51 protein-coding genes and 2 pseudogenes (1 of these 53 cut by a window edge) are annotated in these 57304 nt (G+C 62.6%); 24 read left to right on the forward strand and 29 right to left on the reverse strand.

Going from position 1 to position 57304, the window contains the following annotated elements; translation table 11 throughout:
- Nucleotides 1-169: 169 nt before the first annotated feature.
- Nucleotides 170-487: a hypothetical protein gene (locus CP49_RS26155; RefSeq protein ID WP_057853052.1), complete on the forward strand. Its 318-nt coding sequence runs from the start codon at nucleotides 170-172 to the stop codon at nucleotides 485-487.
- Between the two features lie 251 nt (nucleotides 488-738).
- On the opposite strand, the gene CP49_RS26160 is transcribed toward CP49_RS26155, so the two are convergent.
- The 4 genes from CP49_RS26160 to CP49_RS26175 form a co-directional block, all read right to left on the reverse strand.
- The gene (locus CP49_RS26160) at nucleotides 739-1749 is read right to left on the reverse strand and encodes an SMP-30/gluconolactonase/LRE family protein (protein WP_156438672.1); all 1011 of its coding nucleotides are present in this window, start codon (nucleotides 1747-1749) and stop codon (nucleotides 739-741) included.
- Between the two features lie 138 nt (nucleotides 1750-1887).
- Entirely contained in the window at nucleotides 1888-2298 is a 411-nt protein-coding gene (locus tag CP49_RS26165) for a DUF2000 family protein (protein ID WP_057853054.1), read from the reverse strand.
- 85 nt (nucleotides 2299-2383) lie between these two features.
- Entirely contained in the window at nucleotides 2384-3046 is a 663-nt protein-coding gene (locus CP49_RS26170) for a hypothetical protein (protein WP_057853055.1), read from the reverse strand.
- Between the two features lie 89 nt (nucleotides 3047-3135).
- Nucleotides 3136-3525 (reverse strand): DUF4189 domain-containing protein, encoded by a 390-nt coding sequence (locus CP49_RS26175; RefSeq protein WP_057853113.1) that lies wholly within the window; start codon nucleotides 3523-3525, stop codon nucleotides 3136-3138.
- Nucleotides 3526-3816: 291 nt separating this feature from the next.
- On the opposite strand from CP49_RS26175, the pseudogene CP49_RS26180 reads away from it, so the two are divergent.
- Nucleotides 3817-4853: pseudogene (locus CP49_RS26180) on the forward strand (IS110 family RNA-guided transposase).
- Between the two features lie 318 nt (nucleotides 4854-5171).
- Here the strand turns inward: CP49_RS26180 and CP49_RS26185 are convergent.
- From CP49_RS26185 to CP49_RS26220, 8 genes are all read right to left on the reverse strand, one after another.
- A complete protein-coding gene (locus CP49_RS26185; protein ID WP_057853056.1) occupies nucleotides 5172-6776 on the reverse strand; it encodes an NTP transferase domain-containing protein in 1605 nt (534 codons plus the stop codon).
- Complete coding sequence (locus CP49_RS26190; RefSeq protein WP_057853057.1) at nucleotides 6773-7477, reverse strand: XdhC family protein; 705 nt, start codon at nucleotides 7475-7477, stop codon at nucleotides 6773-6775. The genes CP49_RS26185 and CP49_RS26190 overlap by 4 nt, the downstream gene beginning before the upstream one ends.
- Entirely contained in the window at nucleotides 7474-7803 is a 330-nt protein-coding gene (locus tag CP49_RS26195; RefSeq protein ID WP_025589337.1) for an XdhC family protein, read from the reverse strand. Before CP49_RS26195 ends, CP49_RS26190 begins: the two co-directional genes overlap by 4 nt.
- Before the next feature lie 11 nt (nucleotides 7804-7814).
- Nucleotides 7815-9020: a vWA domain-containing protein gene (locus CP49_RS26200; RefSeq protein WP_197423236.1), complete on the reverse strand. Its 1206-nt coding sequence runs from the start codon at nucleotides 9018-9020 to the stop codon at nucleotides 7815-7817.
- 137 nt (nucleotides 9021-9157) lie between these two features.
- Nucleotides 9158-10066, reverse strand: a complete 909-nt coding sequence (locus tag CP49_RS26205) for an AAA family ATPase (protein WP_057853059.1) — start codon at nucleotides 10064-10066, stop codon at nucleotides 9158-9160.
- 37 nt (nucleotides 10067-10103) lie between these two features.
- Complete coding sequence (locus CP49_RS26210; RefSeq protein ID WP_057853060.1) at nucleotides 10104-10907, reverse strand: FAD binding domain-containing protein; 804 nt, start codon at nucleotides 10905-10907, stop codon at nucleotides 10104-10106.
- A gap of 42 nt (nucleotides 10908-10949) precedes the next feature.
- The gene (locus tag CP49_RS26215) at nucleotides 10950-11429 is read right to left on the reverse strand and encodes a (2Fe-2S)-binding protein (RefSeq protein ID WP_057853114.1); all 480 of its coding nucleotides are present in this window, start codon (nucleotides 11427-11429) and stop codon (nucleotides 10950-10952) included.
- Nucleotides 11430-11628: 199 nt separating this feature from the next.
- Complete coding sequence (locus CP49_RS26220; RefSeq protein WP_057853061.1) at nucleotides 11629-12075, reverse strand: SRPBCC family protein; 447 nt, start codon at nucleotides 12073-12075, stop codon at nucleotides 11629-11631.
- A 159-nt stretch (nucleotides 12076-12234) separates the two neighbouring features.
- Here CP49_RS26220 and CP49_RS26225 point away from each other — a divergent pair, with 159 nt between their 5' ends.
- The 3 genes from CP49_RS26225 (at nucleotide 12235) to CP49_RS26235 (ending at nucleotide 15097) form a co-directional block, all read left to right on the forward strand.
- Complete coding sequence (locus CP49_RS26225; protein ID WP_057853062.1) at nucleotides 12235-13590, forward strand: 3-carboxy-cis,cis-muconate cycloisomerase; 1356 nt, start codon at nucleotides 12235-12237, stop codon at nucleotides 13588-13590.
- A 134-nt stretch (nucleotides 13591-13724) separates the two neighbouring features.
- Nucleotides 13725-14507 (forward strand): 3-oxoadipate enol-lactonase, encoded by a 783-nt coding sequence (gene pcaD / locus CP49_RS26230; RefSeq protein WP_057853063.1) that lies wholly within the window; start codon nucleotides 13725-13727, stop codon nucleotides 14505-14507.
- A gap of 197 nt (nucleotides 14508-14704) precedes the next feature.
- Nucleotides 14705-15097: a carboxymuconolactone decarboxylase family protein gene (locus CP49_RS26235; RefSeq protein WP_057853064.1), complete on the forward strand. Its 393-nt coding sequence runs from the start codon at nucleotides 14705-14707 to the stop codon at nucleotides 15095-15097.
- Nucleotides 15098-15342: 245 nt separating this feature from the next.
- Here CP49_RS26235 and CP49_RS46335 read toward each other — a convergent pair whose 3' ends face one another.
- The gene (locus CP49_RS46335) at nucleotides 15343-15507 is read right to left on the reverse strand and encodes a hypothetical protein (protein ID WP_197423237.1); all 165 of its coding nucleotides are present in this window, start codon (nucleotides 15505-15507) and stop codon (nucleotides 15343-15345) included.
- Between the two features lie 363 nt (nucleotides 15508-15870).
- On the opposite strand from CP49_RS46335, the gene CP49_RS26240 reads away from it, so the two are divergent.
- The 9 genes from CP49_RS26240 (at nucleotide 15871) to CP49_RS26280 (ending at nucleotide 33133) form a co-directional block, all read left to right on the forward strand.
- Nucleotides 15871-16788, forward strand: a complete 918-nt coding sequence (locus tag CP49_RS26240) for an ABC transporter permease subunit (protein WP_057853065.1) — start codon at nucleotides 15871-15873, stop codon at nucleotides 16786-16788.
- Nucleotides 16789-16799: 11 nt separating this feature from the next.
- Entirely contained in the window at nucleotides 16800-18119 is a 1320-nt protein-coding gene (livM, locus tag CP49_RS26245) for a high-affinity branched-chain amino acid ABC transporter permease LivM (protein ID WP_156438673.1), read from the forward strand.
- Complete coding sequence (locus CP49_RS26250) at nucleotides 18116-18949, forward strand: ABC transporter ATP-binding protein (protein WP_057853066.1); 834 nt, start codon at nucleotides 18116-18118, stop codon at nucleotides 18947-18949. The genes livM and CP49_RS26250 overlap by 4 nt, the downstream gene beginning before the upstream one ends.
- A complete protein-coding gene (locus tag CP49_RS26255; protein ID WP_057853067.1) occupies nucleotides 18946-19692 on the forward strand; it encodes an ABC transporter ATP-binding protein in 747 nt (248 codons plus the stop codon). Before CP49_RS26250 ends, CP49_RS26255 begins: the two co-directional genes overlap by 4 nt.
- 167 nt (nucleotides 19693-19859) lie before the next feature.
- The gene (locus tag CP49_RS26260; RefSeq protein ID WP_057853068.1) at nucleotides 19860-20978 is read left to right on the forward strand and encodes a branched-chain amino acid ABC transporter substrate-binding protein; all 1119 of its coding nucleotides are present in this window, start codon (nucleotides 19860-19862) and stop codon (nucleotides 20976-20978) included.
- Nucleotides 20979-21225: 247 nt separating this feature from the next.
- Nucleotides 21226-27510: a HAMP domain-containing protein gene (locus CP49_RS26265; protein WP_057853069.1), complete on the forward strand. Its 6285-nt coding sequence runs from the start codon at nucleotides 21226-21228 to the stop codon at nucleotides 27508-27510.
- Between the two features lie 15 nt (nucleotides 27511-27525).
- Nucleotides 27526-29019 carry an HWE histidine kinase domain-containing protein gene (locus CP49_RS26270; protein ID WP_082646258.1) on the forward strand — a complete coding sequence of 498 codons (1494 nt, stop codon included), beginning with the start codon at nucleotides 27526-27528 and terminating at the stop codon, nucleotides 29017-29019.
- Between the two features lie 267 nt (nucleotides 29020-29286).
- Nucleotides 29287-32067: a PAS domain S-box protein gene (locus tag CP49_RS26275; RefSeq protein WP_057853070.1), complete on the forward strand. Its 2781-nt coding sequence runs from the start codon at nucleotides 29287-29289 to the stop codon at nucleotides 32065-32067.
- Between the two features lie 70 nt (nucleotides 32068-32137).
- Nucleotides 32138-33133 carry a P1 family peptidase gene (locus CP49_RS26280; protein ID WP_057853071.1) on the forward strand — a complete coding sequence of 332 codons (996 nt, stop codon included), beginning with the start codon at nucleotides 32138-32140 and terminating at the stop codon, nucleotides 33131-33133.
- A gap of 35 nt (nucleotides 33134-33168) precedes the next feature.
- On the opposite strand, the gene CP49_RS26285 is transcribed toward CP49_RS26280, so the two are convergent.
- Nucleotides 33169-33720 carry an EF-hand domain-containing protein gene (locus CP49_RS26285; RefSeq protein ID WP_338060384.1) on the reverse strand — a complete coding sequence of 184 codons (552 nt, stop codon included), beginning with the start codon at nucleotides 33718-33720 and terminating at the stop codon, nucleotides 33169-33171.
- Between CP49_RS26285 and CP49_RS48995 the strand changes: the two genes are divergently transcribed.
- Nucleotides 33719-34186: a hypothetical protein gene (locus tag CP49_RS48995; protein WP_338060385.1), complete on the forward strand. Its 468-nt coding sequence runs from the start codon at nucleotides 33719-33721 to the stop codon at nucleotides 34184-34186. The two genes, CP49_RS26285 and CP49_RS48995, sit on opposite strands and share 2 nt — an antisense overlap.
- Before the next feature lie 15 nt (nucleotides 34187-34201).
- Here the strand turns inward: CP49_RS48995 and CP49_RS26290 are convergent, their stop codons facing one another.
- The 4 genes from CP49_RS26290 to CP49_RS49395 form a co-directional block, all read right to left on the reverse strand.
- Nucleotides 34202-37552, reverse strand: a complete 3351-nt coding sequence (locus CP49_RS26290) for an adenylate/guanylate cyclase domain-containing protein (protein WP_057853073.1) — start codon at nucleotides 37550-37552, stop codon at nucleotides 34202-34204.
- Nucleotides 37553-37964: 412 nt separating this feature from the next.
- The gene (locus CP49_RS26300; protein WP_156438674.1) at nucleotides 37965-38867 is read right to left on the reverse strand and encodes a hypothetical protein; all 903 of its coding nucleotides are present in this window, start codon (nucleotides 38865-38867) and stop codon (nucleotides 37965-37967) included.
- Nucleotides 38868-38993: 126 nt separating this feature from the next.
- On the reverse strand, nucleotides 38994-39518 hold the full coding sequence (locus CP49_RS26305) for a hypothetical protein (protein WP_156438675.1): 525 nt from the start codon (nucleotides 39516-39518) through the stop codon (nucleotides 38994-38996).
- Nucleotides 39519-39673: 155 nt separating this feature from the next.
- Entirely contained in the window at nucleotides 39674-40069 is a 396-nt protein-coding gene (locus CP49_RS49395; protein WP_082646253.1) for a VapE domain-containing protein, read from the reverse strand.
- Nucleotides 40070-40228: 159 nt separating this feature from the next.
- Here CP49_RS49395 and rpe point away from each other — a divergent pair, with 159 nt between their 5' ends.
- Together rpe and CP49_RS26315 are read left to right on the forward strand one after the other, a co-directional pair.
- Entirely contained in the window at nucleotides 40229-40930 is a 702-nt protein-coding gene (gene rpe, locus CP49_RS26310) for a ribulose-phosphate 3-epimerase (RefSeq protein ID WP_057853077.1), read from the forward strand.
- 162 nt (nucleotides 40931-41092) lie between these two features.
- Nucleotides 41093-41482: a hypothetical protein gene (locus CP49_RS26315; protein ID WP_057853116.1), complete on the forward strand. Its 390-nt coding sequence runs from the start codon at nucleotides 41093-41095 to the stop codon at nucleotides 41480-41482.
- Between the two features lie 44 nt (nucleotides 41483-41526).
- Here CP49_RS26315 and CP49_RS45195 read toward each other — a convergent pair.
- The 3 genes and pseudogenes from CP49_RS45195 to CP49_RS26325 all read right to left on the reverse strand — a co-directional run.
- Nucleotides 41527-41673, reverse strand: a pseudogene (locus CP49_RS45195) (serine/threonine protein kinase); the annotation flags it as partial.
- A 5-nt stretch (nucleotides 41674-41678) separates the two neighbouring features.
- Nucleotides 41679-42419 (reverse strand): metallophosphoesterase family protein, encoded by a 741-nt coding sequence (locus tag CP49_RS26320; RefSeq protein WP_057853078.1) that lies wholly within the window; start codon nucleotides 42417-42419, stop codon nucleotides 41679-41681.
- Between the two features lie 275 nt (nucleotides 42420-42694).
- Nucleotides 42695-43327, reverse strand: a complete 633-nt coding sequence (locus tag CP49_RS26325; RefSeq protein ID WP_057853079.1) for a hypothetical protein — start codon at nucleotides 43325-43327, stop codon at nucleotides 42695-42697.
- A 303-nt stretch (nucleotides 43328-43630) separates the two neighbouring features.
- Between CP49_RS26325 and CP49_RS26330 the strand changes: the two genes are divergently transcribed.
- The gene (locus CP49_RS26330) at nucleotides 43631-43948 is read left to right on the forward strand and encodes a hypothetical protein (RefSeq protein WP_057853080.1); all 318 of its coding nucleotides are present in this window, start codon (nucleotides 43631-43633) and stop codon (nucleotides 43946-43948) included.
- A 191-nt stretch (nucleotides 43949-44139) separates the two neighbouring features.
- Here CP49_RS26330 and pdxR read toward each other — a convergent pair whose 3' ends face one another.
- Complete coding sequence (pdxR, locus tag CP49_RS26335; RefSeq protein WP_057853117.1) at nucleotides 44140-45609, reverse strand: MocR-like pyridoxine biosynthesis transcription factor PdxR; 1470 nt, start codon at nucleotides 45607-45609, stop codon at nucleotides 44140-44142.
- Between the two features lie 110 nt (nucleotides 45610-45719).
- On the opposite strand from pdxR, the gene CP49_RS26340 reads away from it, so the two are divergent.
- Together CP49_RS26340 and CP49_RS26345 are read left to right on the forward strand one after the other, a co-directional pair.
- Nucleotides 45720-46352, forward strand: coding sequence for an FMN-binding negative transcriptional regulator (locus CP49_RS26340; RefSeq protein WP_057853081.1), 633 nt, complete (start codon nucleotides 45720-45722; stop codon nucleotides 46350-46352).
- Between the two features lie 63 nt (nucleotides 46353-46415).
- Nucleotides 46416-46670: a hypothetical protein gene (locus CP49_RS26345; protein WP_057853082.1), complete on the forward strand. Its 255-nt coding sequence runs from the start codon at nucleotides 46416-46418 to the stop codon at nucleotides 46668-46670.
- A 6-nt stretch (nucleotides 46671-46676) separates the two neighbouring features.
- Here the strand turns inward: CP49_RS26345 and CP49_RS26350 are convergent, their stop codons facing one another.
- Both CP49_RS26350 and CP49_RS46340 read right to left on the reverse strand, forming a co-directional pair.
- Nucleotides 46677-47501, reverse strand: a complete 825-nt coding sequence (locus CP49_RS26350; RefSeq protein WP_197423238.1) for an NAD(P)/FAD-dependent oxidoreductase — start codon at nucleotides 47499-47501, stop codon at nucleotides 46677-46679.
- A gap of 2 nt (nucleotides 47502-47503) precedes the next feature.
- Entirely contained in the window at nucleotides 47504-47875 is a 372-nt protein-coding gene (locus CP49_RS46340; protein WP_197423239.1) for an NAD(P)/FAD-dependent oxidoreductase, read from the reverse strand.
- 226 nt (nucleotides 47876-48101) lie between these two features.
- Here CP49_RS46340 and CP49_RS49400 point away from each other — a divergent pair, with 226 nt between their 5' ends.
- Entirely contained in the window at nucleotides 48102-48491 is a 390-nt protein-coding gene (locus CP49_RS49400) for a GFA family protein (RefSeq protein ID WP_063791779.1), read from the forward strand.
- A gap of 45 nt (nucleotides 48492-48536) precedes the next feature.
- Here the strand turns inward: CP49_RS49400 and CP49_RS26360 are convergent, their stop codons facing one another.
- The 5 genes from CP49_RS26360 to CP49_RS26380 all read right to left on the reverse strand — a co-directional run bounded on the left by CP49_RS26360 (nucleotide 48537) and on the right by CP49_RS26380 (nucleotide 53611).
- Nucleotides 48537-50207, reverse strand: a complete 1671-nt coding sequence (locus CP49_RS26360) for a helix-turn-helix transcriptional regulator (protein ID WP_057853084.1) — start codon at nucleotides 50205-50207, stop codon at nucleotides 48537-48539.
- Nucleotides 50208-50636: 429 nt separating this feature from the next.
- Entirely contained in the window at nucleotides 50637-51233 is a 597-nt protein-coding gene (locus tag CP49_RS26365; protein ID WP_057853085.1) for a TetR/AcrR family transcriptional regulator, read from the reverse strand.
- 338 nt (nucleotides 51234-51571) lie between these two features.
- The gene (locus CP49_RS26370; protein ID WP_057853086.1) at nucleotides 51572-52180 is read right to left on the reverse strand and encodes a hypothetical protein; all 609 of its coding nucleotides are present in this window, start codon (nucleotides 52178-52180) and stop codon (nucleotides 51572-51574) included.
- Nucleotides 52173-52847, reverse strand: a complete 675-nt coding sequence (locus CP49_RS26375; RefSeq protein ID WP_057853087.1) for a hypothetical protein — start codon at nucleotides 52845-52847, stop codon at nucleotides 52173-52175. The genes CP49_RS26370 and CP49_RS26375 overlap by 8 nt, the downstream gene beginning before the upstream one ends.
- Entirely contained in the window at nucleotides 52844-53611 is a 768-nt protein-coding gene (locus tag CP49_RS26380) for a MotA/TolQ/ExbB proton channel family protein (protein ID WP_057853088.1), read from the reverse strand. Before CP49_RS26380 ends, CP49_RS26375 begins: the two co-directional genes overlap by 4 nt.
- A 210-nt stretch (nucleotides 53612-53821) precedes the next feature.
- Here CP49_RS26380 and CP49_RS26385 point away from each other — a divergent pair, with 210 nt between their 5' ends.
- The 3 genes from CP49_RS26385 to purB form a co-directional block, all read left to right on the forward strand.
- The gene (locus CP49_RS26385) at nucleotides 53822-55192 is read left to right on the forward strand and encodes a sensor histidine kinase (protein WP_057853089.1); all 1371 of its coding nucleotides are present in this window, start codon (nucleotides 53822-53824) and stop codon (nucleotides 55190-55192) included.
- Nucleotides 55193-55287: 95 nt separating this feature from the next.
- The gene (locus CP49_RS26390) at nucleotides 55288-55941 is read left to right on the forward strand and encodes a response regulator (protein ID WP_057853090.1); all 654 of its coding nucleotides are present in this window, start codon (nucleotides 55288-55290) and stop codon (nucleotides 55939-55941) included.
- Nucleotides 55942-56098: 157 nt separating this feature from the next.
- Nucleotides 56099-57304 carry the 5' portion of an adenylosuccinate lyase gene (purB, locus tag CP49_RS26395; RefSeq protein WP_057853091.1) on the forward strand. 102 nt of this gene lie beyond the right edge of the window, so only the first 1206 of its 1308 coding nucleotides appear in the window; the start codon lies at nucleotides 56099-56101; its stop codon lies off the right edge, out of view.

Consider the following 57304-nt stretch of genomic DNA (forward strand, 5'->3'; position numbering starts at 1 on the left):
AGAGGCCGCGACCGCGCCGACCGACTGCCCGACGCGGGCCTGCGGCGGCGCAGCGAACCGCCACCGGTGCGGCATCCGCCCGCGCCGTCCAGCCTGTTCGGTCGCCGCGTTTTGGATTAGAATTATCGGATAACTGGCATGTGAAAGGGAACCAACAGGGGACCTGCCCATGACTCATATCGAAGAAACCCCACGCAAGCTCACTTTGAAAGCAGGCTCGACAACGCTGACGCTCGACAAGGAGTTCGGCAAGGCAACGCTGCAGCAAAAAATGCTGCTGTGGAAAAAGAAACCTGTCGAGTTCGCGCTCGACGACATCGACGACATCGCGGTGAAGTCGGACATCGACGGCCTGTCAGGCGCGCCAATCCACCATAGCGTGTTGCACCGGCGTACTGGCGAGATCACGGTTCTCACAACCGAGGAAGCCAAGGACGCCGACGAAACGGTCAAAAAGCTGCGTGGATTTGTTGGACTGCAGGGTTGAGGAGCAAAGCGGTTACTGCTCGGCTTCCGCGCTTGTGCGGACGCTGCTAGCTGTGAAACTTCAGCCCGCCGACCATCTTGTCGATCACCTTGCGCTCGGCACGCATCGCGATCCCGACGAGATTAAGCTCGGCGCGGATCACGCCTTAACCACCTCGCGGTTGGCGGCGTCGTGCGTGGTCTTGACTATCGTGGGCCGGGGGCGCTGTTTCAGAAGCCGCGCCCCGGCCGAGGTCAGACGCATCCCTATTCTCAGCGTGTATCGACCCTGTAAGCCACAATAGTGCCCTCCATCATCATCGGGATCATGACGATGCCATCCGGTCCCATCCCGAGGTCGGCGCTCCCCTTCGCGAGTGGAAGTAGGCGCGTCGCTGTGCCATCGCTCGCGATGCGGAACAGCCCGCCGGTCATCCAATCGGTGGCAAGATAGCCGCCCTTGCCATCGGGTTCGACGCCGTCGAGATTACCGACTGGTGTCGAGCTACCTAGATCGGACACTTTCTTCGTCGCGAGATCGACCGCCTTCATGCGGCCGGGCACCTTCGTTGAGAAGTCCGGGGCCATCTTGCCCCACGACGCAACCACAAGCCGGCCGTCTTCGACGAGGAGCCCGTTCGGATTTTCGAGCGCGTCATCCTGCAACAGGAGAGACAGCTTGCCGCCGTCGAGCACCCAAATGCTGTTTGACACCATATCGGAAGCGTAAATCCGTCCACTCTTGTCAGCCGCGAGGTCGTTCAAGAACTTGGATCCGGGTGCCTCGAACCGGTTCAGGACTTCGCCCTTGGCGAGGTCGATTTCCGCAATCCGGTCCACATCTGCGACGTATAGTTTGCCATTGGCAAGCGCGAGCCCGGTCGGACTGTCGAGTCCCTTGGCCCACTCGATTGTTACGACCTTTCCATCCGGCCCGAGCTTCGAAACGAAGCCGTTGCCATCCTTTTTCATCGGATCGCCGTTGACGTTCGAAACATAGACGGCCCCCGCAGCTCGGTCGAATACCGCCGATTCGGGGTTCTTGAAGCCACTCGCCTCCCACAGCTTCTGAGGTTCCGCGGCGCCGGCGCTGAAGGTAAGAACAGCTAACATTAATGCGGAGAGCTGAGGTGTCCTCATGGTAGCCTCCTCGTGCTGCCCCGACGAACGAACAAGCCAGTCACGGCCGGTGTTCCTCGGTTCTTCTTTTAAATTGCGCAGCGCCGGATTAGGCGGGCAGACCAGCATCTCGCGATGAGTTCGACTGTTTGGCGCGGCGAGCACTGCACCAACGATGTCCGGTCCGAGGATTGACTTACCAAGTCAACTCAGCAGTTAGCGCGGCGGCTGCTTTGAGGTCACCCTTCAACGATGCAGCCATGGCACAATGCCGGGCCAACAGCTCAGGCTTGCTCGAAACGCCTAGCTGTGAAACTTCAGCCCGTCGACGATCTTGTCTATCACCTTGCGCTCGGCGCGCATTGCGAGGCCTACGAGATTGAGCTCGGCGCGGATCACGCCCTTGACCACCTCGCGGTTGGCGGCGTCGTGCGTGGTCCTGAACATGTCCTCGGTATAGACCGCGGGCGTGACGTTCCTCGCGAGCGCCCGTTCGAGCGCGCGCGAAAGCGCCGGCCGGTCGGCGCCGTAGATCAGAATCGGCTGGCCGATCAGCGACAGATATTTCGTGCCCGATGCGTCGCCATAGGGCTCGCCGATACATTCGGGAAAGGCGGCAGCGATGCCGCCGGCCAGGAATGACGCGACGTTGAGCTTCTGCCACGCTTCGAGGTCGGTCCGGATCACGACCGCGATCTTGGTGTCGAATTGCATGATTACTCCGCTAGTGATCTGGGCATTAAGTGATTAGCGGCGACGCTTCAACGTCAAGCAAAGACATCACCCTGCCGACCTCCGCCTAAGTTCTCTTTAAGTAGGGACCGTTGAGAGTGAACTTTCCCGGAGAAAGAGCAACGCTGCTGCCGGACAAGCCAGCTGTAAATTTGGCGACCCACGGCAGTCTTGCTTCGATGGCTGCTGTAATGGCGTCAGTCGTCATCTCGATAGTGACGCCTCGCCAGCGGACACCGGGACCAAATGTCTGCTCTATCTGATCGACAGAAATTAGTTTCACAGTCGCAGGATCGGTTGAACTGGCGAACGTCACCAGGGTGGGCAGATTGTCAGGCTCCAGCTCCCATTTTCCGCGAAGCTCGGAAAGCGATGCCAGTTGGTGATCATCAAATAGATTCATCTTGAAATGCTTCGGCACAAGAAATGCAGGATAGGCATGCCCTTCCGCGAATGGACCGGACGCCAGAAGCGCTACAATATTTCGGCCGTTCCCGAGATCGACAAATGCAGCTTCTCCCCGCTCAGCGTATTCGAGCGGATTAACGCCGGGCAGGAAAACCGGCTGTTTGCTGACACTCACCTCGATCACGCTCGAACCGGAACGGAGCTGGCCGTCGACTTCGACATTCACGGTCATGCGATAGCGATAGCTGTAGGTCGGATATTTGAGCTTATACAGTACGACGACTAAGGCGATGATTCCCAATGCGATTGCGAGTCGTTTCATTGCGCCCTCGTACCGAATTGCATGATGGCTCCGACTCGATGTCAATCCCAGACGATGCTTCGTATTGCCCCGGAATGACGATAGCAAAATCACCCCTTGGCGTCGCAGGCCCAGGCGCGGATGACGCATTCCTTGCCGCCGAATTCGTAGCACTTCTTGGTCGCGGCGTTGAGCGAGCCCGAAATGCTGGGCTTTACGGCATAGCCGTGGGGACCACAGGGGTTGGTCATGTCGACGGCGAACGCGGCGCAGGCGCGCTTCATGGTGACCGCGGTGCAGTTGCCCTTGCATTGCTTCAACGCTGCAGCGCGCGCCGGAGCCTCGGCAGGATAATCATAGGCCTGGCCATAGGCGCCGCACTTGCCGACGGCGAATGCGCCCGCCGCCCAAGCCCTGGTGATGTAGCTCGAGACGCCCAGTATCAGCGTCAGCGCAATGATAAAGAGCGCGCGGCGCTGTGCCGCGACGGTCGAAACGATCAAAGTCCCCTCCCCCGAGGTAACGCGAGGATTTTAGCGGGGGCGAGTTTCCAGTTGGTGAATGGAGTTCGTGTATTGGACCCTCATGGTGAGGAGGCGCGAATGCGCCGTCACCGGACGATGCTTCGCATCGCCGGGAGAACCATGTGGCCCCGCTCGTGCCATTCATCCTTCGAGACGCGCGAAGACGCGCTCCTCAGGATGAGGTCTGGCTGATGGTGTGGACGGCCCCCTACGGCATCAGTTGTGCCAGAATGAGGTTGTTGCAAATCTCAGACAAGGGAGCCGTCCGTGAAGCAGATTAGCCGCATTGGCATGGATACGTCGAAGTATATTTTTGTACTGCATGGAGTTGATGCGGCGGAGCAGGTGGTGTTGCGCAAGAAACTTTCGCGCAAGCAGGTGCTGGAGTTCTTTGCCAAATTGCCGCCGACGCTGATCGGGATGGAGGCCTGCGGGGCTTCGCAATATTGGGCGCGGGAGCTTCGCAAGCTTGGTCATGAGGTGAAGCTGATGGCTCCGCAATTGGTGAAGCCCTACGTGATGCGGAACAAGAATGACTGGCGGGATGCGGAAGGCCTGTGTGAAGCGATGAGCCGGCCGAGCATGCGGTTTGTGCCGGTAAAGAGCGCCGAGCAGCAGGCTGCATTGATGCTGACAGGAATCCGCGATGGATTGATCGCCCGGCGCACTTGACCAATACGATCCGCGGCCATGCGGCGGAGTATGGCCTGATTGCGCCCAAGGGGTTGGACAAGATCGAGCCGTTGTTGGCGCAGATTGCCCAGGACGAGACGCTTCCCGCGATGGCGCGCGAGCTGTTTACGGTGCTGGGCCGCGAATGCACCCGGCTCGAGGGCGAGCTGGAGGCGATCGAGGCCAAGCTGATGGCCTGGCACCGTGGCGATGATATGGGCCGCCGGCTGGCGCAGATCCCTTCGGTCGGCCCGATCGTGGCGACGGCGCTGGTGATGAAGACACCAGATCCGCGCGCGTTCCGCTCCGGCAGGCACTTTGCGGCCTGGCTCGGCCTCACGCCCAAGGACCATTCCACCGCCGGCAAGACCAGGCTCGGCAAGATCACCCGGGCCGGCGATGAGGACCTTCGTCGCCTGCTGGTGATCGGGGCGACCGCGGTGATCCAGCAGGCCAGGCGTGGCCGCGGCCATCACTCGCGCTGGCTGCTGGCATTGATCCAGCGCAAGCCGCCGAAGCTCGCGGCCGTGGCGCTCGCCAACAAGGTGGCCCGCATCGCCTGGAAGCTGATGGTCACGGGGGAGGCGTACGACGCGACGCGGATCAATGCCGCGGCGGCAGTCGCCGCTTAACAGGTTGGCCGGCCGGCGGCTCGTCCGCCGACCGACCCGGAAGCTGCAAGAGCAGATGGAGCGATCGATCGAGCAACGATGCGAGACAATCCGTGGGACCCATTGGCCGCCAACAGGTCGCCAGGCTGTTTGGAACTCGCATCGCGCACACCATCTTGGCCAGCGATCAACACAATCGCACTTACAGGCCGGACATATGGATGCAAGCGATCCGATCTCACTCAAAAAAGCTCTTGTGCCACGGGGGCCGTCCACATATGGGTCCCGGCTCCTGATGCGCAATTGCGCATAAGGGCCGGGACGACAGCGGTGGTTACTTTACGACCGCCGCGCCGCTTCGAGCGCTTGCGGGGTGTCGATGTCGAGGAAGGCGCTCTGGCCGTCGACCGGGACTTCAGCCACTGCCTCGGTGTGTTTGGCGATCAGGTGGCGGGCGCCGACGTCGCCATCCAGCGTCATCAGTTCCTTGAAGAAGCGCCGCGACCACAGCACGGGATTGCCGCGGCGGCCGTCGCTGACGGGGACTGCGATCAGATGGCCGCGGTCCGGCGCAAAGGTTTCGATCAACTGATCGATCAGTTTGGCAGAGATCAGCGGCATGTCGCCGAGGCAGACGATGGCGCCGTCGGCGTTTTCTGGCACCGCCGATATGCCGGCCTTGACCGAGGACGCAAGGCCGCCGGCGAAATCCGGGTTGCGGACGAATTTTACATTGAGGCCTGCCAGCGCCTGCTCGACCAGTTCGGCCTGATGGCCGGTGACGACGATGACGTCAGTCGCTTTCGAGGCCAGCGCCTGTTCGGCGACGATCCGCACCAATTTCTTGCCGTCGATTTCGGCCAAGAGCTTGTTGGGGCCGCCCATCCGCGTCGAGCGCCCGGCAGCCAGAACGATGGCGGTAACGTTTCGATTGGCTTCGAGATCGGCCACGGTGCGCGGCTGCGGCCGCGTGACGATTTCCATCAGGAGACCGCCGACGCCCATACCGGTCAGTTCCGCGCGCGTGACCTTCAGCCCGGCGAGAAGCCGCATCAGCACCCAGTCAAAGCCGTTCTCGACCGGCGAGCGAGCGCAGCCGGGCGCGCCCAGCACCGGCACGCCGCCGGCGCTGCCGATCAGGAGCAGATTGCCGGGGTCGACCGGCATGCCGAAATGTTCGATAGCGCCGCCGATCTCCGTGATCGCGGCAGGGATCACGTCGCGGCGGTCGGCGATCGCGGAAGCGCCGAACACGATCACGAGTTCGGCGCCGAGGCCGAGCAATTCCTTGATCGAGGCCGCCAGCGCCATCTCGTCGTGCGGCACGCGTCGCTCGGCGATGATGCTGGCGCCGGCCGGGGCCAGCCGCTCCGCCGTCACGCGCAAGGTCTTGTCGATCACCTTGGGCGCGAGCCCCGGCAAAAGCGTCGAGACCACGCCGACGCGCTTGATGACATAGGGCGCAATCCGCAGCGTGTTCTTTCCCGCGACTTCAACAGCGACGTCGCGCAGCTTTGCTTCGACGCCGAACGGAATGAGTTTTACCGTCGCGATCATCTCGCCTTCGACGACCGGCTTGAAGGCTGAGAGCGTCGCGAAAGTTATTGCTTCGTCGACACCATTGATGCGGTCGACCGCGGCACGATCGACCACCAGTACGCCGGGCTGCGCCGCGAACAGGTTGGAGCGGCCGGTGAAGGCGCGCTCGACCGTGACGCCCTCGCCGGCAACCGCCTGCGCAATGCTGGCAGCGGCTTCGTCTTCGGAGACGTCGCCCTCCTCCAGCCGCACTACCACGATTTCCGCAACGCCGGCCTTGTTGAGCGCCTCGACCTCGGCGGGACCGATCGTGGTGCCTTTCTTGAGCACCAGCGATCCCTGCCGCAGCGTGTGGACGGTAACGCCGCCAATCGCGTCTTCCGGACTGGCGGGACCGAACTTCATGCCGCCTGTACCTTCGCAGTTTCTTTCGGCAGCCGCAGCTCGGCGGTGATCTCGGCCATGATCGCGACCGCGATCTCCGACGGCGACACTGCGCCGATGGAAAGGCCGATCGGCGCATGAATGCGCGCGATGTCTGTGTCGGACGCACCCTGCGCCTTCAGCCGCTCGGCGCGCTTGGCATGGGTCTTTCGCGAGCCCAGCGCGCCGATATAGAAGCAGTCGCGTTCGAAGGCGTGCAGCAGCGCCGGATCGTCGATCTTGGGATCGTGCGTGAGGGCAACGAACGCCGTGTAATGATCGATGTTGAGCGGCGGCAGCGCCACATCGGGCCATTCGGCGACCAGCGGCACGTCTGGAAATCGTTCGGGGCTTGCAAAGGCCGTGCGCGGATCGACAACCGTCACATCGTAATCGAGCGAACGCGCCAGCGGCGCCAGCGCCTGGCTGATATGGACGGCGCCGACGATGACGAGCCGCGCGGTCGGCGCGTAGACGTTGAGAAACAGTTTTTTGCCGCCGGACTCGATCATGCCGCTCTTGCCCATGCGGAGCTGCTTGGCTAGTTCGCCCCCCAGCGGATCGGTGGCGATGTCCTTGGCCTTCACCAGCCGCTGCTCGCCATTGGCGACATCGGTCACCACGATGACCGGACGGCGCGCGGCGCGCTCGGCATTAACCTGCGTAAGAGTTTCCAATTTCACGACTGGCCCACCTTCTCGACAAAGACGCGGATGGTGCCGCCGCAGGACAGCCCGACATTCCAGGCGGTCTCGTCGGCGACGCCGAATTCCAGCATCTTGGGCTTGCCGCTGGCGATCACGTCGAGCGCCTCGGTGACCACGGCGCCCTCGACGCAGCCGCCGGAGACGGAGCCCAGGAATGTGCCGTCATCGTTAATGACAAGGCTGGAGCCGGCCGGCCTCGGGGCCGAGCCCCAGGTCTCGACCACAGTCGCAAGCGCCACGCCGTGGCCGGCCTTCTGCCAGTTCTCGGCGGCTTGCAGAATGTCTTCGTCGCGGTTGAGCATTTGGTGCCCTTTCAAGCTGCTGAACGGATGCGGCTCATGTGGTGCGGCGGGGGCGGCGCCGAAAGCGCCGCGATCAGCCCTTCCATCGAGGTCAAGTTATGCACCGGGCGGAATTCGTCAACGTGCGGCAGCATCATTTTGATACCCTGGGCTTTGGCCTCGAATCCGCTGTAGCGCAAGAGCGGGTTGAGCCAGATCAGACGGCGGCACGACCGGTGCAGCCGGTCCATTTCGAACGCCAGCTTGGCGTCGGCTTCGCGCTCGAGCCCGTCGGAGATCAGGAGCACGATGGCGCCCTGGCCGAGCACGCGCCGGCCCCACAATTTGTTGAAGCTGTGCAGCGAGGTCGCGATCCGGGTGCCGCCGGCCCAGTCCTCCACCGACGACGAACAGCTTGCCAGCGCCTCGTCGGGGTCCCGCGCGCGCAGCGCCCGCGTCACATTGGTCAGCCGCGTGCCGAACAGGAACACCGACACGCGCTTGCGGGCGTCGGTGATGGCATGGAGGAAATGCAGGAACAGGCGGGTATATTCGCTCATCGATCCCGATATATCGAGCAGCGCCACGATCGGCGCCGGCTTCTCGATCCGGCCGAGCTTTCTGATGTCGATGATCTCGCCGCCGGTGCGCAAGGAGCTGCGCAGCGTGCGCCGCATGTCGAGCTTGAGGCCCTTGCCGTCCGGCTGGTAACGGCGGGTGCGCAGCTCGGCCTGCGGCAGCTTCATATTGGCGATGGCGCGGGTGACCTCGGCAATCTCGGCCGCGCTCATCTGCGCAAAGTCCTTTTTCTGCAGGATCTCCTTGTCGGAGACCGACAGGCGCAGTTCCTGCTCCTGGATCTGCTGCTCCTCGTCGCGCACCGAGGGCTGCGCCAGCGCCTCCTGCACGCGGCGCGAAGCCGGCGGCGGCTTCTTCTTGGCATGGTCCGGCAGCGGTACCGAATCCAGCATGTGCTTCCAGTCTTCGGCGGCGCGGAAGAACAGGTCGAAGGCCTGCGCAAAGATCAGCATATGCTCACGGCGCTTGACGAAGATCGCCTCCAGCGTGGCGTAGACGTCGGCGCGGTGGCCGATCTCGATCGCCTGCAGGGCGTTGAGTGCATCGATTACCGCACCCGGGCCGACCGGAATTCCGGCCGCGCGGAGTGCGCGGGCGAAGCCGACGACGTTGTCGGCCATGTGCCCGGTCGGCGGATTGAGGTGATCGATGGTTGTCATGGTAGCCTCCGCCGTCATTCCGGGGCGACGCGTCAGCGTCGAACTACGATGTGCAATTGCACATCGGAGAATCTCGAGATTCCGGGTTCGTGCTTCGCACGCCCCGGAATGACGGTGCGTTTGTCACGACGCGCGCCCTAGCTCTCGCTCGTCGCGTCCTTCAAAACCTTCTGCAGCGCGTCGCCCTGCATCCGCGCGATGTCGTCCTGGTATTTCAGCAACGCACCGAGCGTGTCGCCGACCAGTTGCGGCGTCAGCGAACGGGCGTCGAGCTCGGTCAGCGCGGTGGCCCAGTCGATGGTCTCGGCCACACCCGGCGACTTGTAGAAATCCTGGTCGCGCAGCGCCTGCACGAAGTGGACGACCTGCTGCGACAGCTTTGCGGAAATGCCCGGCACGCGCGACTTGACGATCGCGAGCTCACGCTCGGCCTCGGGATAATCGACCCAATGATAGAGACAGCGGCGCTTCAGCGCGTCGTGGATCTCGCGCGTGCGGTTCGAGGTGATGATGACGATCGGCGGATGCGGCGCCTTGATGGTGCCGAATTCGGGGATCGTGACCTGGAAGTCGCTGAGGATTTCCAAAAGATACGCCTCGAACGCCTCGTCGGCGCGGTCGAGTTCGTCGATCAGGAGCACCGGCGCGCCGGCGACATCCGGCTCCAGCGCCTGCAGCAGCGGGCGCTTGATCAGAAAGCGCTCGGCGAAAATATCCGACGACAACTGCTCGCGATCGGTATCGCCGGCGGCTTCCGCCAGCCGGATCGCGATCATCTGCGCGGCGCTGCTCCACTCATAGACGGCGGAGGCGACGTCGAGCCCTTCGTAGCATTGCAGGCGGATCAGCTTGCGCCCGAGCGCCGCCGACAGAACCTTTGCAATCTCCGTCTTTCCGACGCCCGCCTCGCCTTCGAGAAACAGCGGCCGGCCCATGCGCAGCGACAGGTAGGTCACCGTCGCCAGCGACCGCTCGGCCAGGTAGCCGCGCGAGGTCAGGAGTTCGAGCATGCCATCGACGGATTTGGGCAGCGCCGATGTACTCATGGGATAGCCAATCTTGATACGCCAGAAATCGGCAAACTTACTTCGCCGTCGCGGCTTCGACGGCGCGGCGCGTCAGCACGCCGATCAGGTGCGCGCGGTATTCGGCGCTGCCGTGCAGATCGCTGTTCAGTCCCTCAGCAGAAGCCGAGACACCGTCGAGCACCTTGTGCGAGAAGCGCTTCTTCAAGGCTTCCTCGAACGCGGTGGCGCGGAACACGCCGTCCGAGCCGGCGCCGGTGACGGCCACCCGCACATCCGACGGCCGCTTGGCGACGAACACACCGACCAGCGCGTAACGCGAGGCCTGGTTGCGGAATTTGATGTAGGCCGCCTTCTTCGGCAGCGGGAACATCACCTTCGTGATGATCTCGTCGTTCTCGAGCGCGGTCGTGAACAGCCCCTGGAAGAACTCTTCCGCCTTCAGGCGGCGCTTGTTGGTGACGATGGTGGCGCCGAGCGCGAGCACGGCTGCCGGATAATCCGCGGTCGGGTCATTGTTGGCGAGCGAGCCGCCGAGCGTGCCCTTGTGGCGCACCGCGGGATCGCCGATTCCGCCCGCGAGCTCGGCCAGCGCCGGGATGGCTTCGCCGACGATCGGCGACGTCGCGACGTCAGCATGCTTGGCGGTCGCACCGATCACCAGCGAACGGCCCTTCATCTCGATGGCGTCGAGCCCTTCGATATGAGAGAGATCGATCAGATGCGGCGGGCTGGCGAGGCGCTGCTTCATGACCGGCACCAGCGTATGGCCGCCGGCGATCACCTTGGCGTCTTCGTTCTTCACCAGAAGATTGGCGGCCTGCCGCACGGTCGCCGGACGATGATATTTGAATTCGTACATGAGAACTTCCTGAGCGCGGTCGCGATGAAATCGATTTGTCGATTAAGCGGATTTGGCCATCGCCTTGGCGCCGGCGGCGATCGAGGTAACGATGTTCTGGTAGCCGGTGCAGCGGCACAGATTGCCTTCGAGCTCCTCGCGGATGACATGGTCCGGAAGGTCATGGCCCTTGCGATTGACCAGATCGACCGCGGTCATGATCATGCCGGGGGTGCAGAAGCCGCACTGCAGGCCGTGATGTTCGCGGAAGGCTTCCTGCATCGGATGCAGCGGCGCACCATCGGCGGCCAGGCCCTCGATGGTGCGGACTTCGTGGCCGTCGGCCATCACCGCGAGCGTGGTGCAGGACTTCACTGCCTTGCCGTCGAGATGCACGACGCAGGCACCGCACTGCGAGGTGTCGCAGCCGACATGGGTGCCCGTCAGCCGCAGATTTTCCCGCAGAAACTGGACCAGCAAGGTACGGGGATCGACATTGGCGTTTACGGGGTTACCGTTCACGATCAGGGAAATCTTGGCCATCACCACTCTCTTGAGCTGCACTGCCGCATATCGGCCGCGCAGGCGTTTAAAGTCATTCCAGAGGCCATAATATGGGCCATCCCGGTAATGAGCAACCTCAGGAGCCCCTCGCCTGGGACATGGCCTGAAAGACTTGACGACCTGTTCGGACGGGGCCGGCGCGCAGGAATCAGCCGGCTCTGAATCAGCCGGCTCCGTATCAGCCCTGCACGGCCTTGCCGAAATTGGCGAAGAATTCGTCGGCCAGCTTCTTGGCCGCGCCATTGATCAGCCGCTGTCCGAGCTGGGCCAGCTTGCCGCCGATCTGCGCCTCGACATTATAGCTCAGCAGGGTGCCGCCATCCTTTTCGGTCAGCGCCACCGTGGCGCCCCCCTTTGCGAAGCCGGCGACGCCGCCCTCGCCTTCGCCCGAGATCTTGTAACCGTTGGGCGGGTCGAGATCGCTGAGCATGACCTTGCCCTTGAAGCGGGCGGAGACCGGCCCGACCTTCATTTTGGCGACGGCGCGGAAGCCGTTGTCTTCCGTCTTTTCCAGCTCCTCGCAGCCGGGAATGCAGACCTTCAGTACCTCCGGATCGTTCAGCTTGGCCCACACGGCCTCGCGCGTCGCCGCAAGCTGGACTTCGCCGTTCATCGTCATGGCCATGGGGGGTGCCTCCTGGATCGCCTTAACCTGATCTTCCCCAAGTAAAGCACACCCGGGCCAAAAGGAAGGGCGATAAACGATGCATATTCGCAAGTGCAACAAGTGCACGGCGACAAGGGCATTGGCATTGACAGGCCGGGATGGTTAGGTCGCACGAAGATGAGCACGCCCCTCTCCCCATTGCTTGCCCCGATGCTGTCGAGCGCCGCGATGCGCGCGGTCTGCGACGATGCCACGACCTTGCAATATATGCTGGATTTCGAAGCGGCGCTGGCGCGCGCCGAGGCCGCGGTGGGGGTCATTCCAGCGAGCGCAGCTCTCCCGATCACAAATGCGTGCCGGGCCGAATCATTCGACCTCGCCACGCTTGCTGATGCCGCGACCAGATCCGGCAACCTCGCTATCCCGCTCATCAAGGCGCTGACGTCTGATGTCGCCAAGGTCGATGCCGAAGCCGCGCGCTATGTGCATTGGGGCGCGACCAGCCAGGACGTCATCGATACCGGCGCCATGCTCGGCCTTCGCGCCGGCATCGACGCGCTGCTCACCGATATCGATCGCGCGATCGCAGGCTTTGCCGGGCTGGCGCGTCAGCACCGCCACACCCCGGTGGTCGCCCGCACCTGGCTGCAGCATGCGCTGCCGATGCCGTTCGCCCTGAAGCTCGCCGAATATGCCGCCGCGCTGCAGCGCTCGCGCGCGCGGCTCAAGCGCCTGCGCGGCGAGACGCTGGCGCTGCAATTCGGCGGCGCCGCCGGCACGCTTGCCGCCCTCGGTGACAAGGGATTGGCGGTCGCAGAGAAGCTGGCCGAGGAGCTGCAATTGCCCTTGCCCGACGCGCCCTGGCACACCCACCGCGACCGCATTGCGGAAGCGGCCTCGGTGCTCGCCATCATCGCCGGCACCTGCGGCAAGATCGCGCGCGACGTTTCGCTGATGATGCAGACCGACGTCGGCGAAGCGTTCGAGCCCTCGGGCGAAGGCCGCGGCGGCTCCTCCACCATGCCGCACAAGCGCAATCCCGTTGCGGCAGCCAGCGCGCTAGCGGCGGCCACCATGGCGCCCAATCTCGCGGCGACGATTTTTGCCGCGCAGGTGCAGGATCACGAGCGCAGCGCCGGCCCCTGGCACGCGGAATGGCCGACGCTGCCGACACTGTTGCTGGTCACTTCGGGCGGGCTGGCGGCGATCGTCGATATCGCAGAGGGGCTGGAAGTCGATGCCGCGCGGATGCGCCAAAATCTCGACGCGACCGACGGGCTGATCATGGCCGAGGCGGTGACGATGGCGCTCGCCGAAAAGATCGGCAAGAGCGACGCGCATCATCTGATCGAGGCGGCCAGCAAGAAAGCGGTCAAGGAAAAGAAACATCTGCGCGACGTGCTGACGGCGGATCTGAAGATCACTGCGCAGCTCGGCGTTGACGAAATCGCAAAACTGTTCGAGCCGATGGCCTATCAGGGCGCTTCGCAAGCCCTGATCGACCGCCTGCTCGCTTCGCTGGACCAAGGTTGATGTCATTGCCGGGCTTGACCCGGCAATCCATCTCCTTGAATAGAGTTTTGTTTTTTGATGGATGCGCGGGGGTATCCTGGGGTTAAGACGCGCTTCGCGCTTTTGCCCGCGCATGACAGCGGAGGTTTAGAACCATGCCGATGATCGACGCCGACGGGTGCCTGCTCAACGTATCCGTCGAAGGCCGCGACGGCGGACCGACGCTGATGCTGTCGAATTCGCTGGGCTCGACCATGCAGATGTGGGAGCCGCAGATGAAGGCGCTGACGCAGGTGTTCCGCGTCATCCGCTACGACCGGCGCGGCCACGGCAAGTCGAGCGTGCCGCCCGGCCCCTATTCACTGGAGCGTTTCGGCCGCGACGTGCTGGCGATCCTCGACGACCTTAACATCGCGAGGGCCCATTGGTGCGGCCTGTCGATGGGCGGCATGGTCGGGCAATGGCTGGGCGCCAACGCGCCCGACCGATTTGGCAAGATCATCCTGGCCAACACCACCTGCCACTACCCGGACCCGACGCGCTGGAACGACCGCATCAAGACGGTAAAGGAAGGCGGCATCGCCGCGGTCGCCGACACCGTGATCGCGGGCTGGCTGACCGCGGATTTTCGCGAGCGCGAGCCGCAGATCACCGCCAACATGAAGGCGATGATGCTGACCACGCCGGTCGAGGGCTACATCGCCTGCTGCGAGGCGCTGTCGACGCTCGACCAGCGCGAGCTGCTGCCCAAAATCAAAAGCCCGACACTGGTGATCGCCGGCCGCCACGACATGTCGACGACGATCGCAGACGCCGAATTCATGCGCAGCCGGATTCCCGGCGCCAGCATGACCATCCTCGATGCGGCGCATATTTCCAACGTCGAGCAGCCGCACGCCTTCACCGATGCGGTGATCGGCTTCCTGACGCAACGCTAGTTACCGCAACCAAGGACGTCATTGCGAGGAGCGTAAGGGACAACGGAGACGCCGTCATTCCGGGATGGTGCGTCAGCACCAGACCCGGAATCTCGAGATTCTCAGGTGCGCAATTGCGCACCATAGTTCGATGCTTCGCATCGCCCCGGAATGCCGGCCTCTCACTTCGCTTCGCTCAATGACGGGAGGAGACACTGATGGACGACAACAAGCGCCGCGACGACGGCATGGCCCAGCGCCGCAAGGTGCTCGGCAATGAATGGGTCGACAAGTCGATCAAGAACCGCAACGCATTCAATACCGACTTCCAGGACCTGATCACGCGCTATGCCTGGGGCGATATCTGGACCCGGCCGCATTTCGATCACCGCACCCGCCGCGTGCTTGTCATCGGCACCATGGTGGCGCTCGGACAGTGGGATGAATTCCGCCTGCATGTGCGCGCAGCCCTTGCCGAAGGCGGCTTCACGCCTGATGACATCAAGGAAATCCTGCTGCAGCAGGCGATCTATTGCGGCGTGCCGGCGGCCAACCACGCCGTCAAGGAAGCAGGCGCGATCATCGCTGAACTAGGTTTGCTGAAGGGATAGCCCGGCGGGCGCCGTGCCGAGGCACTGGTGTCCCGGACGCGGCGCAGCGGCCCTTGGCGGTGCGACGCTGAGCCGGGACCAGATGCAGCCGACCTGGGTCCCGGCTCTGCGTCACATCACCATGGTGCGTCGAAGACGCGCATGAACGCGCTGGTGCCGCGCCGCGTCCAGGACACGAACTGGTGCCCATAAAAGAAAGGTCCCACCTTCCGGCAGGACCTTCTCTTACTCACTCACCAGTCCGGCTAGCGGTCCTGATCAGGGGTCTGTTGACGATTGGGGTTCTGGCCCTGACGACCCGGATCCTGCTGCTGCTGGCCCGGCTTCTGGCCGCCACCCTGCTGCTGCTGGCCGGGCTTCTGACCCGGGTTCTGGTTCTGCTGGCCCGGATTCTGGTTCATGTTGGCCATTGAGGGATCTCCATTGTTGACCATAGCTGCAATAAACGGAGAGCAAGCACATTCGTTGCAAGGGAACATCGGTTCCGCTGGGATCATTCCGCGGCGAGGCCGTGTTCGGACTGTGGCACCGGAACCACTGCCGCAAAACTAGCTCTGCACAAGCCAAATAAGCCGCAGCCAGCGCTGTTGCCGCCCCCGGTTCCCACTGTTAGAAAATGACACGACGCGTCGTCTTGGGCTGCCGGAGCTCTCGCCGCGTCGCTGGCTCTTCATAGCGTTTTCGAGCGAAGTGGATACCGGTTCGCGTGAAGAAAACGCGTCAAAAGGAAAAATAGAGCCTGTTCACTCCTGAACAGGCTCGAACGGCAGCAGATGGATTATTTCGCCCAGCAACTCATCAACGGCCTCGTGCTCGGCTCGATCTACGGCCTGATCGCCATCGGCTACACGATGGTCTACGGCATCGTCGGCATGATCAATTTCGCTCATGGCGACATTTTCATGATCGGCGGCTTCATCGCGCTGATCACGTTCCTGATCCTGGTCTCGTTCGGCCTGACCGCCATTCCCCTTATCCTGTTGGTGGTACTGCTGGTATCGATGGCGATCACGGCGCTCTATGGCTGGACGGTAGAGCGCATCGCCTACCGGCCGCTGCGGCACTCGTTCCGCCTCGCGCCGATGCTCTCGGCGATCGGTATGTCATTCGTGCTGACCAATTATTCGCAGGTCGCCCAGGGCGCGCGCGTCAAGCCGGTGCCCCCGATCATCACCGGCGGCTACACCCTGCACGAGGGCGCCGGCGGTTTCGTAGTGCAGCTTTCCAACATCCAGATCATCGTCGTCATCACCACCGTCGTGCTGCTGGCGCTGTTTACCTGGCTCGTTTCGAGCACCCGGCTCGGCCGTGACATGCGCGCCTGCGAGCAGGATCAGACCATGGCCTCGCTGCTCGGCGTCGACGTCGACCGCACCATCTCCATGACCTTCGTGATCGGCGCTGCGCTCGCCGCCGTCGCCGGCATGATGTACCTGCTCTATTACGGGTTGGTCGATTTCTTCATGGGCTTCGTCGCCGGCATCAAGGCGTTCACCGCCGCCGTGCTCGGCGGCATCGGTTCGCTGCCCGGCGCGATGCTGGGCGGGCTTCTGATCGGCCTGATCGAAACGCTGTGGTCGGCGTATTTCTCGGTCGAGTACAAGGACGTCGCCGCGTTCTCGATCCTGATCGTCGTCCTGATCTTCCTTCCGACCGGCCTGCTCGGCCGGCCCGAAGTCGAAAAAGTCTGACGGGCGACAGCGTGAGCGCACCCCCCGCCGCCCAAACCTCGCGCGCACCCGGAGCCGCCTTCATCCTCAAGAAAGCGCTGATCAGCGCTTTCGTGGCGCTGGTGCTGTTTTCGCTGATGATCGGCGTGCGCACCGAGGCCGGACCGCAAGGGCAATTGATCTACTGGACGCGGTTCGGCGACCTTGCGGCCATGGTCGCGGCCGTATTCGGCGGCAGTATCATCGTCGAATTGCTGCGGCAATGGTGGGGACCGGTCGGCACCGTCAGGATCGTGCCACCTTCCGTGCAAACCACCCTCGCCGTCGCCCGCCGCGGCATCGCGCCGGTGCTGCTGGTCTTCACGTTCCTGGTGCCCGTTCTGTTCTACGACGAGCGCTACATTCTCGACCTCGCCATCCTCGTGCTCACCTACGTGATGCTCGGATGGGGGCTCAACGTGGTGGTCGGCCTCGCCGGGCTGCTCGACCTCGGCTATGTCGCGTTCTACGCGGTCGGCGCCTATTCCTATGCGCTGCTGGCCACCAATTTCGGGCTGTCGTTCTGGATCTGCCTGCCGCTCGCCGGCATTCTCGCCGCCTTCTGGGGCGTGCTGCTCGGCTTTCCCGTGCTGCGGCTGCGCGGCGATTATCTCGCGATCGTCACGCTGGCCTTCGGCGAGATCATCCGCCTCGTCCTCATCAACTGGCAGACCCTGACCGGCGGGCCGAACGGCGTCACCGGCATTCCCCGCCCCACCCTGTTCGGCATTCCGCTCACACCGGCCGATGACGGGCTGGCGGCCTTGCTCGGGATCGAATTCTCGCCGACGCACCGCATCGTGTTTCTGTTCTACATTATCCTGGCGCTGGCGCTGCTCACCAACTGGGTCACGATCCGGCTGCGACGCCTCCCGCTCGGCCGCGCCTGGGAGGCGTTGCGCGAGGATGAGGTCGCCTGCCGCGCGCTCGGCATCAACACCACCACGACCAAGCTGACGGCGTTTGCGACCGGGGCGATGTTCGGCGGTATTGCCGGCGCGTTCTTCGCGACGCGGCAGGGCTTCATCAGCCCGGAATCCTTCACCTTCCATGAATCGGCGCTGGTGCTGGCGATCGTGGTGCTGGGCGGCATGGGCTCGCAGCTTGGCGTGGCGCTCGCGGCGCTCGCCATGATCGGCGGCTTCGAGCTGTTCCGCGGGCTCGACCAGTACCGCATGCTGGTGTTCGGCATGGCGATGGTGCTGCTCATGATCTGGCGGCCGCGCGGCCTGATCGGCCACCGCGCGCCGACCGTGTTCCTGAAGAGCAACCAGGCGATCTCATCCGACCTCGTCAAGGAGGGCCACGGATGAGCGGCGATCCCATCCTGTCGGTCGATCGCTTGTCGATGCGCTTCGGCGGCATCGTCGCCGTCAACGATCTCTCCTTCGATGCCGAGCGGCGCAAGATCACCGCGCTGATCGGGCCGAACGGCGCCGGCAAGACCACGGTGTTCAACTGCATCACCGGCTTCTACAAGCCGACCTCGGGCGCGATGCGGCTCACGCATGACGACGGCCACGCCATCCAGCTCCAGCGGCTGAACGATTTCCGGATTGCCAAACTGGCCCGGGTCGCGCGCACCTTCCAGAACATCCGCCTGTTTCCCGGCATGACAGCGCTGGAGAACCTGATGGTGGCGCAGCACAACGCGCTGATGCGCGCCTCCGGGTTGACGTTTCTCGGACTGATCGGCGCGCCGTCCTGGCGCAACGCCGAACAGGCCGCGATCGATCTGTCGCGGACCTGGCTCGATCGCATCGGACTTCTTGATCGCGCCGACGATGCCGCCGGCAATTTACCCTATGGCGACCAGCGGCGGCTGGAGATCGCGCGCGCGATGTGCACCCAGCCCGCGCTGCTGTGCCTCGACGAGCCGGCGGCCGGACTGAACGCGCGGGAGAGCGCCGCTTTAAGCGAATTGTTGCTCTCGATCCGCTCCGAAGAGGGCACCTCGATCCTTTTGATCGAGCACGACATGAGCGTGGTGATGGAAATCTCCGACCACGTCGTCGTGATGGACTATGGCGTCAAGATCGCCGAAGGCACGCCGCGGCACATCCGCGACGATCCCAAGGTGATCGCCGCCTATCTCGGCGCCGACGAGGAAGAAGCTATCGCGGTGATGGAGAGCGGCACGTGAGCGCCTCGTCCAATACGCCCCTGCTCGCAATCCGCTCGCTGCGCGCGGCCTACGGCAAGATCGAAGCGCTGAAGGGCGTCGATCTCGACATCAGCGCCGGCGAAATCGTCGCGCTGATCGGCGCCAACGGCGCCGGCAAGTCGACCCTGATGATGACGATCTTCGGCAGGCCGCGCGCGCGCGCAGGGAGGATCGAATTCGACGGCCAGGACATCACCGGCGTGCCGACACATGAGATTGCGCGGCTGCGCATCGCCCAATCCCCCGAAGGCCGCCGCATTTTCCCGCGTATGAGCGTGGCGGAAAACCTGCAGATGGGCGCCGACGCGACCGATAGCAGCGAGGCCGATCGGGCGAGCGGCCTGGAACGCGTCTTCGCGCTGTTCCCGCGGCTCAAGGAACGCATGACCCAGCGCGGCGGAACGCTGTCCGGTGGCGAGCAGCAGATGCTGGCGATCGGCCGGGCCCTGATGAGCCGGCCGCGCCTGTTGATGCTGGACGAGCCGTCGCTGGGGCTGGCCCCCCTGATCGCGCGGCAGATTTTCGATGCGATCCGGACCCTGAACCGGCAGGACGGCCTGACCGTCCTGATTGTCGAACAGAACGCCAACCATGCGCTGAAATTGGCCCATCGCGGCTATGTCATGGTCAACGGCCTGATAACCCTGTCCGGAACCGGCAGCGAATTGCTGCAGCGCCCGGAAATCCGCGCCGCCTATCTGGAGGGCGGCCGGCGGGAGTAGCGCTCCCAACCCGTTTGGCGCGTGCTGCGGCAAGATGCTGCGAACGGACCGTGGATTTGCCCGAAAATTGCCGATGACTTCGCCGTAAAATCAGCCGACAATGGGCGTGATTTTCGTACCCGGCCCGCCGGGTGCTTCCCGAAATCGACTACCTGCGAGGATACCTCATGAAATCACTGAAACTCATCGGCCTGGCATTGGGCGCATCGTTGGCGTTGTCGACAACAGCACTGGCGCAGGACATCTCCATCGCAGTGGTGGGCCCGATGACGGGCGGCGAATCCGCATTCGGCCGGCAGATGAAGAACGGCGCCGAACAATTCGTGGCCGATTTCAACGCCGCCGGTGGCGTGCTCGGCAAGAAGCTCGCGCTGCAGGTCGGCGATGATGCCTGCGACCCGAAGCAGGCGCGCTCGATCGCGGAAAAATTCGCCAGCGCGAAAATCCCGTTCGTTGCCGGTCATTTCTGCTCGTCGTCGTCGATCCCGGCGTCGGAAGCCTACGCCGACGGCAACGTGCTGCAGATCACCCCGGCCTCGACCAACCCGCTGTTCACCGAGCGCAAGCTCTGGAACGTGGCGCGCGTCTGCGGCCGCGACGACCAGCAGGGCCTGGTTGCCGCCGACTACATCGTCAAGAACTACAAGGGCAAGAACGTCGCCATCCTCAACGACAAGACGACTTACGGCAAAGGCCTCGCCGACGAAACCAAGAAGGCGCTCAACAAGGCCGGCGTCGCCGAGAAGATGTTCGAGTCCTACAACAAGGGCGACAAGGACTTTAACGCGATCGTGTCGCGCCTGAAGCGCGACAGTATCGATCTGGTCTTCGTCGGCGGTTACCATCAGGAATCCGGCCTCATTCTGCGCCAGATGCGCGACCAGGGCCTCAAGACGGTGTTGATGGCGGGCGATGCCTTGAACGACAAGGAGTTCGCCTCGATCGCCGGTCCGGCCGCCGAAGGCACGCTGTTCACCTTCGGTCCCGATCCCCGCAACAAGACGACCGCGAAGGCGATCGTCGAGAAGTTCAAGGCCAAGAACATCGATCCGGAAGGCTACACCCTCTACACCTATGCCGCGATGCAGGTCTGGACACAGGCGGTGGCGAAGGCGAAGACCACCGACCCGAAGAAGGTCATGGAGACCATCAAGGCCGGCGAATGGGACACCGTGCTCGGCAAGCTGGGCTTTGACGCCAAGGGCGACATCAAGGTGATCGACTATGTCGTCTACAAGTGGGACGCCAAGGGCAACTACGCCGAGATCCATCCGAAGGGGTCCTGACCCCCTCCCCGATCAGAACTCCAACGCCCCGGTCCGCCGGGGCGTTTCTATTTCCGGTTCCAGATAATTTTGCAACGCCGGGAACAATTGGGTTCCCGCCGAATTGAGCCGGGCTGGGCTGAGTTCCATGTCATTGATTTCACGACCTTAACCCTTGTTCCAACTTGATCTGCCGCTGGGGCAGCGGTTCTATCTGTGACATTGCATCTTAGCCAATGGATTCGCGCGAACTGGCCAAGGAAACACCATGAGTGATCTTTCCCCTGGAGCATCACCCTCCGCTCGCCGGGCCGCCAAATCCAAACCACCCACCACCAACGGCACGTCCGATCCGATGCAGGATCTGCTGCACGCCTTGCAAGCAATGCGCGCGGGCGATTTCTCGGTACGGATGACGGGCGACCACCTCGGCATCGAGGGCAAGATCGCAGACACCTTTAATGAAATCGTCGCCGCCAACCAGCGAATGGCGCAGCAACTGGAGCACGTCGGCCAGGTCGTCGGCCGCGAGGGCAAGACAAGACAGCGCGTCAAGTTCGACCTTTCAAGCGGCTCCTGGGCGGACATGGAAGGCTCCGTCAACACGCTGATCGACGACCTGTTGTGGCCAACCCGCGAAGTCACGCGCGCCGTCGCCGCCGTGGCTCAAGGCGACCTGTTGCAAACCGTGAAGCTCGATGTCGACGGCCGCCCGCTGGGCGGCGAGTTCTTGCAGTCGGCCAATATCGTCAACACGATGATCAAGCAGCTCAGCGTGTTCACCTCGGAAGTGACGCGCGTGGCGCGCGAGGTCGGCACCGAGGGCAAGCTCGGCGGCCAGGCCCAGGTGCCGGAAGTGACCGGCGTCTGGAAGGACCTGACCGAGAGCGTCAACTCGATGGCCAACAACCTGACCGGCCAGGTGCGAAACATCGCCGAGGTCACCATCGCGGTGGCCAATGGCGACCTGTCGAAAAAGATCACGGTGGACGTCCGCGGCGAGATCCTGCAGCTCAAGGAAGCCATCAACACGATGGTCGACCAGCTTCGATCGTTCGCCTCCGAGGTGACCCGTGTCGCGCGCGAAGTCGGCACCGACGGCAAGCTCGGCGGCCAGGCGATCGTGCCCGGCGTTGCCGGCACCTGGAAGGATCTGACCGACTCCGTGAACGCGATGTGCGGCAATCTCACCGCCCAGGTTCGCAACATCGCCAACGTCACCACCGCGGTCGCCCGCGGCGACCTCTCCCGCAAGATCACGGTGGACGTCCGCGGCGAAATCCTGGAGTTGAAGGACACCATCAACACGATGGTCGACCAGCTCAATTCGTTCGCCTCGGAAGTGACGCGCGTCGCCCGCGAGGTCGGCACCGAAGGCAAGCTCGGCGGTCAGGCCCAGGTCCCCGGCGTCGCCGGCACCTGGAAGGACCTCACCGACAACGTCAACTTCATGGCCTCCAACCTGACGGCGCAGGTCCGCAACATCGCCGACGTCGCGACCGCGATCGCCGGCGGCGACCTTTCCAAGAAGATCACCGTGAACGTGTCGGGCGAAATCCTTCAGTTGAAGGAAACACTGAACACGATGGTCGACCAGCTCAACGCCTTCGCCGGCGAGGTGACCCGCGTGGCGCGCGAAGTCGGCACCGAGGGACGGCTCGGCGGTCAGGCCAACGTGCTCGGCGTCGCCGGCACCTGGAAGGACCTCACCGAGAGCGTCAACTCGATGGCTTCCAACCTGACGGCACAGGTGCGCAACATCGCCGAGGTGACGACCGCGGTCGCCAACGGCGACTTGTCGAAGAAGATCACGGTGGATGTGCGCGGCGAAATCCTGGAGTTGAAGGACACCATCAACACGATGGTCGACCAGCTCAACGCCTTTGCCGGCGAAGTGACGCGCGTTGCCCGCGAGGTCGGCACCGAAGGCAAGCTCGGCGGCCAGGCCAACGTGCGCGGCGTCGCCGGCACCTGGAAGGACCTCACCGACAACGTCAATTCGATGGCCGGCAACCTCACCGCTCAGGTCCGCAACATCGCCGAGGTCGCGACCGCCGTCGCCAAGGGCGACCTGTCGAAGAAGATCACGGTCAACGTCTCAGGCGAAATCCTTCAATTGAAGGAAACGCTGAACACGATGGTCGACCAGCTCAACGCCTTTGCGAGCGAAGTGACGCGCGTGGCGCGCGAAGTCGGCACCGACGGCAAGCTCGGCGGTCAGGCCCAGGTGACCGGCGTCGCCGGCACCTGGAAGGATTTGACCGACTCCGTGAACTCGATGGCGGGCAACCTGACCGCGCAGGTCCGCAACATCGCCGAGGTCGCGACCGCGATCGCCGGCGGCGACCTGTCGCGCAAGATCACCGTCGACGTGCGCGGCGAGATCCTGCAGCTCAAGGAAACGCTCAACACGATGGTCGACCAGCTCAACCGCTTTGCTGGCGAAGTGACCCGCGTGGCGCGCGAGGTCGGCACCGAGGGCCGGCTCGGCGGTCAGGCCAACGTGCCCGGCGTCGCCGGCACCTGGAAGGACCTCACCGACAACGTCAACTCGATGGCCGGCAATCTGACCGGCCAGGTCCGCAACATCGCCGAAGTCACCACGGCGGTGGCCAAGGGCGACCTGTCGAAGAAAATCACCGTCGACGTCAAGGGCGAGATTCTCGAGCTGAAGAATACCGTCAACACGATGGTGGACCAGCTCAACGCGTTCGCCTCGGAAGTCACCCGCGTGGCGCGCGAAGTCGGCACCGAAGGCAAGCTCGGCGGCCAGGCCCAGGTGCCTGAAGTGGCCGGCACCTGGAAGGACCTGACCGACAACGTCAACTTCATGGCTTCGAACCTGACCGCGCAGGTCCGCAACATCGCCGAGGTCGCCACCGCTATTGCGGGCGGCGACCTTTCGAAGAAGATCACGGTCGACGTCCGCGGCGAAATCCTGCTGCTCAAGGACACCCTGAACACGATGGTCGAGCAGCTTCGCTCGTTTGCCGCCGAAGTGACGCGCGTGGCGCGCGAGGTAGGCACCGAGGGGCGGCTCGGCGGCCAGGCCGTGGTGCCCGGCGTCGGCGGCACCTGGAAGGATCTGACCGACAACGTCAACCTCCTGGCGGCCAACCTCACCACGCAAGTCCGCAACATCGCCGAAGTCACCACGGCGGTGGCGCGCGGCGACCTGTCGCGCAAGATCACCGTGGACGTGAAGGGCGAAATTCTCGAGCTGAAAAACACCATCAACACGATGGTCGATCAGCTCAACGCCTTTGCCGGCGAAGTGACGCGCGTCGCGCGCGAAGTCGGCACCGAGGGCAAGCTCGGTGGGCAGGCGCAGGTCCCGGGCGTCGCCGGCACCTGGAAGGACTTGACCGACACCGTCAACTTCATGGCCGCCAATCTGACCGAACAGGTCCGCGGCATCGTCAAGGTCGTGACCGCGGTCGCCGACGGCGACCTGAAACAGAACCTGACGGTGAAATCGAAGGGCGAAGTCGCAGCGCTCGCCGACACCATCAACAACATGACGGAGACGCTCGCCACCTTCGCCGACCAGGTTACCAGCGTGGCGCGCGAGGTCGGCGTCGAGGGACGGCTCGGCGGCCAGGCCAACGTGCCCGGCGCGGCCGGTACCTGGAAAGACCTCACCGGCAACGTCAACCTGCTCGCCGCCAACCTGACCTCGCAGGTGCGCGCGATTGCCGAGGTGGCGACCGCCGTGACCAAGGGCGACCTGACCCGCTCGATCCAGGTCGATGCCCGCGGCGAAGTGGCTGAACTCAAAGACAACATCAACACGATGATCGGCAACCTCCGCCTCACCACGCAGGTGAATACCGAGCAGGACTGGCTGAAGACCAACCTCGCCAGGTTCACCAACATGCTGCAGGGGCAGCGCGAGCTCTCCACTGTCGGCCGGCTGCTGCTGACCGAACTGGCGCCGCTGGTCAACGCCCATATGGGCGTAATCTATCAGGTGGAGAACGCCGAGAGCCCGCAATTGCGCCTGCTCTCCTCCTACGCCGGCGATCGCGCCAATCCGCACCCGCAGGTCGTGCAGTTCGGTGAAGGATTGGTCGGCCAATGTGCCATGGACAAGCGTCAGCGATTGGTGTCGGACATTCCTGACCATACCGCGCCGATCAATTCGGGGCTGTTGCGTGCGATCCCGAGGAATATCGTCGTGCTTCCGGTCCTGTTCGAGAACCAGGTGAAGGCCGTCATCGAGCTGTCATCGATTGCCTCTTTCACCACCTCGCAGATGACCTTCCTCGAACAATTGACCGACAGCATCGGCATCGTGCTCAACTCCATCGAAGCCACGATGCAGACCGAGGGCCTGTTGAAGCAATCCCAGCAGCTCGCCGGCGAATTGCAGACGCAGCAGAAGGAATTGCAGCAGACCAACGACCAGCTCGAACAGAAGGCTCAGCAGCTCGCCGAACGCAACGTCGAGGTGGAAAGAAAGAACCAGGAAATCGAACAGGCGCGGCGCGCGCTCGAAGAAAAGGCGACCGAGCTTTCGCTGACCTCGAAGTACAAGTCCGAATTCCTCGCCAACATGTCGCATGAGCTGCGCACGCCGCTCAACAGCATTCTGATCCTCGGCCAGCAGCTCACCGAAAATCCGGAGGGCAATCTGTCGGCGAAACAGGTCGAGTTCGCCCGCACTATCCACGGCGCCGGCACTGACCTGCTCAACCTGATCAGCGACATCCTCGACCTGTCGAAGATCGAATCCGGCACGGTGACCGTCGATGCCGAGGAAATCCTGACATCGAGCCTGCTCGAGACCGTCGGACGGCCGTTCAAGCACGAGGCTGAAAATCGCCACCTCTCGTTCAACATCAATGTCGACGAGACCCTTCCCCGCAGCATAGTCACCGACTCCAAGCGCCTGCAGCAGGTTCTGAAGAACCTGCTGTCGAACGCGTTCAAGTTCACCGCGGAGGGCGGCGTGAAGTTGAACGTATCGGCCGCCGTCGGCGGCTGGAGCGCCGAGCACCCGATCCTCAATCACGCGCCCGCTGTCGTCGCCTTCGAGGTGACCGACACCGGCATCGGCATTCCCCTGGAAAAGCAGAAGCTGATCTTCGAGGCGTTCCAGCAGGCAGACGCCGGCACCAGCCGCAAATACGGCGGCACCGGCCTCGGCCTTGCCATCAGCCGCGAGCTTGCGAGCCTGCTCGGCGGCGAAATTCATCTGCGCAGCGCGCCCGGCAAGGGCAGCACCTTCGTGCTTTACCTGCCGTTGCATTATTCCGGTCCGACCGTTGCGCCGCGCTCCCCTGCCTCGTCGGCATTCACACCCGCGCCGGCGCTGCAGGCGACACAGGAGCGCGCCGTCGAGCAATTGCCGGACGACCGCCTCGACCTCTCGCCGGGAGATACCATCCTGCTGATCGTCGAAGACGATCCGCACTATGCGCGGGTGCTGATCGATCTGGCCCGCGACAAGGGCTTCAGGGTGCTGGTCGCCAGTCGCGGTGCCGAAGCGCTCGAACTCGCCAAGCAGTTCCAGCCGACCGCGGTTTCGCTCGACGTATTCCTGCCGGACATGCTGGGCTGGACCGTGCTCAGCCAACTCAAGCACAATCCGCTGACGCGGCACATTCCAGTGCAGATCATTACGCTGGACGAAGACCGTCAGCACGCGCTGGCGCGCGGCGCGTTTTCCTTCGTCAACAAGCCGACGACGACCGAGGGCGTCAGCGCGGCGCTGTCGCAGATCAAGGAATATGCCAAGCCCCGACGCAAGCGCCTTCTGATCGTGGAGGACAATGCCGCCGAGCAGATGAGCATCACCGAATTGCTCGGCCACGACGACATCGAGATCCTCACCGCCGACACCGGCGCCGGCGCGTTGTCGACGCTGCGGAACCAGCCGTGCGACTGCGTCGTGCTGGATCTGCGGCTGCCTGACATGAGCGGGTTCGAGGTGCTCGACCGGCTTCGCAACGACGAATCCCTATCGAACGTGCCGGTCGTAGTGTTCACCGGGCGGGAACTTTCGGCCGAGGAGGATGCGGAACTTCACACCATGGCGAGGAGCATCGTGGTGAAAGGCGTCGAATCGCCGGAACGCCTGCTCGACGAAACGTCGCTGTTTTTGCACCGTGTGATCACGGAATTGCCAGTCGAGAAGCAGAGGATGCTCGAGAAGCTCAATAGTTCCGATGAGGATCTCATTGGCAAGACCGCGCTTCTGGTGGATGACGACGCACGTAACATCTTCGCGCTATCGAGCGTGCTCGAACGGCGCGGCATGAAGGTGCTGACCGCGACGACGGGCCGTGAGGCCATTGCGCTGGTCGAGTCGAATCCAAACATCGCAATCGTGCTGATGGATATCATGATGCCGCAGATGGACGGATATCAGACCATCGGCGTTATCCGGCAAAACCCCTCGTTCGGCCGCCTGCCGATCATCGCGCTGACCGCCAAGGCGATGAAGGGCGACCGCGAGAAATGCCTCGAAGCCGGCGCGTCGGACTATCTCGCCAAGCCCGTCAATACCGAGCAGTTGCTGCTCGCCATTCGAATGTGGCTCCACCGCTGATCGGCGTAACAGATGATGGATCAGGACAAGGTAAACATTCTTCTGGTGGACGATCAGCCGGCGAAGCTGCTCGCCTACGAAGTCATACTGAAAGAACTCGGCGAGAATCTGGTCAAGGCTTCGTCCGGACGCGAAGCGCTCGAGTTCCTGCTCAAGAACGATGTCGCCATCATCCTGGTCGACGTCTGCATGCCTGAGCTGGATGGGTTCGAACTCGCCGCCATGATCCGCGAACATCCCCGCTTTCAGAAGACGGCGATGATATTCATCTCCGCGATACAGGTCAGCGACATCGACCGGCTGCGCGGCTACGAAATGGGCGCGGTCGACTACGTCCCGGTTCCGGTCGTGCCGGAGGTGTTGCGCGCCAAGATCAAGGTATTCGCCGAGCTCTATCGCAAGACCCGCCAACTCGAACGGCTCAATGCCGAACTCGAAGACCGCGTGCGCGCCCGCACCGCGGAGCTTGAGGAATCGCATGCGCGACTGCTGGAGAGCGAGCAGCGCCGCAGCCTTGCGATCGCCGCGGGCAAGATGGGATCGTGGGATTGGGACTGGATCAATGGCGACTGGATGTGGGACGAAGGTCAATTCCAGATTTTCGGGCTCGACCCAAAGACTTTCGCCGTGACCCCATCGAACGTCCAGATGTTCCTGCATCCTGATGATACCGAAGAACTGCGCAAGGCGGTCACCCAGTTCACAAAGGGCGCCAAATCGTACGAGGCGGAGTTCCGGATCATCCGTCCCGACGGCGAGGTGCGCTGGTGCGTCGGCACGGCGGCCGCCACCCTCGACAAGGGCGGCCGGGTCATTCGCGTCAGCGGCGTCACCGTTGACATCACCGAGCGCAAGCAGGCCGAAGAGCGTCAAACCCTGCTGGCGCGGGAAGTCGATCACCGCGCCAAGAATGCCCTGGCCCTCGCGCAATCCATCGTCCGGCTGACGCGCGGCGAGAACGTGAAGACCTACATCCGTTCGGTTGAAGGACGGATCAATGCGCTGGCGCGCGTGCACACCGTGCTTTCGCTGTCGAGCTGGCAAGGCGCCGAAATAAGGAAATTGATTGAAGAGGAGCTGGCGCCCTATTCCACCGGCGACCAGATCGACCTCTCCGGTCCGGAGGTCCAACTCGAACCGGCGACGGCTCAGACCGTTGCGCTGGCGCTGCACGAACTCGTCACCAATTCGGCGAAGTACGGCGCCCTGTCGGCGCTGTCGGGCCGGCTGTCGGTGAGTTGGGAAAACCCGGCGGGCGTTCTCAAGATCATCTGGGTGGAGACCGGCGGCCCACCGGTCGAGAAGCCGGTATCGCGAGGATTCGGCACCAGAAGCGTGATTGCGAGCATCGAGTCGCAGCTCGGGGGCCACGCGGAATTCGATTGGCGCCCGGAAGGCCTGGTTTGCCGTCTGTTGGTCCCCTTGTCGCGACAGCAGTTTGCCGCTGATCCGGTTGCGCTCCGCGATGTCGTCGTCGAGGGCAATGGCCTGCGACGCGCCGAGTTGTAACTTGGCGCTTGATGGGTCGGCAGCAATGAAGGCCGTTGCACGATCCCGGAGAACCTATCGTGCCGCCGCCTGTGGAGTTTCTATCAGGCATCGTCCGGTATTATGTAGCCTTGGGTTGATTCCTTCCGAGGCGTCGCTAGCGTAGCCTCGGGGGGTGCGATCGGCCCCCGGGTATCGGCTGGATATCCGGCCGCGTCGGATGCGTTGTTTTCGCGCGTTTAGAGCTTCTGCCATGGCGCGTTCGCTGCCAGTTTGCCGGAGACGACAATGGGTGACGAGCGCAACGTCTTTCTTTCGACCGTGCCGGCGACCCGCGACGATCGCGTGGCAGCGCTGGTTGTGGTCGCCGTCTCGGCGGTGCTATTTGCATGCGTCCTCCCGTTTGCCACAGTGCCGCTCCCTGCGATTCCGGCGTTCATTGCGAGCTATCAATCCGCGCTCGCCATCAACGACCTGATCACGGCCATCCTGCTGTTTTCGCAATTTGCGTTGTTGCGGTCGCGGGCCTTGTTGTTGCTCGCAAGCGGTTACTTGTTCACTGCGGCCGCGGCGATCATCCATGCCTTGACCTTTCCGGGCCTGTTTGCTCCGGCCGGGTTCTTCAATTCCGGGCCGCAAACGACGGCCTGGCTCTACCAGATCTGGCATACCGGATTTCCGCTTCTCGCGATCGGCTACGCCGTGCTCAAGGACAAGGATGGCGGCCCCAAAATCAGGGGATCGGTCGGCCGGGCGCTGTTTGGAAGCATCGTCGCCGTCGGCGTTACGCTGTCGGTCGCAACCTGGATCGTGACCGTCAGGCACGACATTCTGCCGACGCTGCTGAGCGGCGAGGAAGGGCGCTTCACGCCCATCCTGATCGGCATCCTGTCGACCGAGCTATTGCTCAGCTTCGCCGCGCTGCTGATCCTGTGGCTCCGGCGGCCGCACTCGGTGCTCGACATCTGGCTCATGGTCGTGATGTGCGCCTGGCTGTGCGACATCGCGCTGTCGGGAGTCGTCAACGCGGCCAGGTTCGATCTCGGCTTCTACGCCGGTCGACTATACGGGCTATGTGCTGCCAGTTTCGTGCTGGCGGCGCTTCTGGTCGATAATATGGGCCTCCAGGCCAAGCTGGCCCGCCTGCTAGGATCGTTGCGTCTGCAAGCGGCCTCTGAAAGAGACCTTCGCACTGAACGCGACAGCCTTTTCAGTGCCGTCGTGGAATCGTCCAGCGATGCTATCATCACCATATTGCTTGACGGCACCATCACCGGCTGGAACGGAGCCGCGGAGCGCCTGTTCGGCTTTACGGCCGCGGAGGCGATCGGCAGGCAGATCGGCATCATCGTCCCGCCGGACCGGCGCGAAGAGGTGCGCGATATCATCGAGCGGATCAGCCGGGGCGAGCTGATTGCACACTACGAGACTTCACGCATGCGCAAGGATGGCGGCGCCGTCGATGTTTCGCTGAGCATCTCCCCGATCCGCATGGTCTCAGGCGAGATCGTCGGCATCTCCAAAGCCGCGCGCGACATCACCGAAAGCAAGCGGACGCAGCAAGCGCTCAGCCAGGAAATCGAAGAGCGGCGGCGCATATTCGATTCCTCGAACGACCTCATCTTCGTCACCGACAGCGCGGGGAATTTCATCCAGGTCAGCCCGAGCGTCACCGCGATCCTCGGCTATGAGCCCGCCGAAATGGTCGGACGCAGTGCGATTGAATTCATCCACCCCGACGATCTCGAACACACCCGCAAGGAGATGCGGGCGGGGCGACGCGGACAAAGCAAGCGCAATTTCGAGACGCGCTATATCAACAAGGAGGGCCAATCCGTCACGCTGAACTGGACCGGGACCTGGTCCGAGCCGGTCCGCCGCCACTTCTTCATCGGCCGGGACCTGACCGAAAAGCAGGCCGCGGAAGCCCAGTTGCGGCACGTCCAGAAGATGGACGCGGTCGGCCAACTGACCGGCGGGGTGGCGCACGATTTCAACAACATCCTGACCGTGATCACCGGCACCATCGGCATTCTGGAAGAAGCCGTCGCCGGCGAGCCCCAGCTCGCGGCCATCGCCAAGCTGATCGACGAAGCCGCCGAACGTGGCGCCAACCTGACCAGGCATCTCCTCGCCTTCGCGCGCAAGCAGCCGCTGCAGCCGCTCGAGGTCGACGTCAATGCACTGGTGCTCGAGGCCGCCAAGCTGCTGCACCCGACGCTCGGCGAGCACATCGAAATCACGCCGCTATTGGCCGAGGATGCATGGACCGCGCTGGTCGACCCGAGCCAGCTCACGACTGCGGTCCTCAATCTGGCAATCAACGCGCGCGACGCGATGCCCGGTGGCGGCAAGCTCGCGTTCGAGACCAGCAACGTCTATCTCGATGAAACCTACGCCGGCATGCACAGCGAGGTCGCACCCGGCAATTATGTGATGATCGCGGTCAGCGACACCGGCTCCGGAATTCCGCCCGCGCTGCTCGAACGGGTGTTCGAACCCTTCTTCACGACCAAGGAAGTCGGCAAGGGCACCGGCCTCGGCCTCAGCATGGTGTTCGGCTTCGTCAAGCAGTCGGGCGGACACATCAAGATCTACAGCGAGCAAGGCCACGGCACTTCGGTCAAGATCTACCTGCCGCGGGCAACGGGATTGAACCAGACCGCCGCGGAAGCGCTGGTCGCGGCTGATATCGAGGGCGGCAATGAGATCGTGCTCGTCGTCGAAGACGATTCGCTGGTGCGCCGCTATGTGATGACCCAGATCGAAAGCCTGGGCTACACTACGCTCGAGGCGGCCAACGCTTCCGATGCCTTGCGCATCATCGACGATGTCCCGAACGTCGACCTGCTGTTCACCGACGTGATCATGCCCGGCAACATGAACGGCCGCCAGCTCGTCGACGAGGCGCTGAAGCGGCGGCCGGGCCTCAAGACGCTGTTCACCTCGGGCTATACCGAAAACGCCATCGTCCATCACGGCCGGCTGGATTCCGGCGTGCTGCTGCTGGCAAAGCCCTATCGCAAATCCGAGCTTGCAAGGATGATCCGGCTGGCGCTTGGCAGTTGAAGCATCCTCCGCGGCTGCTATACCGGTTAACGACGGCTTAGGCTGGTTGCGGCCCAAACGGATCGGCTCCTTGAGAAATCTCCTCACCGATATATCCGGCGTCAGCGTCGGCCATGCCGACGATGCGGCGCTCGCCTCCGGCGTCACCGCGATCCTTTTCGATTCTCCTGCAGTGGCGTCGATCGACGTGCGCGGCGGCGGCCCCGGCACCCGTGAGGACGCCCTGCTCAAGCCCGAAAGCACCGTCGAGGCGATCGACGGCATCGCGCTTTCCGGCGGCTCGGCGCTCGGACTGGACGCCGCCGGCGGCGTGCAGGCCTGGCTCGCCGAACAGGGTCGCGGCTTCCGGGTGCGCGAAGCCGTCATCCCGATCGTTCCGGGCGCCATCTGCTTCGATCTGCTCAACGGCGGCAACAAGGCTTGGGGACGCTTCCCGCCCTACCGCGATCTCGGCTACGCCGCGGCGAATGCGGCCGCTGCCGATTTCGCGCTTGGCAGCGTCGGCGCCGGCCTCGGCGCGACAACAGCCAATTTCAAGGGTGGCCTCGGCTCCGCTTCGGCGCAGACCGAAGGCGGCGTCACGGTCGGCGCGCTCGCAGTGGTCAACGCGGTGGGCAGCGTGACGGTCGGCGACGGCCCGTGGTTCTGGGCGGCGCCGTTCGAGAACGGCAATGAGTTTGGCGGGCGCGGACTGCCGCCTTCGTTCACGCCGGACATGCTGCGGGCGCGGCTGAAGGGCGGCCCGGCTGCGACGCCTTCGGAGAACACCACACTGGTGGTCGTCGTCACGGATGCGGTGCTGACGAAAGCGCAGGCCAGGCGGCTCGCGATGATCGCGCACACCGGCATGGCGCGCGCCATCTACCCCGTACATGCGCCGCTGGATGGCGACGTGGTGTTTGCCGCCGCGACCGGCAAGAAGCCGATCGATCCGCTGTTCGGTCTCACCGAACTCGGGATGGTCGCCGCCAACACGGTCGCGCGCGCGATTGCGCGCGGCGTTTACAGTGCGACCGCGCTACCCTTTCTGGGTGCGCTGCCGGCGTGGGGCGATCGCTTCGGTTAGGTCGCAATCCGAAGGGATCTCGCCGGGTCTCGTGCTCAGGCGCTGAGCGAAAGCGATGCGGTGGCGCCTGATGAAATTGCCTGGGCCTGACGCTGGATCATCTGCTCGATGAAATTGTAGGACGATGTCGCTGATCTCGACGAGCTTCCGCTCGCGGCCGACGTCATCGTTACCTTCGATCCGTCCGCATAGGTCAGCGAGGTGGTTACGGAGCCGTCGCTGTTGCTGACCGTCGTCGTCATCGCGCCCTGGCGCATCTGCGAGCGCGGATCGAAATTGGATGCGTCGGAATCGTTCGCTTCGTCCGGACGGCGTTGATGCTCCTTCTCGGGCCTCAGCGCCGATGCCAGCTCCTTGATGCTGACCGAGCCGTCGCCATCCTGGTCGAGCTTGCCGAATACACTGTCGGCTTGCGCAAGGTTGGTGCCGCCGGCGCCAAGCGCCTCTTCGAATTCCGCCTTGCTGATCTTGCCGTCGCCGTCGCCATCGATCTGCCCGAACAGGTCTTTCAGTGCGGCGTGGCGGCTCTTGGACGCCGATGTCGATCCCGCCGAAGACTGGCTTTGCGCGTCGAGCAGCGCGCTCATGGTTTCCGGCGATATCGGCGAGCCCCCGCTGCCGCCCGAGCCAGTTCCGGAACCGACCGCAGCCGACGCATTCGAGGACATGAAGGCGAACGGGCTTGCCGCGTTCTGGCTGACGCCGGTGGACGGCGCTGATGATTTCGACGACGCAAGCGCCTTGAGGGCATCGATCGCCGATGACGCGGCGCCCAAAGCAAAGAACATGGCGGAACTCCAACAACGCCGCGGAGGGATGGCGGCCGACAAACTCCTGCGCATTCCTCAGCAAGCGCCGTGCCATCGAGAAAAACCCAATAAAACCGGGCTTTCCCGCATCGCTTCCGGTCCGCTCAGCACGGCAATAGATGCCCGCCGCGGCAGATTTTGCCTTGCTGGCTGGTGGCGGCTCGAACTGGGAAACCAGATATTCTCGGGGAGACATGCGGCGAACCTTGTTGGTTCGCTGGGGGTGGGTAGGCAAACCACCTAGGCCAGCGTCAAGCGGTTATCCGTGCAGGATGGCGGCGCGCGCCCGCTTGAGGTCAGCCGTTTCGGCCCCTTCGTCAAACGAGCGACAGATCGGTTCTAGCAACGCGCGCGCCTCATCAGACCTTCCTTGCGTCCGCCAGAGTTCTGCAAGGCTGATGGCGGCACGCAATTCCAGGGACCTAGCACTTTGACCGCGCGCCACTTCAATAGATTTCTTAAGATGGGACTCGGCTTCGCTTACCTTCGAGGGGTTGAGTGCCAGAAGAATTTGCGCTCTTTGCCGATGCAATTCTGCTTCCCATGATCTGCCTGTCACGTCACCAACACTGGCCAAGACCCCATCGACAATCGATAGCGCGCGTTCATTTTCGCCGGCCCTGGCGTGCATGTCCGCCAGCCAGCTATCCATCATCTGAAGCATGAAACCGAGGCCATTGCGCCGCGCTTCGTCGATTCCCATTGCTATTTCGGCTCGGGCCTCTGTAAGTCGACCTAGCTCTCCGAGAGCCCGGCCTCGCGATATTCTCGACAAGATCACATACAGCGAAAACCGCTGTTCTTGTGACATTTCGAAGCTTTTTTCGGCGCTTTCGAAGGCGCGAGCGGAATCCCCGCGCAGGAGGTGCACAACGGAAGTCATGTAATGAGCGAACGCTTGCGTGTATGGGTGACCAAGATCTTGAGCCAATGCGAGCGCTTCCGAAACACGCAAAAGCGCTTGATCGGGATGGCCCAGGAACCATAAGTCCCAAGACAAGAGCAGAAGTGAAGCCACTTGGGGCTCAACCATGTAAAGGCCGGATAGCGGCTGTTTTTCTTTGCCGCTTGAAAGCTTGATTGTCTCCTCGAAATGGTTCGCTGATAACTGGAAGTCGCCGATAGTCAATAGCGTGCTGCCCATCACTCTATGAGCCACCATTAGCAGCACGGGGTCGGACAACGCTTGCGACCGCGACAGAAACTCCTCGGCCATTGGGAGCGCCTCGTCATGCCGCGCGCACATCCAGGAGTGCATACACAATCCATACAGAGCTTGGAAATATTCGGGGATGTCCCCAAGTTGCAGACATAAGGCGCGCGCCCGAGAAAACGCTTCGCAGGTTTCCGCGGAGGCATACCCATGAACAGCGATAAGCGGTATCCCCAATGCCAATTGAATGTCGATCTCATGCTTGGTCCGCTCGGGCGTTTCGGGCAAAGCGCTCAGAAGCTGAAGAGCCTTTCGAAAACTAGCAATCGCTTCAACGTTGGCTGAATGCGCGAGCGCGCGTTGCCCAGACTCAAACCAAGAACGAATGGCCAGTTGGTGGTTGCCTGCTTCTTGATAGTGATAGGCCAGGACTTCGGGTTGACTTTCGGCGAGCTCCGGGAAGTCATGCTTTAAGATCGCCGCGATGTCCGCATGGATCTGCTGCCTCTTACCTCTAAGCAAAGAGTCGTAAATTGCATCACGCAACAACACATGCTTGAAAGCAAAGCGGACGAAAGGCGAAATGTCGACTCGGTGGATGATGTCGGCCTGCTCGAGCAGCGAGAGGGCCGACAGCATATCGTCTTCGTCTACTTGCGATGCAGCCGACAAGAGATCATAGGAGAACTCGCGTCCAATCACGGCTGCTATCTGTGCAAGTCTGCGACTCGGCGCGACGCGGTCAAGCCGCTCCATAAATGCGTCACTCAGCGTGTCCGGAACCCTGAGCGTTTCTGGTCGCGCTGCGCGCTCGAAAGTACCTCGAGTCCGCAAAGGCGCGCCTAGCATACTGTTTGTCAATTCCTCGATGAAGAGCGGGACGCCATCGGCCTTTTCGATAATCTGGTCAAGCAGCGGTTGAGGCATACTCTCGCCCCTCAAGAGATCTCGGATCATCGCCTTCACTTCGGCGTGTGACAATCGAGTGAGCGAGTGTACGGTGGCGTTCGCATGAGTGATCCACGTGGGACGGAATTCAGGTCGGCACGACACAATAAGCAGCACCCGGGCGTGGTGAATCCGGCTGATAATCAGTTCAAGCAGCTCAAGCGTCGATGGATCTAGCCAGTGCGCATCCTCGAAGATGCAGACCGTGGGGCGTTGGACAGAAAACGCCAAGAGCATGTCGACGAGCGTGCTTATCGTCCTGTTCTTTATTTGTTGTGGCGTAAGGTCAGCAAATTCGAGGTGATTTTCCAAGGGGATTGACAACAGTTTGGCAATCAGTAGGACCGCCTCTTTGGAACTATATGTTGAGCGCGGAAGGTAAGCCTTGAGCTTGGCAAGCTTGTCTGCGTCGGCTTCACGAGCTGTTATTTGGGCCGCTTGTTCGATCTGCTCGATCACCGGAACGAACGCGCTCTGACTATGATAAGGCGAGCCCTGATGGTGTACCCAGACGCGCGGTTCCTGCTGAATATGCAACTTCAATTCGTGAAGGAGCCTTGATTTTCCCACTCCGGGAATACCCGAAAGGAACACGACCTGGCCGTCACCCTCTTTCGCTTTCTGCCACCTATCGAGCAGCAAGCTTAGTTCGCTTGAGCGGCCAATGAGCGGAGTAAGCGAGCCCGCATGCGCAGCCTCGAAGCGGCTAGCTGTACTTTTTGCCGAGATCACACGGTAGACATGAAGGGGTTCAGTTACACCTTTGAGCTCCTGAAGGCCGAGGTCCTGGAAATCAAAAGCTGACGATACAAGACGCCTCGTCGATTCCGAGATGATTACCGTGTTGCCAGCGGCAAGGGTCTGTAGACGCGCGGCAATATTCGGCGTCTCGCCCACCGCGTCCATCGACCACGTGCCACTGTCTCCAATTTCACCGACAACAACCGGGCCCGAGGAAACACCCACTCGACAAGTCAGGGTTGCGGGCCCTGAAATCTTTGGAACTCCGGTGACAATCTCCAGGGCGGCATGAATAGCACGAGCGGCGTCGTCCTCGTGTGCATAGGGCCAACCGAAAAATGCCATCGCACCATCGCCGAAATAGCGGGCGACCTCGCCTCCATAGCGCCTAATCGCCGTGCTGCACGCCCCTCGATACGCATCAATGAGTTTTTGGAGATCCTCAGGATCCAACTTTTCCGAGAGCTGCGTAGATCCCACCAGATCACTGAACAGCACTGTGATCTGACGGAATTCAGCTTCGCGATGTTGTACAAGCGAGGGTCGCCCCGTTGCTGCGCCGGCGGGTTGGCGCGCTGCCCTCAAAGCTTCAATGGCCCTGAGCAGCTTCTTGCGGTGACCTAAAGAGGATACTCCAAGCTTTTTGAGATCATCGTCCGTCAATTCCGGAAGGAAGGAGTATTCGATATTGTTTTCTTCGAATCTATCGGCGTACTGGCCTAGACCATGTCTAGCCAGCCACTCGGCTAACTCGGTTGACTTCGTCATCGCAGCGCCCCGAGCCGGGCTTGAGACTCACTATGCGATTACCGTTGTGCTTTCGATCAGAGCATCTTTCCTGCAAACGATAACACATTAGGGTTCTTTTGTCTGCCGATATCACAGAGGTGATGGGCTGGGTTGGAAACATCGTCATCGGTGCGTCACGCGTGGCCATGGCGGGAGGCACAATGCCGAGGTCGCGGTACATGTCGCAGAAGGGTGCGGATCACCAACTGAAGCCTGGCGCGACGATACCAACGCCAGTGCTTACCACGCTTACCATGACAGTTCCTCGTGAGGAGGAGTCATGCAGACTCGTCCTTTGAAATCGCAACCGCATATCGGAGGTGCCAAGGCCCGTATTGTTTCTCGTGCCCCACGCTGTGCCAAAACTGCGATGACTATCGCGCCATTCTGCTCATGCCGCCGGCCGAGCCCCGCGCCTTTCATCGTGCGATGGACATGAACTGAGATGGTACGGGAGCGCCTCTCTGAGCGCCTGCTCAAGCTCGTCAAGCATCTCCGCCTCGGATTTGAGAAGCTCGTGATTATATCCCTCCGCTAGGATTAATGCTGATTGGTACGTCTCCCGAACGACCTTGATACGGTCATCCGCAGGAAGGGAGGCGACGAACTCGATTGTCTCTTCGACGTGCGCGGCCTCGCTTCCGAGTGAGCTGTGACTTCTGAGGAAGCGGGTCGCATCAATGCCGTCCGGGCACATTGCCTGCACCTTCTCGATATCGGTCTTCTGCTTGAGCGCGGCAATGCGCTCCAGGCAGTACGAATAGCCGATGCAGCCGATCGGGTAGTCCTCGACGCAGAGATCGTCGAAGCGCTTGCAGAGCGGCTTGATCCCCTCGGGAATGTAACTGGCAACGAGACGCTCGGCAGGCAGACCCAACGCGCGCAGATCCTTGAGCGCGAGCCGATCGTGACCGGTCTCCTCGCGCGCACGCTCTTCAAGATAGGCCGCGACCTCCGGCCTCCCTAATTCCTCGAATCGCGCAGCGGCGCGTCGGAGATTTCGAGGCGTATCGACGGACGTATGATAGGCGCCGACCAACGCGACGGCATAGCCGACAAGCGTCGGCTCCGGTCGCGCCAGGCGCTGTTCAATTTCGGCAAAGCCGAGATTGATCGCGCCATCGAGCAGACCGACCGTGCTGCCCGTCGAGCCCACGCCCGTCATCGGCGCTGCGAATGGATCTGTGTCTTCCTTCGTGCCGCTCCGGGTGTGAAACCAGACCTCTCCCGACTCGCGAGCGATGATCGAAATATCGGCCGTGACGCTGACCCACTCCAAGACTGACCGTGCCATTCGAAACCTCCCGTTTTTCGATCGCTCGCCCGCGCTCGTTTCTTGGAGGATGCGTTTTGCTATGGAGCCCGAGCTCGCTTCAAGCTATAGACACACCGCCTCGCCTCAAATCGAGTCGCGACAGCGCTAGATCCCGTTCGGCGTAGCGGCCATTAGCAACTTGGCGTTTTCGAGAAGATCTCCCACTTGGCGCGAACGATTCGGCAGCACGAAGACTATTTGATCGTCGTTGTCGGCTTCCCAGCCGGCATCGTACTCGTCTTCCGTGATCACAATGGGGCTCGCCAAATTGATGGGGTGCAACGGGAGGTTTTGGAGCGCTGTTTGGGCGGCAGCCATGCGTTGAACATACGACCCCTTGAGCAGCGAGTCCCTGAAACCATTAGGCTGATCCTCCTTCCACGCCCTAACGATCAAGCCCGCGAGTTCATCATTTTGGTACGAAACGTCAGCCACTTTCACGTCAGCAGGGTTAGCAACGCTGCTGCCGGCCTTGCGTTTCCAAATTCCTCGGCCACCTGGATGACCGTGAGCCATCGGGTTAGGTGCTGCGCTCGCTGCTACCGGAATCATTGCACCGCTGGCGGCTCCTGCCAGGAAAAAACGTCGATTGAAGCCGGAATTCGATTGCGACTTGGTGTGCGAGGCCATGATCAATCCCTCCCTGCTGAAATCAGTTCGGTGTCTTACCGCCGCAACCTCCAATTTTAGTTGTAAGATTTCGTCCTGACAAGCTGCTGCAACACTGCCAAAATAGACCCCACAAACCGCGGATTACATGGGCGCGAAGAATTTATGAGTACTCCCTAATTGCCCCATTGAAGCCTCCAAACTGAGGCTCGCCGCCGTGCCGCTGGTCTCAAGGCACGGCGGAGTTCACGCGCGTTACGCGTGCTGCCGAGTGCACCGGGAAGGGAAGACCCTGCGCGCATAAGCTGGCCGGCTGGCGCCGGTACGCCCCTTGCCGCTTCTTGCAAACGGCATGAAACTTCGACCCGCCCCGCAGCCGGCCGGCGGATTCGTACTTTGCCCTCCCCTAACAGTTGGATGCGACCCTTGCTGAGTAGATTTATGTCGATTGCCTTGCGCACGGTCTGCGGACGGAAACGCCGATTGCTCGTCTGCGATTGCAGATATTTATCGTTGTTTGTCGTCCCAACCTTGATCGAATGTCGCTTCTCGCACGCGGCGGTTTTGCGCATCGCAGCCCGATTGAACGGTGTGTCGTGGCAATCTTGACGGTCGACCGCCGTTCAGACGAGAAACGTCTCCCTAGCCGAGCGATTGCGAGCATTGCCCCCGGCCCTTCTGCATGTTACGCGGGGCCGTTTCGCCCCTCGAAGAGGTTTGGGAAAGCGCACATGTCCCAGCAATTTGCGTCGCGTCCCCTGGTCATCGCGCCGTCGATCCTGGCGGCGGATTTCGCCAAGCTCGGCGAGGAAGTCCGCGCCGTGGACGCGGCCGGCGCCGACTGGATCCATCTCGACGTGATGGACGGGCACTTCGTGCCCAACATTTCCTACGGCCCCGACGTCATCAAGGCGATGCGCCCGCACACCAAGAAAATCTTTGACGCCCATCTGATGATCTCGCCCTGCGACCCCTATCTCGAGGCGTTTGCCAAAGCCGGCTGCGATCACATCACCGTCCATGCCGAGGCCGGCCCGCACCTGCATCGCTCGCTGCAGGCGATCCGCGCGCTCGGCAAGAAGGCCGGCGTCTCGCTCAACCCGGGCACGCCGGTGAGCGCGATCGAATATGTCATCGACCTGATCGATCTCGTGCTTGTCATGTCGGTCAATCCCGGCTTCGGCGGCCAGGCCTTCATCAAGTCCGCGCTCGGCAAAGTCAGCGATGTCAGGGCGATGGCCGCGGGACGCCCGATCGACATCGAGGTCGACGGCGGCGTCGCGCCCGATGTTGCCGGACAGCTCGCTGCCGCCGGCGCGAATGCGCTGGTCGCAGGCTCGGCAGTATTCAAGGGCGGCACATTGGAAGCCTACAAGGCCAACATTTCCGCGATCCGCAACGCGGCGGCGCTGGCGCGCGGCGAAGCGATCTGACGCGGATCTGGAACGCGTGCGTCGTCGAAACACCGGGTAAGAAAGCCACACTAGGCGTGTAGCGGCCATGGAACCTGAAAGTCCATGCTCCGGCCACAAAACTTCACGCATCTCGCCATAAAGGCAGATCAGCATCCCGCCTTCCACGGATGGGACGAAAATATGATCAAGGCCTTCATCACCGCCGCATTGCTCCTGCTACTTGCGCCCTCTGCCGCGCTCGCGCAGCGCGCAGGTGACGCCGCACTCGGCGCCGTGGCCGGCGCCGTCGTGCTCGGTCCGGTCGGGGCCGTTGCCGGCGCTTTCGTCGGCTATACGGCAGGTCCCTCGATATCGCGGTCGTGGGGACTGGAGGGCTCGCGCTCGTCGCGGCACCGCCGGCAGGCGTCGCGAGAGAGCGTGCGAGGCGCCAGGGCGGAAGCCGTCGGCTCCGCACCCGCGTCCAATTCCGCCGGCCAAGCCGAACGAAGTGGCCGCGTCACCAGCTATCCCGTGCCGAACCCGCCGCGTTCCGCCAAAACAGCGCTGCCGCCCGTCCAGACCCTCGACTGAGCGCACCCGCCACCTGTTATGCGCTATCCGCCGGCGCCACTGCCGGCAACCCGTGGGATCTTCATCAACAGCGGCACCGTGATGCCGGCGTGAGTCGCCGCCCACAGCGTCGCCATGCCGCCCCGGTGGACGCACTCGCCGATCGTAAAACCGTCCAGTTCCGCGCCGGGCGCGATTGCGGGGCTCGCCATCGCCGTCACCTTCCGACCAGCAGGCGATCGGCCAGCCAGTGCGGCAGCCCGTTGGCGCGGATGCGGTCGGCGGCCGCTTCGACGTCATACGGCACGCGGCAATAGGTGATTTCGCGCGATGACGTATCGAACATCGCAAACGCCGCAGCCGGGTCGCCGTCCCGCGGCTGCCCGACTGAGCCGAGAACGGCGAGCCAGCGCCGGCCACCGAGCAATTGCACCGGCACATCGGATGTCGGAACGAAGCTTGTCATCTTCGCCGCCGATGACATCGAATAGAGCGCCGGCCGGTGGATGTGCCCGCAGAAGGTGACGTGCGCATCGGTAGCCTCGAGGCTGCGCGCAGCATCCGGCGTATCGCGCACATAGTGCCATCGCGCGGGGTGCGATGCTTCCGAATGCACATAGAGGCGATCGTCCTCGCGCCGGATCAGCGGCAACTCGGCAAGAAAGCGCCGCTGCGCCACGCCGAGCCTGCCGCGGGTCCACTCGATCGCAGCCTGGGCCTCGGCGTTCATGGTCTCCGACGGGGTGTTGATCGCCTGATCGTGGTTGCCGATCACGGCGATGGCGCCGTCATCGACCAGGCCCATCACGGTATCGACCGCCCATTCCGGATCGGCGCCATAGCCGACGACATCGCCGAGGCAGACGATCCGTTCCGCGCCGCGGGCGCGCGCGACATCGAGGCACGCGCTGAACGCCTGCCGGTTGGCGTGGATATCCGCAAAAATGGCCAGCCGCACGTGTTTCCTCCGTACCGTCCAGCATCGCGCCCGTGCCCGCGCTAGCGTTAATGGATATCAAACAACGGGCCGCCTGCGGCGTGCAATCGGTCCTGGCGCGCCTGCAGGCCGTCACGCTGATCGGACCTAGCCGGCGGGGCGATAATCCGATTCGAGCCCCTCGCTATCCTGAGCTGAGGGCGGGCTTTCCAGACATCATTTCTCAGTTTACCCCAATAGCAGACATCCGGGGGATTAAGGCAGAGGTCCGAAAGTGCCAACTGCCAACGGTAGAGTCACTGCTGCTTCACTTCGGGAATCGACCAGCGCCGTGCTTCCCAGATTGCAGTCCATTCGTCGTGACCGGGCATGCCCTTAACCTCAACGCGAATGATCACAAAACCCCAATACTCATTGAACTGGTAAGTGTGGCGCACGTCCCACGACGGTTTCATGTCTGATCCAGTTACCGCTTGAAAAATCGAGGTCTCTTTTTCCCGAGTAATCCAACCTGGCCGATCTGTCGTGCCGAAGCCTTCGGGCATTTTTATAAAAGGGAAGTTAACCAGTCTCGGTCTTTGCAAGCTGGAAAGGTCAAACACTTTGTGTGAGCCTACTATCGACCAACAAAAAATAATCGCAAGGCGACTGCCTCCGATTTTTGTGAACCTAACTGGGCTACTCTCGATGCCTTCCTCGATTTTGCAACCTACATGCTTGGCCGCAAGGATCAATCGGCTCGGCAACAAAGCTGGGTCCGATACTTCAAACTCCGTTCGTCCCTTAGCAAGATTGGACCACTCCCGGCTTGCCTCAATGCGGTCCCTCAGCTCGGGACTCATCTCCTCACCAAGGGCAAGGACGACTGGAGTGAATAGCAACGACCCGCCGACGAGAAGCCGGAGCAGAATAGCAACTAGGTTGGGCAAAGCTTACTCCTTCGGCAGAAGCTCAAACTTGCGGGCTGGCTTCCGTTCGCATCTAATTGTTTTTGGCATTTCTGCTATGGGTCACAAAGCGGACTTCGAGAGGCACAGTTGGAATGTCTGCCTTACCCTCGACAGTGGACATTGTTTACCCCACCCGCGATGTCCGAAAAGTGCCAAACCCGTTAATCGCGCCTAATCGCTCAAGCTTGATAAATCTGTTCAGATGGCCCTTAACCTGTTTGGGCTAGTAATCGGCAAATCAGGGGCCGCCAACTGAGCGGCTTTGCCCTAGAAGGTAAACTCATGTTGGTTGCTGACCTTGTGTTCTGGCCAGCCGTCGCCGTTCTTGCCGGGTGCAATCTTTATTTTGGACCTCGCATCAAGAGCGCTCGCATGGCCATGCAGTGGGGGCTCGACGGCGAGCCAACTTGGTGCGCACCCAAGGCAGTGGGGCTTTGGGGCATGGTGGCGTTCGCCCTTGCAGTTCGATTGCTGATTTGGGGCGCCTCAACTTACGCTCCGGAAAAGGTTCACGGCGCTGAAATAGGTTTGCTGCTGTTCTCAGTCATCGTTGCTGCGGTCCATGTGCTGACGCTTAGAAGAGCCGCGCGAGCAAGCTAGGCCACCGCTCAATTCTAGCCCGCGATGCCCATGGCGGGATGGGGCAGCCTCAGAGGTCATTCAACTCGAATGTCCGCTTTGGGCCATTCGCGTCGATTTGACATTGCGCCGGTCGCTTCCTCCGCTCTGCCCCTGAAAGCAGACAGTTTCAGTGCAGGCCGGCATGTCTCAAAAGTGCCAAGATCGGAAGTTTATGCGGTTCTTAAAGCACCGGCCAAGCGGGCAACACCCTGCCGAATGTCCCGCTCTTCAAGTGCAGCGTACCCAAAAACGAACCCGGCTCTCCTTTTCGCGGCTACTGCTCGCCAATGTTCGTATAATTCGGAGATAGGATAGATGCCGACGCCTGCGGACCTCGCTTTTTTCGCCAACTGCTCTTCCTGCGTCGAACTGTATTTTCCAAACCAAGCGACCACATGGAGCCCGGCCTCCGAACCTTGAACCGTGACCGCGCTGCCAAAATATTCGCTGAATGCATCGAGTAATGCGGCCCGGCGCTGCGCGTTTTTCCGCCGTAGCTTTCTGATATGCCGCTCATAGGCACCCGATTGGATAAATTCTGCGAGAGCGGCTTGCTCCAGCGTCGGCGAGTGCCGATCGGTGAGACGCTTCGCGGCACGGAAGGCGTCAACGAGTTCCGGCGGCAGTACGAGGTATCCTAGACGCAAAAGTGGAGAGAGCGTCTTTGAAATCGTCCCGAGATAGATTACGTGAGCGGCTTCATCGAACGCATGCAACGGTCGTATGGGCTGAATGTCGTATCGGTACTCGCCGTCGTAATCGTCCTCGACGATATAGGCCCCCGCATTGCTGGCCCAACGCAACAGCTGAGCCCGGCGCGATGCTGAAAGGACGTGACCCAACGGAAATTGATGCGATGGCGTCACATAGCAAAGGCGGGCTTTCTTAATACTCTCAAGGATCTCCGTCCGCAGCCCTTCTTCATCCACAGGCACAAATTGAGGTGAGGCACCGACGCTCTCAAACACATGCCGGGCAGCCCAATAGCATGGAGTTTCGATCACAAACCGGTCACCGGGGTCGAGCAACAATCTGGCGCAAAGATCGAGCCCCTGCTGTGATCCATTGACGATGATGATCTGCTCATGGCTGCACCGCAAACTCCGGGCGCGCCACAAATACGCCTGTAGCGACGTTCGCAGCGCTATCGATCCTTGTGGCTCCTGATACCGGAGGCGGCGTGAACCTAATGTTGTCGCGGCCTTCGTTAGAGCACGCCGCCACGCCAGGCTCGGGAAGTCGGCGGCGGCAATATCACCGTAGCGAAAGTCGATCGGCAGAGGCTCGCTCACGACCGGCGGTCCCCCTAAGTCGGTGACCTGTCTTGCGTAAGCCGATAGTCGAGCCGTTCTTAGCGTTCGTTTGCTGCTTTGCCGTAAGGAGCGTGCCACTCGGAGCGTAGGCGTGACCCATGCCCGGCGTCCTTGTCCCGTCTCTATGAAGCCTTCCGCTAGAAGCTGCTCGTAGGCAGCAGTAACTGTCGTTCGGGAAGCTCCAAATTCGTTGGCGAGGGTGCGCGTCGAAGGTAGCTTGTCGCTCGGCCCGTAAACGCCATCCTCGATTTGCGCTTTTAATGCCTGGTAGATTTCCCGTGCCCCATGTGGCCCAGGGGGCCTCTTAACCGCATACTGGCCCACCATAAACACTCCAAACTGGCCCTTCTGGTGGTCCAGTGTGTCTGTTAGAGCAGCACGTATCAACACCTAAACTGACTTCATTAGTTCTCACTTGGCACCGAGGAGCCTTGCCAATGTACATTCCGCCAGCGTTTCGCGTTGACGACATCGCCGATGGTCATCGGACCATGCGTGAAGCACGCTCGGCAACGCTCGTTACCGCGACGCAAGAAGGGCTTATTGGAACGCCGCTCCCCATGCTTCTCAACGACAACGAAGGTCCGAACGGCACGCTTTATGCGCACGTGGCGAGAGCCAATCCTCAGTGGAAGCTGACGCCATCAGGCGAGGCGATGGCCATATTCGTTGGGCCGGAGGCTTATGTTTCTCCATCTTGGTACGCGACCAAGCAGGAGACGCACAAGGTCGTGCCGACGTGGAACTACGTTGCCGTTCACGCCTATGGACCTGTCGAGTTCTTCGACGATGCGGAGCGGCTACTGGACGTGATAACGCGACTGACGGATTTGCACGAGCAACCGCGAAACGATCGCTGGGCGGTGACGGACGCCCCGACTGATTTCATCAAAGCGCAGCTCAGAGGAATTATCGGTTTGCGGATGCCGATTTCGAGGCTCGATGGCAAGCGGAAGATGAGTCAGAACCGCAACTTGGCGGATCGGGCTGGCGTCATTAATGGATTGTCTGAAAGCCATCGTCCAGAGGACCACGTTGTCGCGTCTCTGATACCCCAGGGTTTCTCCTGACGCCTTTCGGTTGGAACAGATTTGGCTTAAGCTGGTTCATCTGCTGGATTGGAGAATGCACAGATGAAGCTCTTCTTGATGGCGTTCGCAGCTACACTTGTAAGCAGCACCTTCGCGCTTGCTGACACCCCGGTGACACCGGCAGAGGCCGAGAAGATCAAGGCTGCTTTGGAAGTCCTTGGCTGCACGGGCGGCAAGATGGAAAAGGAGACCGAGGCCAGCGGCTACTTCGAAGTCGATGACGCCAAATGCAAGGACGGTCAGTACGACATCAAGCTCGACAAGGACTTCAAGTTGATCGCGATGACCCGCGACTGAGCATGCTCAAGACCTGCCCCAAGCGGCCGTCATCGCATTGACGTTCTCCGGCGCGAAGAACTCAGCGGGTGATATTGTTCCGGCATTCATCCGCGCGAACGCATCCATAGCTCTCTGATTGCCGTGTATCGCGCCAAAGAAGTGCTGCATATCCGGTGGCGGCGGTTCCAGCGTCGCCAGCATGCAGGTGAATTCATACATTGCGGCCACCCGTGTATCGCGCGCGCGATGGTACTCGCTCATCGCCACGTCGAATGGCTGCGCTCCCGAGAAGGCCCTGTCGATCGCGACCGCGCAGAGCCCGGCGTCATGGAAGGCGTCCATGATTCCTTGTCCAGTGATGAAGTCCCGGTTGTAGCCCGCGTCGCCCACGAGCACCCAGCCGGGGCCGTAGGGCTTGCGAAAGTAGTTCGGCACCGCCGCACCGGTGAAGCGCGCTTCCCGCTTGGCTTCGTGCAGGCGGTCGGCGAACGCCGGCGCCAACGCGATGGTCTTCAGGTAGTTCCCTTCGATGTCCTTCCTGCAATCGTCGAACCTTGCGTATGGCCAACCGGCGATCACCATCGTCAGCCCGTCATGGGTTGGAGCGGCGGCAAAGCCGGTCCCGTCACGGATATATTGCTCAAACTTGCCGAACATCGGCAGTCCGCTCCAGTAGGTGTAATACGCGACGAGCAGAATCGGTTTCTCGTCATAGTGCTCTGGCCGGACCGCTTCGGCCACGAACGAGTGCCTGCCGTCGGCGCCGACGACGATTTCAGCGCGCTCCGTGACAGGGCCGCCATGCTTCGAGCGGCCCTTGATTCCGACCGCCCGTCCGTCCTCGATCAAGATTAGCCTTCGCGAACTTCCGCGCCGGACTGAGCCGCAGCATCGACGAGCAGCTTGTCGAGTATCGTGCGGCGCGGACAGTACGCAACCGGAGCTTCACTCGTGCCTGGCGCGCCTACAATCGTGAAAGGACCAAAGTCGAAAGCATAGCGGTCGATCGGCGGGCACCCGGTCACAGTCAGACGATCGAGAAGGCCCCAACTGGACAGGGCGCTTACGCCAAGGGGATGCAAGATGTGCGTAGAGACCGTGTCGCTCGGAAAAGTTGCGCGGTCGACCAAGAGAACCCGATATCCTTTCCGGGCCAGCAGCATTGCGGTCGGCGATCCCGCGCAGCGGGCGCCCACTACGATTGCGTCGAATGCCTTGGTCATCGCGGCTCTCTCCTTGTGCTGACAAATCAGACGCCGGCTCGGCGCATCGCGGATCCGCGGCGTACATGGCTGGTGCTAGAGAGAAACGTGAGCCGGCGCTTCGGGAGAACGCCCCAATCGGCCCTTGCAAACGTATGGGTGATCTTCCCCATTCGCGGGCGCCGTAGGTATGGCACGATCGCGACGTGTTGAAGCCGGCGGCAAGCCGCCGGGAAGGAGAAACGATATGAGCGATACATTCGAGGGGCGTTGTCTCTGCGGTGCCGTACGCTTCCGTGCGGCTGGGCGCCCGAAATGGGTCCTGTGGTGCCACTGCGAGAGTTGCCGGCGCCATACCGGAGCGCCGGCATCCGTCTTCGTTGCCTTCGACGACTCCGCCGTCACGGTAACAAGCGGAGCGATCAGCAAATACAATTCATCGCCTGGCGTGGAGCGCGGGTTCTGCGCAAGGTGCGGCTCGACCCTGACCTGCGCGAACCAGCGACGGCCCAATGAGACGCACTTTCATCTCGGCGCGTTCGAAGAACCCGAGAAGCTCAAGCCCACGGGAGAGGCGTTTGCAGGCGAAAGGCTGCCGTGGTTGCACCCGGAAGCCGCGTCCGGCTCGCCTGTTTGACCGTCCGAAGCTGATCGAAGAAACCTTCGACCTTAATTTCAGTATTCAGATCAGCTTGTGTCGGCAAGCAAAGGCCGTCGCCGCGGCCCGCGAGGGGACATCAAGCTTGGCGAGGATGTTGCTGACGTGCCGGTCGACCGTCTTCTCGCTTCGGGAGAGCCTGCCAGCAATCGCCTTGTTGGTCTCGCCGGCGGCGACCAGGCGAAGAACATCAAGCTCACGCGGGGTCAGGCGATGCACATTGCTGGAAGCGACGCCCTTCGTCAGTGAGCCGATCTGCGTGAGATCGGGGCCGGCACCTAAACGCTCGAAAATGGTCCGGGCCGCGCCGAACTCCAGATCGGCAGCGTCCTCGTCTCCGAGGGCGCGGCAGGCCTGTCCGATCAGCACGCGCACGCGCGCAGCCGCGTAGGGCGCCGGGATTCCCTGCCACACCTCGAAGGCACGGCGCAGCGAACCGAGTGCGGACCGCGCGTCCCCTTCGGCGAGGTCCACCGCTCCGCAGGCCTGCGCGGCAATTGCATCCGGCACGCTCATATCGAAGCTCCGCGCAATGTCCTCGAGTTCTCGGCAGGCGTTGCGTGCGTCCTGAACGTCACCGGCGGCCAACGTGATCTCGATATAGGCGGGCAGCAAACCCATGCGTTTCAGGCTGCTCACCGTCGTGCCTGCGACGCGGCGAATGGCGGTGGCGGCCGCGTCGGTGCGTCCCTGCACAAGGCGCAGCAACGCCAAGCCCGGCTGGGGCTCCAGGCCAAGCTGGCTCGCGCCTCGATACGCCTCTTCAGCCGCTGCAAACTCCCCTTTCAGACGATGGACTTCTGCCTGCTGGTAGAGCGCTCCGGCGGCAGCCCGCCGGTCGAAGCCCTGCGACCGCGCGCAGGCGCGCCGCGCTTCCTCGATCGCCTCAGGCCAGGCGCCCTGTAACTGCAGGATCTCCGCGCGATGCACTTGGCAAACCCCGGCGAAGGCGACCATATCGGGCTGGCCCTCGCACCACCGCGCCAGGGCGCCTGTCCATTCGCGGGCTCGGTCGAGTGCGTATACCTGCTGACAGGCCGCGATCACGCTGCAATACATCAAGCCAGTCACCAGCGGCGATAGCTCTCCAGCAGTGACCATGACCATGGTCTCATCCAAGAGCGCGAGTCCGGCTCCGAGCTGCGCCTGCTGCAGTCGTATGCGGCCCTGCTGGTGGCGGGCACAGGCGACGAGGTCCGGGTCGCCACAGCGCTCGCCGACTGCGGCGGCCTCGGCTGCAGCGACGAACGCGGCCTCGTACTCACCAGATCCGAGGCGTTGCTCGACGACCGGCAGCAGCAAATAGCCTCGCTCGGCGCATTCGCGCGTATCACGCTCCAGCAAACGTTGAGCACGGGAAAACCAGCCGCTCGCACGGCCCATCTCGCCGCGCATTAGCAAGCGAAAGCCGAGCCAGAACGCGCAACGGACGGCGCGAAGACGCCGGGGAGTATCCCGGTACGCATTGTAGGCCCGTTCGAGTGCCTTGAGATAGTCCTCGTCCCGGCCGACCAAGTAGGCGGCCATCGCCAGCAGTTCGAGAGCTTCGGCAGTTAACGAGGTTTCCTGGTCGGCGCGCAAGAACGCCTGGTAAGCGTCGGCCCAAGCGCGCTGTCGATAATATTCACGGGCCAGATCGAGGTCGCCGGATTTGTTCGCACCTCCGCGCTTCTGCTGGCCCTGACGCTGCTTCATGCGTTTGCTCCAGTCCCCAAGAGGATAAGCGGACCCATGAGATTTGCCAAAGCATCATCATATTGCGGAACAGCGACGGGCAGGATGCCTTTCGCGGGTGGATTTCCGATGGGAACAGAATTGAGCGATTACAGCTTCTTGCGCGTCCGGCGCCGCTCAACCAGAGCCGAACGTCCGTTGCTCGAATGTCCCGCCTTGGGTCCAATAGGCGATATCGCTGACGGCTTGAAATGGAAGTGCCGCCAACAGAGGGCGTCCGCACTCTAGGCAGGCTATTAGTAATTTCTGCTATCGCGAAATGTCGGCTTGGGGGTCAACGTGAGACCTCGGCACCCGATCTTGGCATGGCTGTTTCTTCCGCCCCAAAACCAAACATCAGGGCTCGCGGGAAAACGGGCTTTGTCTTGCAAGTCGGTTTCAGAAGGATCGTCAGTGCTTGCGCGGCGCTTCCAGGCCCTTGAGCAAAAGCGCCAGTAGCGAATCGATCCGCGCCGGGGCACCCGGCTCGCTCCATTCCTCGGCGTGCGCAGGATGGTGGAAGCGGCTGGTGGCGTCGAAAAGGGCGCGTGCCGTCACCTTGACGTCGGCGACCTCGAATGCGCCCTGCTTCACGCCATCGGACAGGATCAGCGCGATCTGATCGACGAGGCAGTCCTTATGGCAGCTCACGGACCTGCAGGCCTCGCGCGCCAGCGCCAGGTAGGTCGCAAACATTTCGGGATCGTCGCTGAGCCGCTTGTGCTTGATCGAGAACATCGTGCGCAGCCACTTCTCCAGCCGGGCGGGCGCCGGGCCGGAAGCTTCTGCGATTTTCAACAGCGGCGCGCTGAGACGGTCGAGCCAGCGCTTGGCCACTGCCTCGCGCAGCGAGGCCTTGCTGGGGAAATGGCGATAGACGCTGCCGTGGCTGACATCGAGCGCACGGGCAACGTCCACCACCGTTGCTTTGGCCAGCCCGTAGCGGCGCAGAACGTCCTCGGTAACCTCCAGAATCCGTTCGGGGGTCAGAACCACGACTTCGTTCATGCGCGCACCTGCGAAACGATGGGACGGGTGGTCATCTAAATCCCCCTAGTAATCTCTTTGGCGGGTTAATGTTTCACCAGTTCCAGCCGCTCGGCCTGGGCGGCCAGATGACGGGCAACGCTCTGGTCGAGCCAGCGCTGGATTTGGGCGGTCAGATGAATGAGATAGGCGGTCATAGCGGTAGTCCTTTGCAAGCACCCGGGCTCAGGGCCAACGAGCCGGGTGACGCCCCAATACCGGCGTCGGCAATGGATATAGCATCTCTCGCTGACAGATTTCAATATCTGTCAGTCAACAATCCGTGATTGTCTGACCGGCCGGCTCCGCTTGCCGGAAGCCTATGGCTCGTCCTTCGGCGGCATCCGCGGCGGGAGCAGCGGGGTAAACGACACCCCATCGCCCTCGCGGGGGACCGCGACCAATCCCCCGCCGGTCGAGGGGTCGCCACCCGACGTATCCAGGATCATGCCGGGCGTGATGTATTCGCGGGCAGCCTGGAGCAGGCTGCCGCCGCCATCGCCAAAATCGGCGGCGCGACCGCCCTGCGGACGGCCGGCGGCGATCTCGCCCGCCGCCTTGTCGGTCTTTTCCGCAAGGCTGTCGCTGTAGGGAATGCGGAACGCCCGGGGGACACCGCTCGGCCGATTGCCGTCGTCGAGCGTCTCGACCCAGAGATAGATCGAGCCCGGATCGCCCTCCAGCGAATGGGGCTCGACGATACGGGCCTGCAGCAATTTGAAGGTGGCGGGCAGCCTGTCGACGCTGGCCCAGCCCAATAGTCCGCGTACCCCGACAAAGCTCGCAATATAGAACCCGCTCGTCACGATCACGGCGACCGCCTTGGCCGACCAGGGCAAGCGCGCATAGACCAGCACGACGAGCAACAGCGCGCCGATCAGCGCGTAGCTGATCGCCAGCGTCAGGATGACGGATTGAAGGCTATTCACGGCGCGGCATCCTGACGCCTGTCTTCGGGTCCAGATCGGCACCGTTGGCCCGGACGTTACGGAACGTCTCCATCAGCGATTTCTGCCGCTGCTGGACGTCGACCACCTTGCCTTCGGCATCGAGCCAGAAGCGCACCGCAGTCTTCTCATCGCCGCTGTGATCGAGCGTCAGCCTATTGTCGAAGATCACCTGCGCGGTCGGATTGAGTTTCTGAACCTTCACGCTCACCGCGACCGGCTGCCCGGTCGTGGCCTGAAAGTGTGAGACGTTGACGGTGTATTCGCCGGGGACGATGCCCCGCACCGTGACGATTTCCTCCCGGATCGGCGACAGAATCTTCTTGCCGTTGACGACGATGAAATCGTTCGCGCCGCCGCGATCGTCGCGGTCGAGGGTGAGGAAACCGGCTTCGCGGCGGCGATACCAGGCGATGTGGCCGGCAGGGTCCTGCACGAACAGATCGAAGTCGTCCGGATGGCTGTCCGGCCAGTCCATCGTGATGATGAATTCGGCCTTGGAATCGATTTTGCCATCCTTCGCGTCCGGCGAGACCGCGAGCAGCGCAAGGAAGAACAGGAAAGCGATCACCTGCAGCGCCTTGAACAGCATCACGCCGAGCGGGTCGAACGCCTCCTCGCGCGGATAGAGACCGAAGTCATCCATCATGGTGGCGTTCCAAGATGGTGTTCCAAGGCCGGGGTGACGTGCGTTTCGGTCAGCATGACGGCATCGGAAAACACCCGCTGGGTCGCGGCATCGAGCATGTAATATTGAATGCGGACGAGGATGGAGCCGACCAGGCCCGCCAGCGTCGTGTACATGGCCACCGCCATGCCGTCGCTCATCACGCCCATCGATGACTTCATGGCTGCCTTGTCGGCCGCATCGAGGGTCGCGATCGGCGCCAGCATGATGATGAAGCCGACGATCGTCCCGAGCAGTCCGAGTTTCATCAGCGTGTCGGAAACGAATGCGCCGAATCCGTTGGAACCGCGCAACCGGTCGGCCAGCGTCCTGAGCAGCAGCGTCTGGTCGATACGGCCGGCGGCTTGCGCCTTCGCCTTCGTCACCAGGCTGCGGATGTGATCCGTGACCAGCCCGCCCGGCAGATTGCGCGCATCGGCGTTGAGCGCCTTCGCGCCGTCCGGAGCCGACAGCACGGCGCGGCAGCCTCTTGCGACCTCGCCTTCACGCGCGATCGCCCGCGTCCGCCAGAAGCAATGCCCGCAGGTGATGACGTAGAGCGCGGCGATCAGGCTCGAAATATAAGTGCGATCGGAGGCGACCATGAGATGAATCAGGCCGTACCGCCACAGCAGGAAGACAGCAAAGATCGAAAGTCCGGTAAAGATCATCCAGAGCAGCAGGACGCCTCGTTCCGGAGTGTCCGCGCCTGATAATGCGGTCTCGGCACCCATTCTGGCACTCATGCTGCGTTAGCTCCCTCAAGGGCTGCTGCTCCGAAGCCCGCCCGCAAAAGGCCCTCGCCCTTTGTTAGATCAGAGGCTGCAGATCTGGTCCAAAGACATATGCCCGCGCTTAGCCGGGAAAATTTCCCAATCTGCGCATCGTCACCCGACTTGCAATTGGCGCGAAATAGCGCTGCTGTTAGCGTCATCGACAAGCCGTGGAGTGATCGCATGCGCCTCGTGCTTCAACTCGTCGCCCGCCTGCTCGTCGTCGTCGCCCTATGCCTGGGCGCGGCGACCATCTGGGCCACGATCGACGCCTATCGCAGCGTCGATCGCGCCACGGCCGCATCCGCAGAACGGGTCTCCGAGGCGCTGGAGGCGCTCTACTGGCGCGAGTTGCTGTTGCGCAGCAGCAGAGCGCGCGAACATCTCGTTCCAGTCCCCGAATGGCGCACCATCGAGACGATGAAGCTCATTTCGCCGGGAATTTGCGTCCAGTTCGAGCCGGCGGGCGCGTTTGAGAATCCGCTCTGCGGCCAGAGCAAGGGGATCGGCAAGGCTCCGCCGGCCTGGTTTGCCGCTTCCGTGCAGACGTTTCTCGGCAATCACGCGGCGGTTGCCCGGTCAATCAGCACGCGTAACGTCACCGCAGGCACCGTCTCGGCCATCGCCGATCCGGACGCCGCCATATCGCTGGCCTGGCAACACATCGTGGATAACATCCACGTCGCGCTGCTGATGGCCTTGGCCATCGCCTTCTTCGCATCACTCGCGATCGCGCACACGCTCGCGCCGGCGCAACAGATTGTAGCTGCACTGCAGCGCATGGCGCACGGCCAATACCGGACATCGCTCCCGCGCTTCCGGTCGATGGAGCTTGCCATGATCGGGCAAGCCGTCAGCCATCTCGGTGAGCGTCTCGCGCAGGCGACGGAAGAACGAGCCGTTCTGACCCGGCGCCTTCTTGAAATCCGCAGCGACGAGCGGCGCGCCCTGGCTCGCGAACTGCACGACGAGTTCGGGCAGAACCTTTCCGCCATTCTCGCCTTCGCCAGCACGATCGAAGCGACCGCCGGGCGCGAACAGGCCAAAAGCGATGTCGCGCAGGATGCGCGGATGATCTCGCAAGCGACCCGCCGCATCATGGCATGCTTGCGGGGTACCCTGAACCGCCTGCGTCATCCGCCCGCCGAGGAGCTCGGGCTGGAAGCCTGCCTCGTCGACCTGGTCGATAGCTGGCGATCACAGCATGCGACGCAACCGATGATACAGCTCGACCTGCAGGGCGATCTCGCCGATGTGCGCGGTACCGTTGCCGCGACAGCCTACCGCGTAGCCCAGGAATGCCTGACCAACTCGTTGCGCCACAGCGCAGCGCGCGAGATCGTGCTCCGCATCGAGCGACGTACGGGAGCGGAAAATGCGCTGCTGATCCGCGTGGAGGACGACGGCGGCGGCGATGCGGCCAAGGTGGCACAGTCCGCCGGCTTCGGCCTGACCGGGATACGTGAGAGAGTAGCCGCGCTTGGCGGCTCGCTTTCCATCGCGCGCGCGAGGCGTGGCGTAAGCGTGGCCGCCACGATTCCGCTCGCCGCCTGACGCCCTGTGCTTGACGCGTTTTCTTCCCGCGCCCGGTACCCACCCCCGGATCAAGTCCGAGGGCATGCTTTGCTCGAAAACGCTATGGTGCCTGGATGACGACTTCCCAGATCAAGGGCATTTCGATCTTGCTGGTCGACGACCATCCCGTCGTTCGGCAGGGCTACCGGCGCGTATTGGAGCACCAAGGCGACTTCCGCGTGGTCGCGGAGGCCGACAACGCTGTCAACGCTTACCGCATGTTCAAGAGCCACGCCCCTGACGTCGTGGTCATGGACATTTCGATGCCCGGAGCCAGCGGCCTCGAGGCTATCAGGAACATCCGGTTGAGGAACTCCGGCTCACGCATTCTGGTCTTCAGCATGCACAGCGAAGCGGCGCTGGTGAAGGCCGCGTTCGGCGCCGGGGCAAGCGGCTATGTGACCAAGGACAGCGAACCGGCCGTGCTCATCAAGGCGATCCGTGCCGTGGCGCGCGGCGAACATGCGATGAGCGACGACATCGCGCACGTTCTGGCAATGGAAAGCCTGTCCCCGTCGGGGTCGGTGCTCGACCAGTTGGGGGAAAGGGAGATCGAGATCCTCAGGCAATTGGCTGCCGGTGCGACCACCGAGCAGATCGCCGCAAACCTCAATCTCAGCATCAAGACCGTTCAAAACTACCACTACCTGATCAAGACCAAGACCGGCATGCGAACGGACGCGCAGCTTGTCCGCCTGGCCGTTGAATGCGGACTGGCCAGCCTTTAGCGGCGGCCCAAGCGGTTTTTGACCCAGCCGGGCCGGGTTTTCCCTTCTCGCGGCACTGTACGGGTGGCCTCGCCCGGTACGATTTGCTAAAGCGCGGCGTAAAAACAAATCGGCCGGGATCCGCCTCGTGTCCCGCCCTGCTCGTCCGGAGTTTTCGATGATCCCCCGCTACACCCGCCCGGAAATGGCTTCCATCTGGGAGCCGCAGACCCGCTTCAAGATCTGGTTCGAGATCGAGGCGCATGCGGCTGATGCGCAGGCGGAAATCGGCGTGATCCCCAAGGAAGCCGCGAAGACGATCTGGGCCAAGGCCAAGGATGCCACCTTCGACGTGGCCCGGATCGACGAGATCGAACGCGAGACCAAGCACGATGTCATCGCCTTTCTGACCCATCTGGCCGAAATCGTCGGCCCCGAGGCCCGCTTCGTCCACCAGGGCATGACTTCCTCCGACGTGCTCGACACCTGCCTCAATGTGCAGCTCACCCGTGCGGCCGACCTTTTGATTGCGGATATCGACAAGGTCCTGGCGGCGCTGAAGAAGCGCGCCTTCGAGCACAAGATGACGCCGACCATCGGCCGCTCCCACGGCATCCACGCCGAGCCGGTGACCTTCGGCCTCAAGCTCGCTTATGCCTATGCGGAATTTTCCCGCGCCCGCGAGCGCCTGGTCACCGCCCGCAAGGAGGTCGCGACCTGCGCGATTTCGGGCGCCGTCGGCACCTTCGCCCAGATCGACCCGCGCGTCGAAGAACACGTCGCCAAGGCGATGGGGCTGGTGCCGGAGCCGGTCTCGACCCAGGTGATCCCGCGCGACCGCCACGCGATGTATTTTGCAACGCTCGGGGTGATCGCCTCTTCGGTCGAGCGGCTGTCGATCGAAATCCGCCATCTGCAGCGCACCGAGGTGCTGGAAGCCGAAGAGTTCTTCTCCGAGGGTCAGAAGGGCTCGTCGGCGATGCCGCACAAGCGCAACCCGGTGCTGTCGGAAAACTTGACCGGCCTCTCGCGCATGGTGCGCGCCTACGCGATGCCGGCGATGGAAAACGTAGCCCTCTGGCACGAGCGCGATATCTCGCACTCCTCGGCCGAACGCATGATCGGACCGGACGCCACCGTGACGCTCGACTTCGCGCTGGTGCGCCTTGCCGGGTTGATCGAGAAACTCCTGGTCTATCCCGCCAACATGCAGAAGAACCTCGACCGGCTCGGCGGTCTCGTGCATTCGCAGCGGCTCCTGATCGCGCTGACGCAAAAGGGCGCCAGCCGCGAGGACGCCTATAAATACGTCCAGCGCAACGCCATGCCGGTCTGGCGCGGCGAAGGCGACTTCCAGACGCTGCTGAAAAAAGACCCTGACGTG

Source organism: Bradyrhizobium valentinum (genome assembly GCF_001440405.1).
Lineage (GTDB): Bacteria > Pseudomonadota > Alphaproteobacteria > Rhizobiales > Xanthobacteraceae > Bradyrhizobium > Bradyrhizobium valentinum.

What these genes read in the sequence shown, in the direction of transcription:
- CP49_RS26155 (WP_057853052.1), top strand. Translation starts at nt 170, where the DNA reads ATGACTCATATCGAAGAAACCCCACGCAAGCTCACTTTGAAAGCAGGC.
- CP49_RS26165 (WP_057853054.1), bottom strand. Translation starts at nt 2,298, where the DNA reads ATGCAATTCGACACCAAGATCGCGGTCGTGATCCGGACCGACCTCGAA.
- CP49_RS26170 (WP_057853055.1), bottom strand. Translation starts at nt 3,046, where the DNA reads ATGAAACGACTCGCAATCGCATTGGGAATCATCGCCTTAGTCGTCGTA.
- CP49_RS26185 (WP_057853056.1), bottom strand. Translation starts at nt 6,776, where the DNA reads ATGAAGTTCGGTCCCGCCAGTCCGGAAGACGCGATTGGCGGCGTTACC.
- CP49_RS26195 (WP_025589337.1), bottom strand. Translation starts at nt 7,803, where the DNA reads ATGCTCAACCGCGACGAAGACATTCTGCAAGCCGCCGAGAACTGGCAG.
- CP49_RS26200 (WP_197423236.1), bottom strand. Translation starts at nt 9,020, where the DNA reads ATGACAACCATCGATCACCTCAATCCGCCGACCGGGCACATGGCCGAC.
- CP49_RS26205 (WP_057853059.1), bottom strand. Translation starts at nt 10,066, where the DNA reads ATGAGTACATCGGCGCTGCCCAAATCCGTCGATGGCATGCTCGAACTC.
- CP49_RS26210 (WP_057853060.1), bottom strand. Translation starts at nt 10,907, where the DNA reads ATGTACGAATTCAAATATCATCGTCCGGCGACCGTGCGGCAGGCCGCC.
- CP49_RS26215 (WP_057853114.1), bottom strand. Translation starts at nt 11,429, where the DNA reads ATGGCCAAGATTTCCCTGATCGTGAACGGTAACCCCGTAAACGCCAAT.
- CP49_RS26220 (WP_057853061.1), bottom strand. Translation starts at nt 12,075, where the DNA reads ATGGCCATGACGATGAACGGCGAAGTCCAGCTTGCGGCGACGCGCGAG.
- CP49_RS26225 (WP_057853062.1), top strand. Translation starts at nt 12,235, where the DNA reads ATGAGCACGCCCCTCTCCCCATTGCTTGCCCCGATGCTGTCGAGCGCC.
- pcaD (WP_057853063.1), top strand. Translation starts at nt 13,725, where the DNA reads ATGCCGATGATCGACGCCGACGGGTGCCTGCTCAACGTATCCGTCGAA.
- CP49_RS26235 (WP_057853064.1), top strand. Translation starts at nt 14,705, where the DNA reads ATGGACGACAACAAGCGCCGCGACGACGGCATGGCCCAGCGCCGCAAG.
- CP49_RS46335 (WP_197423237.1), bottom strand. Translation starts at nt 15,507, where the DNA reads ATGGCCAACATGAACCAGAATCCGGGCCAGCAGAACCAGAACCCGGGT.
- CP49_RS26240 (WP_057853065.1), top strand. Translation starts at nt 15,871, where the DNA reads ATGGATTATTTCGCCCAGCAACTCATCAACGGCCTCGTGCTCGGCTCG.
- CP49_RS26250 (WP_057853066.1), top strand. Translation starts at nt 18,116, where the DNA reads ATGAGCGGCGATCCCATCCTGTCGGTCGATCGCTTGTCGATGCGCTTC.
- CP49_RS26260 (WP_057853068.1), top strand. Translation starts at nt 19,860, where the DNA reads ATGAAATCACTGAAACTCATCGGCCTGGCATTGGGCGCATCGTTGGCG.
- CP49_RS26265 (WP_057853069.1), top strand. Translation starts at nt 21,226, where the DNA reads ATGAGTGATCTTTCCCCTGGAGCATCACCCTCCGCTCGCCGGGCCGCC.
- CP49_RS26270 (WP_082646258.1), top strand. Translation starts at nt 27,526, where the DNA reads ATGGATCAGGACAAGGTAAACATTCTTCTGGTGGACGATCAGCCGGCG.
- CP49_RS26275 (WP_057853070.1), top strand. Translation starts at nt 29,287, where the DNA reads ATGGGTGACGAGCGCAACGTCTTTCTTTCGACCGTGCCGGCGACCCGC.
- CP49_RS48995 (WP_338060385.1), top strand. Translation starts at nt 33,719, where the DNA reads ATGGTTTCCGGCGATATCGGCGAGCCCCCGCTGCCGCCCGAGCCAGTT.
- CP49_RS26285 (WP_338060384.1), bottom strand. Translation starts at nt 33,720, where the DNA reads ATGAGCGCGCTGCTCGACGCGCAAAGCCAGTCTTCGGCGGGATCGACA.
- CP49_RS26290 (WP_057853073.1), bottom strand. Translation starts at nt 37,552, where the DNA reads ATGACGAAGTCAACCGAGTTAGCCGAGTGGCTGGCTAGACATGGTCTA.
- CP49_RS26300 (WP_156438674.1), bottom strand. Translation starts at nt 38,867, where the DNA reads ATGGCACGGTCAGTCTTGGAGTGGGTCAGCGTCACGGCCGATATTTCG.
- CP49_RS26305 (WP_156438675.1), bottom strand. Translation starts at nt 39,518, where the DNA reads ATGGCCTCGCACACCAAGTCGCAATCGAATTCCGGCTTCAATCGACGT.
- CP49_RS49395 (WP_082646253.1), bottom strand. Translation starts at nt 40,069, where the DNA reads ATGCGCAAAACCGCCGCGTGCGAGAAGCGACATTCGATCAAGGTTGGG.
- rpe (WP_057853077.1), top strand. Translation starts at nt 40,229, where the DNA reads ATGTCCCAGCAATTTGCGTCGCGTCCCCTGGTCATCGCGCCGTCGATC.
- CP49_RS26315 (WP_057853116.1), top strand. Translation starts at nt 41,093, where the DNA reads ATGATCAAGGCCTTCATCACCGCCGCATTGCTCCTGCTACTTGCGCCC.
- CP49_RS26330 (WP_057853080.1), top strand. Translation starts at nt 43,631, where the DNA reads ATGTTGGTTGCTGACCTTGTGTTCTGGCCAGCCGTCGCCGTTCTTGCC.
- pdxR (WP_057853117.1), bottom strand. Translation starts at nt 45,609, where the DNA reads ATGGTGGGCCAGTATGCGGTTAAGAGGCCCCCTGGGCCACATGGGGCA.
- CP49_RS26340 (WP_057853081.1), top strand. Translation starts at nt 45,720, where the DNA reads ATGTACATTCCGCCAGCGTTTCGCGTTGACGACATCGCCGATGGTCAT.
- CP49_RS26345 (WP_057853082.1), top strand. Translation starts at nt 46,416, where the DNA reads ATGAAGCTCTTCTTGATGGCGTTCGCAGCTACACTTGTAAGCAGCACC.
- CP49_RS46340 (WP_197423239.1), bottom strand. Translation starts at nt 47,875, where the DNA reads ATGACCAAGGCATTCGACGCAATCGTAGTGGGCGCCCGCTGCGCGGGA.
- CP49_RS49400 (WP_063791779.1), top strand. Translation starts at nt 48,102, where the DNA reads ATGAGCGATACATTCGAGGGGCGTTGTCTCTGCGGTGCCGTACGCTTC.
- CP49_RS26360 (WP_057853084.1), bottom strand. Translation starts at nt 50,207, where the DNA reads ATGAAGCAGCGTCAGGGCCAGCAGAAGCGCGGAGGTGCGAACAAATCC.
- CP49_RS26365 (WP_057853085.1), bottom strand. Translation starts at nt 51,233, where the DNA reads ATGAACGAAGTCGTGGTTCTGACCCCCGAACGGATTCTGGAGGTTACC.
- CP49_RS26375 (WP_057853087.1), bottom strand. Translation starts at nt 52,847, where the DNA reads ATGATGGATGACTTCGGTCTCTATCCGCGCGAGGAGGCGTTCGACCCG.
- CP49_RS26380 (WP_057853088.1), bottom strand. Translation starts at nt 53,611, where the DNA reads ATGAGTGCCAGAATGGGTGCCGAGACCGCATTATCAGGCGCGGACACT.
- CP49_RS26385 (WP_057853089.1), top strand. Translation starts at nt 53,822, where the DNA reads ATGCGCCTCGTGCTTCAACTCGTCGCCCGCCTGCTCGTCGTCGTCGCC.
- CP49_RS26390 (WP_057853090.1), top strand. Translation starts at nt 55,288, where the DNA reads ATGACGACTTCCCAGATCAAGGGCATTTCGATCTTGCTGGTCGACGAC.